This window comes from Bacillus infantis NRRL B-14911 (assembly GCF_000473245.1).
Taxonomy (GTDB): Bacteria; Bacillota; Bacilli; order Bacillales; family Cytobacillaceae; genus Bacillus_AB; species Bacillus_AB infantis.
Window position 1 is genome coordinate 2,172,996 of the sequence record NC_022524.1, and the last position, 57,671, is coordinate 2,230,666.

The window sequence follows — 57,671 nt, forward strand, 5'->3', positions numbered from 1 at the left end:
GATGGAGATATTGCGAAGCTCCCTGAAATCGTGGAAATTGCCGAAGAGTTCGACCTGATCACTTATGTTGATGATGCACATGGATCTGGTGTGCTCGGCAAAGGTGCAGGTACAGTTAAGCATTTTGGCTTATCCGATAAAGTGGACTTCCAAATCGGTACGCTCTCCAAGGCCATCGGTGTTGTCGGCGGATATGTGGCCGGCAAGAAACAGCTGATTGACTGGCTGAAAGTGAGAAGCCGTCCATTCCTATTTTCGACTTCACTTACACCTGCTGATGTAGCTGCATGCATCGAATCCATCAGCATCCTAATGGAAAGCACTGAGCTGAATGAGAAGCTTTGGGAAAATGCCGATTATCTGAAAAAAGGTCTGAAGGAGCTCGGCTTCAATATTGGAGACAGTGAAACGCCTATCACTCCTTGCATCATCGGGGATGAAGTGGCTACCCAGGAATTCAGCAAAAAATTGAATGATGAAGGTGTCTATGCTAAATCAATCGTGTTCCCGACTGTTCCGCGGGGCACTGGGCGTGTCCGCAACATGCCGACAGCCGCGCATACAAAGGATATGCTGGATCAGGCACTTTCGATCTATAAGAAGGTCGGCAAGGAAATGGGTATTATCTAAGATTCAAAATATAGATATGAAACGACGGATTCAGGTGGAGGAAAACGATGAAAAAGATCTTTATTACAGGTGCTCTTGGCCAGATCGGTTCAGAGCTGACTATCAAGCTTAGAAACATATATGGTACCGATAATGTCATTGCAACAGATATCCGAAGGAATGATTCTGAGGCGGCCCAGTCTGGCCCTTTTGAAATCGTGGATGTTACGGATGCGAAATCTATGTTTGATACAGCAAAGAAGCATAATGCAGATACAGTCATCCATATGGCAGCCTTGCTGTCTGCGACGGCTGAGGCAAATCCGGTTTTTGCATGGAACCTAAATATGGGCGGGCTTATGAATGCACTGGAAGCTGCACGGGAACTGAACAGCCAGTTCTTTACGCCAAGCTCAATTGGCGCTTTCGGCCCGTCTACACCTAAGGATTCCACTCCGCAGGACACCATTCAGCGTCCAACGACCATGTACGGGGTCAATAAAGTTGCCGGCGAACTCCTTTGCGATTATTATTTTCATAAATTCGGCCTGGATACGAGAGGCTTGCGCTTCCCCGGCCTGATTTCATATGTGACTCCTCCAGGCGGCGGAACTACCGACTATGCTGTAGAAATCTATTATAAAGCGATCGAAGAAGGCAAGTACACTTCCTATATCGACAAAGGGACTTATATGGATATGATGTATATGCCGGATGCCCTTGATGCGATTATCAGTTTGATGGAAGCTGATGCAGGCCGGCTCAAGCACCGCAACTCATTCAATGTTGCGGCAATGAGCTTTGCGCCTGAAGAGATTGCTGAAGCTATCCGTCAGCATATTCCTTCATTTGAGCTCAGCTATGAAGTGGATCCTGTCCGCCAGGCGATTGCTGACAGCTGGCCCAACTCTATTGATTGTACCGCAGCAAAAGATGAATGGGGTTTTAAGGCTGAATACGATCTTGCTAAAATGACGGCAGATATGCTGGAAAAGCTAAAAGTTACAACAGTAAAATAAAGTGAAAAAGCTGGCAGGAGACCATCTCGCCAGCTTTTTTATTGAACGTCTATGCCTCTGTGATGCCAAAGAACACTTTCAGCGCCTCCCGTTTTGCACCTTTGTCTAAATCTGTTTTAATCTTTTCTCCGTTTTCTGTTCTTACAAGCGTGTTCCCTGAAAGCGTGATTCGCCCGTTCTCTGATGCGATAGTAATGATATCATCTTTGGTGAATGGCGATTCTGCTGATGTTTGATTAAATTTGCAGGAATCCTGGAAGAAATCCAGGCTTCTTTTTTTATCAGAAAACCGGTACTTAATCTGCCATTCCCCGCCGTCATTATGCATCAAATCATAGCGGCCGTCTCCCAGATCCCTGACTTTATAATTCCCGCTCGCATCCTCCTTTTCAGTGCCGTCAAGCGGGATGGGCTGCCTTGCTGAGTCCCCGAAGCCTACATCAGTCAAATAGGGCTGGTCAAGATAGACAAGTATGGCAGCATGGCTGTTTTCCCTGGCCCATCCGGCAGGTGTTTTGACAGTACAGGAGATGAGGGAAGAGCTATAGCCCATCTCTGAGAGAAGGGTTTGGAAGAGGCCGTTCAGCTCATAGCAGAAACCGCCCCTGCTGTTTTCCACCACTTTTTTGTAAAACTGATCTGTATCCAATCTGATCGGGACCTTCCTGATGACATCGAGATTTTCAAAAGGTACCCTTTGCATATGGCTTTTTTGCAGCTGTGCCAGAGCATCAAGCCCCGTCTCCTTTTTATCGGCCTGTATCCTGGCCAGGTAGCGGTCTATATTCATATCGTTTTCACCTACTATGCTATAGTTAATACACTTAAATTTATACGCATCGGGCTGGCCCTTATAATTATTTTAACATGTTGTCCGATATAAGGATCTTTTACTGCCTGCTGTGTGTTTAATCCATATTAGCCTTGTTGAATTGAATCTGGAGGGCGCGGGTTCCAAAAAGTACGCTGATTACTGCTTGAAGCCAGAATTTCTTTAAGGAGAAGGACAGCAAGGTTGCAGGCTCCTGCATGCTTGTACTACAATAACAGCAAACAGAATCAGGAGAGGAGGCAGCACTGATGGCAAGTTATGAAGTGAAGGTTGAATTCTGCATGATGTGAAACTACGCACCAAAAGCCGCGAGTTTCGCGGAGGACCTTTTTAATCATTTCCGCTCTGAAATAGGTAAAATGGAGCTGGTTCCCAGTTCAGGCGGCGCCTTTGAAGTGACGGTGAATGGAAGCAAAATCTATTCAAAGCTTGAGACAGGCGTCTTTCCTAAAAGCCAGGAAATCATTGATAAAATGAAATGACGATAGAAACAGCCCCGCCTTCTTTTAAAGCGGGGCTTCCGTTATGGTGAACTTCTAGATGGACGGTTATTGTATAGGCACCCTGCGATCTTTGCCGGAACCTTTACTGGTCTTTGAAATGAAAATTTCCAGTATGCCGCAGGAAAATCGGGAGGTGACCTGTTTGTCTGTTAAAAGGAATGGAAAATCGACTTCCCGGCTGACTGTTTCCTTATCTTTCTCAGCCCTGATGATCAGCTCATGGCCGTTTAATATAACAGAAAGCATCGCCGCTGTATAATCTGTCAGCAGAGCTTCCACAATATATTCCGCATCTGTCTCAAAAATGTCGATCCGGAATGCCGACTGATCAAGATAAGATGTCAGCGGATCAAGAAAGAAATGCTCCAGCCATTTTTCCATTTCCTTGAATGGATTATCTTCGCTGTTTCTTCCCATAATAATGCCCCCTTGTTGCGACCAGTATATTCATTAGAACCGCACAGGGTGAAAATGGTATAATACTTCTAATTAATATGCTGGAGGATTACAAAAGTGAACAATATTCTCAGACAAATTCCCCCTGTACACGAGCTGCAGAGGGATGAAAGGGCGCTCAGCCTGCAGGAAAGGCTGGGGCTTGAGCCTGCACGATTTGCCGAACTGATCAAGATGGCGCTTGACTCAGTAAGACAGGCGATTATCTCAGAGAGGTACAGCGGCCCTGAACCGGGAAGCCCGGAATTTCTGGCCCGTTTATTTAATGATATAGAAGCTGCCGCTGAGCAAAAATACAGCTTTGCCTTACAAAAAGTAATCAATGCAACAGGCACCATTCTTCACACCAATTTAGGAAGAGCAAGGCTGTCAGAGACTGCTGTTGAACATATGGCCAGCATTGCCAGGAATTATTCCAATCTAGAATACAATTTGGAAAAAGGCAGCAGGGGATCCCGCCATGACCTCGTGGAAGGTTTGATAAAGGATATTACGGGTGCAGAAGCGGCGATGATCGTCAATAATAATGCGGCTGCCGTATTCCTCGTTCTGAGGGCATTGGCTTCTGACAGCGAGGTCATTGTTTCCCGGGGAGAGCTTGTTGAAATTGGGGGTTCTTTTCGAATTTCATCCATCATGGAGGAATCTGGGGCCAGGCTGGTAGAAGTGGGAACAACGAATAAAACCCATCTCCGGGATTATCAGGAAGCAGTGACTGAGGCGACCGCAATGCTGATGAAGGTGCATACGAGCAACTTCAAGATCATGGGCTTTACTAAAAGTGTCTCTGCCAGTGAACTGGCAGAAGAAGCTTCAAAGAGCGGGCTGATTTATTACGAAGATCTCGGAAGCGGGGTTCTGTATGATTACAGCAAGCATGGAATCGGGGAAGAGCCTGTGGTAAGCGAGGTGCTGAAAGCCGGCGCAAGCATCGTGTCGTTCAGCGGTGATAAGCTCCTGGGTGGGCCCCAGGCAGGCATCATCGCCGGCCGTAAAGAACTGATCGATAAGCTCAAGAAGCATCAGCTGGCAAGAGTTCTAAGAGTCGATAAGATGACACTGGCGGCTTTGGAAGCGACGCTTTCGGCTTATATAAAAGACGAAAAAACCTTATTAGGAATTCCTGTCATAAGGGATATGCTTGCTGACAAGGAAGAAATCAAGGTGAGAACAGAAACATTTGCCGAAGCTGTACGTCTGCTGTGCCCCGGCTCTGAAGTGAAGGTGATGGAAAGCACCAGCATGGTCGGCGGGGGCACAATGCCGGATGTGGAGCTGCCGACCTATGCGGCAGCAATCAGAATGCCCGGCATTTCAGCTGATGATCTGGCTGTCAGGCTAAGGGAGCATCAGGGAACGCCCATCATTGCAAGAATTCGCCAGGAAGAAACGATATTCGATCTTCGGACCGTTTCCGAAGAAGAAGCAGAAATCATTTCTGCCTGTCTGGGCAGGATTGCAAAAGGCCTGTCTCCCGAGTAGGGACAGGCCTTCTTCTGCAGGACCTTACATGTCGTGCCCTGAATTATGCTTTTGTCTTGTATGGTTGCGGTTTTTTACTTTCTTGGAGCCGCTTAACGGTTCAGGCTGACCCGGGTTATTTCCTTTTGGGGCATTTTTGTGCATATCTTTGCTGTCGTTTTTGTTCATTTGCCATCCCTCCTAACATTAGGATGTTTTTTGCAGTTGTTTTTATACCGAATATTTTCCCTGCTGACTGCACAATTTAACACTACATCTTGATTAACAGGAGTGAAAACATGCCATACCATAAAGACAAACAGCAGGCTTTCCAGGCGGCAGAGCAAGGGTTCGCCGAAGCCAGCGGCTTATATAATGAAATCGTTAACGACAGTGCAAGCTACGGGCATCAGCTGAAGCATCTGGAAAATGAGGTCAATGAAGCATTTGCGCAAATCGAAAATGCCCTTGAAACAGCAAGTGAACATCAGCGTGGCCAGCTGGAGCAATTTCAGCGAGATTTGTCGAGAATCATCCAGGAAGTTAATGCGGCTGAATGACAAAATGTAAAAACCCCTGTTTCAGGGGTTTTTTTATGTCCTGCTATTCAAAGGGGGCCAAGCCCCAATACAAGCTATTACTGGTTTTTCTTGCGTTTTTTATTGTTTTGTTTCTGCGCTTCTGTCAATGGCTCATTTGAAAATTCCTCATTAAACCCGGCGCCCTGACCCTGGCTTTTAGCTGCGTTCATGCCTGGACGTACATGATTTGCTTTTCGTTTCGCCAAAATTCTCACCTCCGCATACATATCTTTTGCCTGCAAACCAGCCCTCATTCGGTAAAAAATTGCTTTATTGCAATAATATTTGTTTTAAAAATCTCCAAAAAGGTATATAGAAATTGACTCTGTTAGCTGTCCAATCATGCCAAAATGAATTGCGATCAAAAATATAATAAGTAAAACTTATCAAAAACAATAACTTTCTTGTTATTTACTTATATAAAAGGTTGTATTAAGATAAGAATTGTGAGAAAAGTGGCGATGAAAATGACAATTCAAACTTTTCGACAATTATTATAATTTTGGTATATGATTATCATTAGAGGGGGTAATACATATGTCTAAAAATGATGTTTTTAATTCAAGGAAATCATTTGAACTAGACGGTAAACGCTATCATTACTATCAATTAGCAGCTTTGGAAAAAGCAGGAATCGGCAGCGTATCAAGGTTGCCTTATTCCATTAAAGTATTGCTTGAGTCTGTCCTGCGCCAGTTTGACGGACGGGTTATTACACAAGAGCATGTAGAGAACCTGGCAAAATGGGGATCTGACCAAGTGAAGGAAGTAGACGTTCCTTTCAAGCCTTCACGCGTCATCCTTCAGGATTTCACAGGCGTTCCTGCGGTTGTTGACCTTGCTTCATTAAGGAAAGCAATGGCTGACATGGGCGGAGATCCTGACAAAATTAATCCGGAGAAGCCGGTCGACCTGGTTATCGACCACTCAGTGCAGGTTGATAAGTACGGTACACCTGATTCCCTGGAAGCAAATATGGTTCTTGAATTTGAACGTAATGCCGAGCGTTATCAGTTCCTTAGCTGGGCACAGAAAGCATTTGACAACTACCGTGCTGTTCCGCCGGCAACCGGGATCGTTCACCAGGTTAACCTGGAATTCCTTGCAAACGTGGTTCATGCAGTTGAAACGCCGGATGGCGATTTTGAAGCTTTCCCTGATTCACTCGTAGGTACGGATTCCCATACAACCATGATCAACGGTATCGGCGTACTTGGCTGGGGTGTAGGCGGAATTGAAGCTGAAGCAGGAATGCTAGGCCAGCCTTCTTATTTCCCTGTGCCTGAAGTAGTAGGGGTTAAGCTGACTGGTGAGCTTCCAAACGGAGCTACAGCAACAGACCTTGCGCTTAAGGTGACACAGGTTCTTCGCCAGCAGGGAGTTGTCGGCAAATTCGTCGAGTTCTTCGGATCAGGTGTAACGGCACTGCCGCTTGCTGACCGTGCGACAATTGCCAACATGGCACCTGAATATGGTGCAACTTGCGGATTCTTCCCGGTTGATTCAGAATCACTCAACTACATGCGTCTGACAGGCAGATCTGAAGAGCAGATCAAGCTTGTTGAAAAGTACTGCAGAGAGAATGGATTGTTCTTCGATCCTTCACTTGAACCGGTATACACTGAAGTAGTTGAGATCAATCTCGCTGAAATTGAAGCAAACCTTTCCGGTCCTAAACGCCCGCAGGATTTGATTCCTCTTTCTGCCATGAAAGAAGAGTTCAATCAGGCGCTTACGGCTCCTCAAGGGAACCAGGGCTTCGGTTTAAGCAAGAAAGAGATCAATAAAGAAGTAACCGTTGATTTCCAAAATGGGGATTCAACAAAAATGAAAACAGGTGCTATCGCCATTGCTGCGATTACCAGCTGTACAAATACTTCAAATCCATATGTGCTTGTCGGCGCCGGCCTTGTAGCTAAGAAAGCGGTCGAGCTTGGCCTTGAAGTGCCTAAATATGTAAAAACTTCTCTTGCACCTGGATCTAAGGTAGTTACAGGCTATCTGCGTGATTCCGGATTGCTTCCATACCTTGAGCAGATCGGCTTCAACCTGGTCGGTTACGGCTGCACAACCTGTATCGGAAACTCCGGGCCGCTGAGAGAGGAAATCGAGAAGGCAGTAGCTGACAGCGATCTTCTTGTCACTTCCGTCCTTTCAGGGAACAGAAACTTTGAAGGCCGTATCCACCCGCTTGTTAAAGGAAACTACCTGGCTTCACCGCCGCTGGTAGTGGCTTATGCATTGGCTGGAACTGTTGACATTGACCTTCAGAATGAATCACTCGGAAAAGACAAAGATGGAAACGACGTATTCTTCAAGGATATCTGGCCATCTACTGCTGAAGTCAACGAGGTTGTCAGCAGGACTGTAACACCTGAGCTTTTCAAGAAAGAATATGAGCATGTATTCAGCGACAACGAGCGCTGGAATGAAATCCAGACCAGCAATGAACCGCTGTATTCTTTCGATGAGAACTCAACTTACATCCAAAACCCGCCGTTCTTTGAAGGGCTTACGCCAAATGCGGATGAAGTCAAGCCGCTTAACGGACTGCGTGTAGTCGGCAAATTCGGCGACTCTGTTACAACTGACCATATCTCACCTGCAGGCGCAATCGGCAAGGATACTCCAGCAGGAAGATATCTGCGCGAAAACGGCGTTGAGCCGCGTGATTTCAACTCTTATGGCTCACGCCGCGGTAACCATGAAGTGATGATGCGCGGAACATTCGCGAACATCCGCATCCGCAACCAGGTTGCCCCTGGCACTGAAGGCGGCTTCACGACATACTGGCCGACTGGCGAAGTGACAAGCATCTATGATGCTTGCATGAAATACAAGGAAGATGGAACCGGCCTTGCCGTTCTTGCAGGCAAAGACTATGGAATGGGCTCTTCCCGTGACTGGGCTGCCAAAGGTACAAATCTTCTCGGCATCAAGACAGTCATTGCTGAGAGCTATGAGCGTATCCACCGTTCCAACCTTGTTCTTATGGGTGTCCTTCCGCTTCAATTCAAAGCAGGAGAAAATGCAGAGGTTCTTGGCCTGACTGGCAAGGAAACATTCGATGTACAGATTGATGAAAATGTAAGGCCGCGCGATTTCGTAAAGGTTACAGCGACAGACGAAGATGGAAACAGACTTACTTTTGAAGTGCTTGTCCGTTTTGATTCTGAAGTTGAAATCGACTACTACCGCCATGGCGGAATCCTGCAGATGGTTCTGCGCGAAAGACTGAAAAACTAATAAATGTATGGGCGCCGCGGCATTGCTGCGGCGCTTTTTCCTTTTGTGAAAATAAAATATAGGCGTTTAACATAATTCTTGCTACAATAGCTCTAGCATCAGAAAAATTTGAAAAGTCTTCGAGAGGGGAACAAAAAGTGGAACAGACATTCCTTCAATCCGTTACATATGATAACGGCACATTATATATATTGGATCAGACCCTGCTGCCAGCGGTCACAGAATTTCTTGAAATCACCAAGGTGGAGGATGCGTGGGACGCAATCAAGCAGCTGAAAGTCAGAGGTGCTCCGGCCATAGGGATTGCCGCTGCCTACGGACTTGTTCTGGCTGCCAATAAGGCTCCTGAGGTGGATTTCTCATCGTTTTACAAAAATTTTAAAGAAAATCTCGAGTACCTGGCGAGTTCCCGTCCTACTGCCGTTAACCTATTCTGGGCCTTGCAGAGGATGGATGAGCGTGCCCTGGCGGAAAAAGACCAGCCAGTTGCCTTGATAAAGAAAAAGCTTGAGGAAGAGGCACACCAGATCAGGAAAGAGGATGAGGAGGTATGCCGCATGATCGGCATCCACGGGCTTGCCCTCTTGAAGGATGGGATGGGGGTCCTGACACATTGCAATGCAGGCGGCATTGCAACTGCGAGATACGGTACAGCACTGGCGCCTTTCTATCTTGCCAAGGAAAAGGGCTGGGAACTAAAAGTGTATGCAGATGAAACGCGGCCGCTCCTTCAAGGCGCAAGGCTGACGGCATGGGAGCTCCAGCAGGCAGGCATTGATGTGACTCTTATCACAGACAGCATGGCTGCCATGATCATGCAAAAGGGAATGGCAGAAGCTGTCTTTGTCGGCTGTGACAGGGTGGCCGCCAATGGGGACACTGCCAATAAAATTGGGACATACGGGCTTGCCCTGCTGGCCAAAGCACATAATATCCCTTTTTACGTAGCTGCGCCTACATCAACCATTGACATGAAAACAGAATCAGGAGATGCTATCCCGATTGAAATGAGAGGCTCCGAAGAAATTACGCATGGTTTCGGCAAAAACACGGCACCGGACGGAGTTAAGGTTTTTAATCCGGCATTTGATGTGACACCTGCTGAGCTGATTACAGCCATCATCACTGAAAAAGGGATCATTCAAGGGAATTATTCTGAAGAGCTGAAGAAGCTGTTCCATTCATAATATTCAGGAAGCAAGCAGCAATGCTTGCTTTTTTCTGCGGGCTCTTTCCGCTCATATATTTTTCTAACGGGGGCAACGTAATAATGGAGACAATTGAAATTGGGTCCTTTAACCTTAAGGTTGACCTGCTGGTATCCCTTCTTTCCCTGCTGATCGTCCATCTGTTTTTCTTCTTTCATTTGAAAAACAGACAAGAGTTTCGAAAAACTTTCGAGGACAAGCTTTTTACAGCAGTGCTGATTTGGTTTCTTTTATATAAGTTTGGCAGGCTGCTTTTTCAGCCGTCCCTTTTATGGACCAACCCCCTTGGTTTGCTTTATTTCAATGGAGGGATAAAAGAAGCTATTCTCGGCCTGCTCGGTGCCGCTCTTTATTTTACCGGACAGTGCAGAAAGCAAGGCTGGGCTGCCAGGGAAATGGTCTATTTGGTTATTTATGCGCTATTCACTTTTTTATGCGGATTTTGGCTGTTAAGCATTCTTTATATCTTCATCAAATAAGCTTTTTAAGGAGGAAATATAGCAATGGTCAGAAAACTAATAAATCTGATGGCCTTCTTACTGCTTGTGCATATATCAGGCCTATTGCCGCTGAATGCTGCTAAAGCGGACTTGCCCGGTCTTGCAGTTGGTACAGAGGCACTTGATTTTCAGCTGAAGGATCTTCAGGGGCAGTCTGTTAAGCTCTCTGATTTCCGCGGAAAAAAGGTCATGCTCAATTTCTGGGCTCCATGGTGCCCTCCCTGCAAACAGGAGATGCCTGAGATGCAAAAATTCCATGAAGCAGCAGGGAATGAGATCAGCATCCTGGCTGTCAATATCGATCCGCAATACAATTCAGCAAAATTTATTGAGAAAATGGGAATTACCTTTCCGATCCTTCTGGATGGAAAAGACGAGGTGAATACCAAGTATAAAGTCATGACGGTTCCTACAACTTATTTTATTGACGAAAAAGGTATAATCCGGGATAAATATTTATCGGCGATGGAAGCAGAAACCATGTGGGAAATGACTGAAAAAATGAAATGAAGTGTAAGCATCCTGTTGGGTGCTTATTTTTTATTTTTTAGCAGAGGTCATGCAGCTGCGATAAGGGAGGTAATGTATCCTTTCAGGCCACCGGGATACATGGTATTACTGCTAGAAGGCTAGTCATGTATGCCAAGAGGTTTCCGGGATACATGGTATGACTGCAAGAAGGCTGGTCATGTATGCCAACAGGTTTCCGGGATACATGGTATGGCTGCAAGAAGGCTAGTCATGTATCCCAACAGGTTTCCGGGATACATGATATGACTGCAAGAATGCTAGTCATGTATCCCAACAGGTTTCCGGGATACATGATATGACTGTAAGAAGGCTGGTCATGTATCCCAACAGGTCTCCGAGATACATGATATGGCTGCAAGAAGGCAAGTCATGTATCCCAACAGGTTTCCGGGATACATATATGACTGCAAGAAGGCTAGTCATGTATCCCAAGAGGTTTCCGGGATACATGATATGGCTGCAAGAAGGCTAGTCATGTATGCCAACAGGTTTCCGGGATACATGGTATAACTGCAAGAAGGCTAGTCGTGTATGCCAACAGGTTTCCGGGATACATGGTATAACTGCAAGAAGGCTAGTCGTGTAAGCCAAGAGGTTTGCGGGATACATGGTATGACTGCCAGAAGGCTGGTCATGTATGCCAAGAGGTTTCCGGGATACATGGTATGACTGCCAGAAGGCTAGTCATGTATGCCAAGAGGTTTCCGGGATACATGATATGATTGTTAGAAGGCTGGTCATGTATGCCAAGAGGTTTCCGGAGTACACGAAATGGCCGCAAGAAGGCCAGTCATGTATGCCAACAGTTTCCCGAAGTACACGAAATGGCTGTGAAAAAGCCAGTCATGCATCTAAACAGGTCCCCGGGATACATGGCATTGCCGCGAGAAGCTAGTCATGTAACCCACTTCTAAAAAATTCCTAAATAACCAAAAGTCTTAAGCAAATATCCTACAACTACTCCCTTTTACTTTAAATTTTCAAAAAGTTGTAATAATTACAGGATTTTTTGGGCATATTAACTGTTAGAATAGGAAATAAGGAAGGTGAAAGAAATGAGAAAACCTAGAAAACAGACATTTGCAGAGCTTGTCCTTGAAAACAAGCGCCAGCTTCTGAAAGATCAGGCTGCCATAGATCGCATTGAAGTAAGGCTTGAAGAAAAACGTATGGGCAAAGCTGAATAAATTCCCATTCGTAACTCCCCCTCTTAAGGAGATATTAAAAGGGAGGAGGGATAAGCATGGGCAATCCGAAAAAAGACAGCAGCCAGTTTGTGCCGAACCATATAGGAACCAAATCAAGAGGATTCGGCGGCAACAAAGGCAAGAAGATGCAGGATACATCAGGAAAGCACGCACAGGTCATTCAAACTAAAGGCGAATAGATGATAAATCACAGCCGTCCCTAATCAAGGGCGGCTGTTTGTATGATCACTTATTTATCTTTAAGTGCATGTTTATGCCTCCCCTTTTACCCACTCATTTCCTACATGAAAAAACAACATATTCCGTAAACTAATCAGGCAACAATCCACTACCGCCAAGGAGGGTTACGTAATGGCACATAACAGGCCAAATCCCGATGACAGAAGCGATAACGTTGAGAAGCTGCAATCAATGATCGTCCATACAATTGAGAATATGCAGGAAGCAGAGGCTTCTATGGAGTTCGCAAACGAAGAAGACAAAAAGCGCATCGAAGCTAAGAACGAGCGCCGCCGGGACAGCCTGGATGCTTTCCGGTCAGAGGTAAAGGACGAATATCGGGCGCAGCAGGAAAACGGATTAGAATAGTAAAGCCATCGGCCCGGGATATCCACCAGAACCCGGGCCCTTTCCATATCCGTAACAGCACGGCAGAATGCTTAGTACATACAAAAATATATGGTAAAATAATAGCGGACGCGAAAAGCGGAGAGTAAATAATTTTTGTAAAAGAAGATGTGATAGTGATGAACCAAAGGAAACAACATGCTTCCCCAATCTCCGCCCGTATTGCGGAATGGGAAAAAGAGTACAGCGAGAACGGATATATATCCAATGAAGGCAGATTGTTAAGCCTGCTGAAGGAAATAGACACTGATGAAGATTCTGGATCTGTTTCTGCAATCCTTACACTTGCCGCTCTTTCAAGGCTTGGCAGGAATAAAGATGACAGCCTTGCCGCTGCCTGGATGGACAAAGCTTTAGAGCTGGATCCGCAAAATGGACAGGCCCGGAGATTTATGGCCCAGAGGGATTGGAAGAAGCATCGTGAGCTTCTTGACATGCTCGTATTTCCCTCTATCAGGGAAACCGACAACCGGACAGCAAAGCGGAAAATTGCTGAGCAGTATATCAGTATCTGCCGCAGCTTTCTCGATGCATCTGAAGAAGAGAAGGAAAGATTATCAGGCAAAAGGGAAGTGTCAGAGGAACTGACAGACCAGAAGTTCCAAGATATATACGCCAGCCTGATCAGCCTGCTCGAATTGGCTGCTGATGAAACAGCTTTGCTGCTCAAGGCTGCTGAAGAGTATGAAGAATCGATTTCGGGGGTTTTCCATACAGCAACCCATGTTAACGACATGAAAAAGCATATAGACAGAATTGCCGGTCTGAAAGAAGAGTGGCATGCATTATTCCAGACTGAAGAAGAAGTGACTGAAGAAATCAGTGCACTTGAAAGCCTTAATAGTATGATCGGCATGGAAAAAGTAAAAAGCCGGGTGAATGATTTCTATAAATTCCTGAAGTACCAGAAGAAAAGAAAGCAGCTGGGCTTCCAAATCAAAGATGAAATGAGCCTCCATATGATCCTGACGGGCAACCCTGGAACAGGAAAAACGACACTCGCAAGGCTGCTTGCAAAAATTTATCATGAACTTGGCGTCCTGCCGCGGGAAGAAGTGGTAGAAGCAGACCGCTCACAGCTTGTAGGCGCATATGTCGGCCAGACAGAGGAAAATGTCCGCTCTGCTGTTGAGAGGGCTCTCGGCGGCGTGCTTTTCATCGACGAAGCATACAGCCTGAAGCGGGAAGGCCAGACAGGGAATGATTATGGCCAGACAGCGATTGATACTTTGGTCTCGATGATGACCGGGTCAGAGTATGGCGGCAAGTTTGCAGTGATCCTGGCAGGGTATCCGGAAGAAATGCGGCAGTTCCTTGATGCCAATCCCGGGCTCAGAAGCCGCTTCCCTCAATCCAACCAGCTTCATCTTCCGGATTATACAGAAGAAGAGCTGGTGGAAATCGCTGACAGAATAGCAAAGGATAATGATTATATCCTTACTGATGAAGCAAAATCAGAGCTTAAAGGCAGACTTGAGAAGGAAAAGGTGGATGACACTTTCGGAAATGCACGGACAGCCAAAAATATCGTCCTCGACGCCATTTTTGAAAAAGGGGCGCAATCCGAAGCTACTGACCATCTGCTTCCTTATACACTGCTTGAAAAGGATGACTTCATACTTCACCAGGATGATGGCACAAGAAGTAATCCTGAGAAACAGCTGGAAATGCTTGTCGGCCTAGGAAATATTAAAGAAGAAGTAGAATCGCTGATATCGTTTGTAAAAATGCAGCAGTACCGCCGGGGACAAAATCTCCCGTCAGTGCCTGTACAGCTTCATTCCGTCTTTACCGGCAATCCCGGAACAGGTAAAACGACAGTGGCGAAGATTTATGCAGAGCTGCTTCATAAATGCGGGATGCTGAAAAGAGGGCATCTCATCGTTGCCGGCCGTTCCGACCTTGTTGCAGGCTATGTAGGACAAACAGCGATCAAGACAAAGAAGATCATCAGGGAAGCATTGGGCGGCGTACTTTTTATAGACGAAGCGTATGCCCTCTTAAGCGAATCGCCTGGTGACTTTGGGAAAGAAGCAATCGACACTCTGGTTGATGAAATGACAAAGCATAATGAAAACCTGGTTGTCGTACTTGCCGGTTATTCCAATGAAATGGAAAGGCTGCTGCAGAGCAACCCGGGGCTGAAATCCCGCTTTAAGAAGTTCTTTCATTTTAAAGACTATAATACAGAAGAACTTATCCAGATCATCAAGAACTACGCTGCTCAATACAAGTATGATTTGACGGATGGAGCTATCGCTTATCTGGATGAAGCATTGCCTGGCATAAAAGCTGGAGGCAACGGGCGCCTGGCAGCCAATCTGGCTGATGAATCCATTCAGTTCCAGGCCTTCAGGCTCATGGAGGGTGACGAAAGCCAATTGAAGGAGAATGCGTCCCTTCTTGAGAAAGCGGATTTTGAAAAGGCGGTAAAGAAAATCACAAAGGGGAATAAAGATGCTGATATCAACGAAAGAAATTGAAGTCCGATATGCGGAAACCGATCAAATGGGCGTGGTGTACCATGCCAATTATCTGGTCTGGATGGAGCTTGGACGCACCAGGCTGATTGAGGAGCTGGGCTTCAATTATGCAGAGCTTGAAAAAGACGGAATCATTTCTCCTGTTATTGATATTGCCGCTTCCTATAAAAAGCCTGTCAGATATGGTGAAAAAGCAGTCATCAGGACTTGGATCGAAGAGTATGATGGATTCCGTGTCACATACGGATATGAAATATTGACAGAGGGGGGAGAATTGTCTGTAGAAGGCATTTCCAAGCATGTTTGTGTGAAAAAAGAAAACTTCCGCCCCATTTCAATCAAACGGAAATATCCTGACTGGCACGAAGCTTATGAAAAAGCGAAAAAAGCACCTGAAGCTGCTGAGTAGGTGATCCAGTGGCATTTGGAATTGGAAAGAAAGAATTGAGAGAATGGAAAGAAAAAATTGATAAAGGGGAAATTGCTTTTCTGACTCATTACTGGCTGGATGACCGCTTCCCCGGCTGCAAAACAGTGACAAAGGTAGGCTGCAGCGATCTGGATAAGCTGAAAAGGTGGGGGCATTCCCATGGCCTTAAGCCTGAATGGATTGATATTAGAAAGGACGGCTATTCACATTTTGATTTGCTGGGTGACAGGCAAAAACAGATTCTTGCCAAAGAAGGAATCCGCAATCCTCTGGACTGAACTGAAAAAGAAGAAAGCAGCTGCTTAGAAAGGCAGCTGCTTACTCTTCATATTTGAATACGGGCTCATTTGCCTTGTGATTCATTTCTACATACAGATCTTGATCATTAAAAAACCAAAGATCTTTTTCTTCAATAAAGAATGTAATGCCGCCTTTTTCCGTTACTGCACCTGTATTGACAGGCTCTTCATTGGCAACTCCGAGAGAGAAACCCTGCTGAACGGTGCTGCATCCGCCATAGCGGGCAAAAAAACGGAGGTGGTCACCTTTTTCCAGTGAAAGTTCATCTTTGTACCATTGTGCGGCATCGTCATTTATATGTATGTTCATGTGAAGTCTCCTTTCCCGCAATCTGTTTTCCATAATCATTATAAAGGAGTATGCAGTGTAAAGCGAATAATTGAATCAGGCTGCACAAGTGAAACAGGCCTATTTATACTTTATGTTTTTATTGCAAAAAATACCCCTTATCAGGGTAATTCGCACAAGCACTTTGATCGCTCCAAGGCCGTTTGACAGGATGAACGGTCAGGGTAAAGAAAAAATAAAATGAAGGATGTGTCAGTTTGTCTCAATATCGATTAATGAATATGATCGGCATTTTTATTTTCGGAGGAATAGCGCTTCTTGTCGTACTGCAGACAGATAAAGCAGAAAAGGCCATTGAAGCAGGCGCTTTTGCCGCTGTCATGGCTGTCATTTATTTTGTTCTTGCTGCAATTTGCGAGAAAAACCGGAGCATTTTTATACCAGTTATCGGGGTGCTGGCAGTCTTGGCGGTCAGCATGATTTTTCTGCAGGGATTCTTCTTTGGATCGCATCATTAGAAGAAAACTGCCTGCATGCATGCAGTTACAGTAAAGGGGGTGGGACGATGTTTAAAATGACTGGTGCTGCAGCCGATAAGCTGCTGGATTCTGTTGAAAAGGAAAGAAAGACAGCGGAGGAGAAGCTGTATGTACGCCTTTCAATGGGAATCGGCTGAGGCGGCCCTCAGCTTAAGCTGTCTCTGGAAGAGCAGCCCATTACCGATGACAAAACTTTTGAATTCGGCGATCTGTCTGTGTTGATTCATGAGAAGGATTTTGTCTATTTTGACCATACAAAACTTGATTATATAAAAGATGTATTTGGAAATGCCAAGTTCCAATTGATTAAGTTATAGCTTCTAATAGGCAGGTAAGCGGATGTCTCACGCGGGCATCCGCTTTTTTCGTCTTAACCATCATCGAGGCGGGCAATTCATCTTGCTTGTTGTTCGGTGCTTTCCACTGTATTTGAGAGTATTATTTTCAGGAACAGCCTTTTTTTAATTCCTTCTCTCAGGGATTATTTCCGGCTCTGCCAGTTTCTCTGCCTCCTCAGCTTCAATGGGGAGAATAACCTTCACAGCCGTTCCTTCTCCCGGCCTGCTTGATATATCAATGCTGCCGCCCAATTCCTCGACTATTTTCTTGCAGACTGACATGCCAATGCCTGTGCCGGTTTCTTTAGTCGTATAAAACGGCTCATAAATTCTTTGCAGTGTTTCTTCAGACATGCCGCAGCCATTATCCTGTATGGTAATGACAGCATGCTTGCTGCAGCATTCTACCTTTGCCTGTACAGAGCCTGCCATGCTTTGTATGGTCATTGCTTCCATTGCATTTTTGAACAGGTTGGAGAGCACCTGCTTGAGCTCACCGGGAACAGCTGCCATTGTTGGATCATTGGGTGAAGGTTCGAATAAAAGCAGGCTTCCCCTTAAAACGGCTTCGCTTTCGTAAAGCATGACAATCTCTTTGACAATCTGATTGATATGCACTTTTTTCATTTTGTTCTCGGAAGGTTTATTGGCATTCAGAAAACTGCCGATAATTTCGTTTGCCCGGCTGATCTCCCCTAAAGCAATACTGGCATATTCCTCTTTTCCGATTTCCCTGAGCTGCGGCTTGAGCAGCTGAAGGAAGCCTTTGACCGTCGTGAGCGGATTCCGGATTTCGTGAGCGATGCCAGCCGCCAGCTTTCCAAGATTAGCCTGAAATTCATAAGCGACTGCCATTTCCTGTACCTGTTCTGCAGTCTGTATAAGCTTTTCCTTTTTTTTCTTCAATGCTTTGGAAAAAACAGCCGCTTTTTCCTCGAATTCTGCCAGTACTTGCTCAATTTCCGCAGCCAATGGTTCAATCGGGAAGCAGAATATATGGATGGTTTCGTTGTCAGCTCCATCAGCCCGGTAAATGCGGAACCAGCCTTCTATAAAATGAAAATCAACATATTCTGCATTACTTCCAATAAGGAATGCCTGAAGCTCCTGCGCATTCTGGCCGTCGGCAAGAAGTTCGGAAATATGCTTTTGGCAATGTTGCTGCTGGTTACCTGAGGCCGAGATGATGTATAAATCCCGGGATAAAATAAAATAGGGAAAAGGAAACGATTCTTGAGATAAAGAGTTTACGGGTATCACAATATACCCTCCTTAAAACGAGTAATGTATGCGTAATCCATCTTTTTAAGCCGCTCAGCAGTCAGGGGCCATAGCGTAATATATGAATCTTTTTCAGTATTATGTGCGGAATTTGAAAAAAAAGAAAGTTTTTAGTCGAAATGATGGATAATTATGACTTTTATACTATTATACAAAACTGGTATGTCCACTACAATAACGCACGATATTTTTCTTTTTCAGAACAGCTGTTTTAAGGTGTTTTTTGGTTGCTTGATCAGCATTGGCAGAGGGGCTTGAAAAAAATAAACGGCCTTCCAGCCGTTTATTTTTTGGTCTAAAGCCAGGAGATCTTTGGCTCTGTTTTATCTTTTATTCGTTTAATATTGGCCCTGTGCCTGTAGATGACAAAGAAGGCAAGGATGGATACAACTACAGTGAGCAGCGGATCCCATTCACCTACGAAAAGGGAATAAACCACAGCTGCCACGGCAGCCAGCATAGATGAAAGGGATACATATTTGGTTATGTATAAGCTGAGGAAAAAGATGGCCACGATTACTGCAAACATAAGCGGTGCACATGCAAGCAGCACTCCTCCGGATGTTGCCACTGCCTTTCCGCCTCTGAATCCGGCAAAAATAGGATACATATGGCCTATTACAGCAAATATGCCTGCTACAAGCCAATTAAAATCCGAGCCCAGGAAATAGGGAAGGAGAGCTGCCAGGGTCCCTTTTAAAATATCCGCAGTGGTAACAATGATGCCTGCCTTGACGCCAAGCGTCCTGAATGTATTTGTTCCGCCAAGATTGCCGCTGCCATGCTGGCGGATATCTGTCCCGTAAAATGCCTTTCCGATCCAGAGCCCGGAAGGAATCGATCCGAGCAAATAAGCCAGTACAATGATAATGCCTGCTGTCATAACTTCTCTCCTTTATTCAAAATCCGCGATTTCCGCCGTTATTTGGCGGGAATCGATTGCTTGTTCTGGTATCAAATCAAAGAGGATTAGCCAGGTCTTTATATTGTACCATGTTAGGCTAACTTAGCACCAGGTACTAATCAATGTTTATAGATATAGTACCCGGGAAAATGATAAATAGGTAAGAGTTGAGCAATAAAGTTGATAATCGTAATCGTTTCGATTACAATTAAATTATCCTATAAAAGAGGTGACTTCAATGAGACAGAATATTCATCCGGAATACAGGCAGGTAGTATTTATGGACGTGAACAGCGGCTATAAATTTTTAAGCGGCTCTACGAAGAAGACGAATGAAACGATAGAATGGGAAGACGGCAACACTTATCCGCTGTTGAAGGTGGAGGTAAGCTCTGACACTCATCCGTTTTATACCGGCAAACAGAAATTTGCCGATAAAGGCGGCCGTGTAGACCGTTTTATGAAAAAATACAATATGGAAAACAAAGAAAAATAAAAAGCGGCCCGCAGGCTTCCCAGCCTGGCGGGCATTTTTTATGACAGAGAGTTCTCAGACTTGTTCTTTCCTATAGATCTGGTAAATCTTTTTAATTGCTTCCATATGGAGAGCTTCATGGTAAAAGCTGAAGAGAAAGGCTTCCCCTGCTGTATGGAACGTGATGCCGGCCTTATTAGTAAAAGGTTCTGGCAGTATTTCTTCCAGACGGCCAGGCATAAATTGAAGAATTCTTTCCTTTTGGTCTGCTAAGGCATCGGCAATCTCCTTCAGGCTCGGAGGCTCCTGCTCCCAAGAACGGGGGCTGGTTCCCGCGCTAAAAAGCTCTTCATAAGAAGCCGGCAGTCCTGATTTTTCGTTAAGCAGTAAGAATGCAATTTTTTCCTGAATATAGACGATATGGCCGAAGTTCCAGCGGATGCTGTTATTGAAGCCTTCTGGAATAAAATCAGCTGCATTTTCCGGTATGCGCTTGAGCGAACTTTCTGTAATTAGCTTCACCGTCTCCATATGTTTGAAAATGAGATGTTCCATATCCCGCCTCCTATTTTCTTTTTCGGGCAGCAGCCTTAAGAGTTTTTTGTACCGCCGGTCTTCTATCAATAAATATACGCTTCTATCACAATATATTTCAAGAATCTTTCAATATGCTTTTCTGTGTTTCGCATAGACCAAATCGGGTATCTATAGAACAGAAGCAACAATTACTATAATTTAAAGGAGAGATGATTAATGGAACATACTAACGGTTCAGCAGAAACAAACAGCAAAGTAGAAAACAAACTGGAAAACATGGGCTCTGAGAAAAAAGACGAAATTCTATCAAGCTTTGAAGGCTTCAAGGATTATTTAGGCGGCAAGGTCTCACTCGGCAAGAAAATGGGGCTGAATGAAGAGCAGCTGGCAAATGCTGCGCAAAAGGTAGGCGACTACCTGGCGAAGAAGGAAGAGCCTCGCAACAGGGAGGAAAAGCTGCTTCAGGAGCTGTGGAAGTCCGGCAACGAAGAAGAGCAGCATGCCCTTTCCCATCTGCTGGTTAAGCTGGTAGGCTAATTATAAAATAAACAGGAGCAAAGCAATCCATGCTTTGCTCTTTTTTTATGGATGGCCGCTTGGTTTCTATTTATGGAAAAACGGTTATTATATAGGCATTCAGCCGCTTGGCAGATAAAATGGGAGGAACGGATATGGGGCCGCTAAAAGAGAAAAAAATATGGGTTCCGGCTGTGGTGCTGCTTTTGATCATATACAGCGTTACAGTCATTTACCATACAAATAAAAAACTGCCTGAAGGGTTGTCTTATGAAGGGAAAGTCCATCAGGTTGATGATTTGCAGCTGCTGACGGATTTATCATACGAAGACAAGAAAGGAAAGAGGCAGCATGAACAGGAGATTTTTGAAAGGATGCAGGAGGCTATTGAAGAAGCAGAGGAATATATCGTTATGGATATGTTCCTGTACAGCGGCTATTACGACAAAGAGGAAAAGTTTCCTCCGCTGAGCCAGAATATAACCGACAGACTGATCATGAAGAAGAAGCAAAATCCCGAAATGCCAATAATCGTCATTACAGATAAAATCAATACTACATATGGGTCCCATAGAGCACCTGAGCTGGAGGAGCTGAAAAAGAACGGCATAGAGGTGGTTATGACGAAGTTAGAGCCGCTGCGCGATTCCAACCCGCTCTATTCAGGTTTCTGGCGGATGTTTTTGCAGTGGTTTGGACAGGACGGCAAAGGCTGGCTGCCCAATCCGCTTGCCAATACTGCACCTGATGTAACAGCGCGGTCATATCTTGATCTGCTGAACATCAAGGCTAATCACCGCAAAGTCTTCGTGTCCGAGAAGACTGCCATCGTTTCCTCGGGAAACCCCCATGATGCAAGCGGCTATCATTCAAATATTGCTTTTGAAGGAAGCGGCAGCTTCATAGGGGACTTACTTCAAACAGAACAGGCTGTCATTGATTATTCCGGCTATGATATTCAGCTGCCAAAGTACCAGCAGCAGGATGCAAAGGAAGACGGACCTGTCAGCCTTCAGGTCTTGACAGAAGGGAAGATTCTCAAACATATCCTTCAAGAAATAGATGAAAGCCGGAAAGGAGATATCATATGGCTTGGCATGTTCTATCTTGCCGACCGGGATGTTATTGGAGGCCTGGAGGAAGCGGCAGACCGCGGAGTGCAGATCAATCTCGTATTCGACCCGAATCAGAATGCATTTGGCTCGGAAAAGACAGGTCTTCCGAATATTCCGGTTGCTTCTGAGCTTGAAAAACTCGGTAAAGAAAATATCTCCATCCGCTGGTACAATACAGATGAGGAGCAGTACCATCCGAAGCTGATGTTCATCCAAAAGAAAACTGACAGTGTGTTGATTGGCGGTTCAGCCAATTTTACAAAAAGGAATCTGGATGATTTGAATCTCGAAACAGATATGAAGATAGCAGCCCCCAATGACACGCCTGTCATGAAGGATGCTGATGCCTATTTCAAAAGGATATGGGAGAATGAAGATGGCATCTATACGCTCGACTATGCTACCCAGGAAGAGCTTCCTGTGTTCAGATATATCGTTTACAGCCTTCAAAAGATGCTTGGTTTTACCACTTATTAGAAAAATAGCCAGTTCCCTCAAAAAACCTTCCGGCACGCTTAGCCTGGAAGGTTTTTTACTGTGCCATTAGCAAAATGCTTTGAAACTTTTTGCCTTTTCCAATCGTTAATATTAAAGAGTGCTGCAAGAAAAAACAGGCAGGATATTTTAGCAGATTCGTCCTTCCCTTTGCTGCATAGATTCGTTACGATAGTATCCGGGAGGAATTTATTTTATGGCCAATATTCAACTTAATAGAAAGCCGGCAAAGAAAAGGAGCCTCGCTGCAAGAGTTGTTCTCGTGCTGCTGGCTGTTATTTCCGGCATCATATTTTGGCTTTACCCCTTTGCATCACCAGTTAAAGAAGATTATTTCTCAGGGGAGAACCCGATCATTTTCGAAGGAAAACAGGATGGAAATGCCTGGACTGATAACGGAAATGTCTATCTGCCGCTGTCATTACTCCAGGAAAAGCTGGATGATTCCATCGTATTTGATGAGCGCTCTCAATCTATTATCCTGACTACCAAAAATAAAGTCGTCCAAATGCCGACGGATGCCTTGTCTTATTATGTAAACAGCAAGCCGGTCGAACTGCAGCTGCCTGCAGCAATGAATAAGTCAGGCGGCCTGTATATTTCAATCGAAGAAATCAGGCGTTATTATCCTCTTGCTTATACAGTGCTCGAGGACACAGGTGCAATTTGGATACAAAAGGACGGCGAGACGGTGCAGAAGGCAATCATCCGAGATCAGGACATCAGCAAGGAAAGGCTGCGGTTAAGGACAGAACCTGATCTTCAATCACCGTATACAGCTGATGCCGAGGCGAATGAGGAGCTGTATATTGAAGAGACAAAAGGAGAATACTATTTTGCAAGAAAAAGTGACGGAAGAGCAGGATATATAAAAAAAGAGTATGTTATAAAAGGTGAACAAACAGAAGTGTCTGTAAAAGTAGAGGAATACAAACCTGAATTGAAGAAAATCGACGGCCCGATCCATCTGACATGGGAAGCGGTTTATTCGGAAAATCCCGATCATGCTGCCCTTCCCTCTATGCCAGGCGTCAATGTTGTTTCCCCCACGTGGTTCGAGCTTGCAGGTGAGGATGGATCTGTAAAAAATCTGGGCTCAGGAGATTATGTGAAATGGGCTCATGGCCGCGGCTATCAGGTCTGGGGCCTGTTTTCCAATGCTTTTGACGCGGAATTGACCCATCAGACATTCAAGGATTTTGAAACAAGGCAAAAAATCATCCGCTCGCTTCTGCACTACAGCCAAATTTATAAGCTGGACGGCATCAATCTTGATATTGAAAATGTAAACCAGGAAGATGGACCGCTGGTGACCCAGTTTGTCCGGGAAGCGACGCCTTATTTTCATCAGGCAGGACTGACGGTTTCAATGGATATCACCTTCATCTCTTCAAGCGGAAACTGGTCAGCCTTCTACGAAAGAGATAAGCTGGCAGGGATAGTCGATTATTTGGCGGTAATGGCGTACGATGAGCACTGGGCTACTTCTCCGGTTGCCGGAAGTGTTGCAAGCCTTCCTTGGGTGGAAAGCAATCTTCAGGCATTGCTTGAAGTGGTGCCGAAAGAAAAGCTTATACTGGGCGTTCCACTCTATGCCAGGCTGTGGGAGGAAAAAGATGAAGGGGGCATCTCCTCGGAGGCACTGTCTATGGAGCAAGTGAAAGAGTGGCTTACTGAAACGGGAGCCGTACCGGTATATGATGAAGCATCAGGGCAAAACTATGCAGAATATTATTCCGTCAAAGATAAGGCAACCTATAAAATCTGGCTTGAGGATGAAATGTCCTTGAGGAAAAGAGCTGAGATAGCAGATCGCCATGGACTGGCCGGAGTCGGCAGCTGGTCCAGGTATTTTGCGGATCAGTCAGCATGGCTGGCCCTTTCACCTGGTACGGGCCAGGCTGCAAAAAAGTAAGAAGTCTCCAAAAACAGCATTATATACTTTATAATAGGAAATGGCCGAAACAGGGCCATTTCCTTTTTAATTTTATTTACGATTGGAGTCTTTTTCATGAAAGTTGGTTTTTCAGCGCTGCAATGGATGCTATTCATGGTTGCCGGGACGATCGTCGCACCTATAGCCATTGCCGATCTATTCGGATTGAATCCAGCCGAGGCAGCGGGCCTCGTCCAGCGCACTATTTTTGTACTGGGGATATCAAGCCTCCTTCAGGGGTTCTTCGGGCACAGGCTGCCTATAAACGAAGGGCCAGCAGGACTCTGGTGGGGAGTGTTTGCCATATACGCAGGGCTAAGCGCCTCATTGTTTTCTTCAGCAGGTGAAACTCTGCAGGCATTGGAGGGAGCGATGCTTGTCTCAGGCGCTGTCTTCATCCTCCTTAGCATCTTTAAACTCATCGATCGGCTTGCGCTGCTGTTTACACCGGTTGTATCAGGAGTCTATCTGCTGCTGCTGATCCTGCAGCTCAGCGGGTCCTTTTTTAATGGCATGCTCGGAATCGGGTATCGCAGGGAAGGCGTCGACCTGCCTGTATTCTTTTTCTGTCTGGCGCTCGTCATCGCTGCGTTTTACTTGTCCAAACACAGAATCAGGGTGGTCAGTCAATATTCCATTCTGATCAGCCTTGTTGGCGGCTGGCTGCTGTTTTCTCTATTCGGACTGTCAAAGGAAGTGTCGTTATCGGGAGGCAGTGTGGTCTCCATGCCGGAACTGTTCGCTTTCGGCCCGCCGAAGTTTGATGCGGGAATGACCGTGACTGCCGTCTTTGTGACACTTCTTTTGCTTACCAATATGATTGCAAGCATCCGCGTCGCTGACGAGGTGCTGAAGAAAGAAGGAGCAATAACCCCTTCTCCTCGGTTCAAGGCTTCAGGCTTTGTGTCAGGGGTCAACCAGCTGCTTGGCGGTGTTTTCTCAGCAATCGGACCTGTGCCGATCTCAGGCTCAGCCGGGTTCATTGCTACGACAAAAATTACTAAGCTCCTCCCATTCATGATTGGGGCGGCAATCATCACGGCAGCAAGCTTTTTTCCTGCCCTGATGTCTTTCTTTGCATCACTCCCGGCTCCTGTAGGCTATTCAGTCACTTTTGTAGTGTTTGCCAATATGGCAGGCATTGCATTCGGAGAGCTGGACAAAGAAACGGAAACCGGCCGGGTCCGGCTTGTGGCGGGCATTGCGCTCCTTGCAGGTGTGGGTGCTATGTTTGTGCCGCCTGAGGCTTTTAAAGGGGTTTCCCCGCTTATTACTTCATTCTTGAATAATGGATTAATATTCGGTTCTGTTATAGCCATAGCAGCCGATCAGCTTACAAAAAGGGTTTACGGCGGGCAGTCTGGGGAAAGCCGCTAAAAGCCCGGTGGCAGGTGCTCTTGGGCACCTGCCATTAATATAATATCATGGACTTTATTTTTTGAATAATGTTAAAATTATAGCAAATATACATAAGGAATTGATACAATGCAGAAAACGATGCTAACGAAAGAAGACATACTTGAACTTGCTGACTATGCGGCAGCAAAAAACAGCCGCCAGGATTCATTTATTGGCTATCTGGGTACAGAGGCGCAGGATATTGCAGAAGATCTGTCAGACATTTTTAAGGATGCAGATTCCGCCTGCTTTATCCATAGAGAGGATTCCTCAGAAATCACTGGTTTCCTCGGGGTGGATGCCGATTTGGAAAGAGGTGTCGGAGAATTATGGGGTCCATTTGCAGAGCCTCACAGCTGGGAGGACTCTGCTGCATATCTGATGTCATTAGCGGAAGAATATTTTGGGAACAGGCTGAACCAATGGCATCTCTTTATTGGCCGGAAAAATGAACGATGCAGATTGTTTGCTGAGAAGAAAGGCTTCAAACTTGCTTCATCTCAGATGTTCATGGAGCTTACTCTCGAAGATGCAGTGGACGGAGAACCGGCATCTTTTTTGCCGAAGGAGTTCTTTGCCGATTTTACCCTTCTTCATGATTCACTGTTTCCAGCCACCTATTATTCCGGCAGCGAGGTGCTTGAAAAAATCGATGATGAACATCTTATTTTTGCCCTAGCTAAGAACAGCGGATTGTCAGGCTATCTATACGCGGAACTGGACTCAGAAGAAAAGGCTGCGAGCATTGAATTTATGGGCGTTTCCCTTGTTGAGAGAAAAAAAGGCACTGGAGCAAGGCTTATTCTTATGGCAGCAAAGAAGCTGAGGGAAAGCGGGATTGAAAGGATAAAATTGTGCGTCGACAGCGCCAACGAAAAGGCAATTTCACTCTATAAGAAAATGGGCTTTAAAGAAACAAACACCCTTCTGTTTTATAAAAGGCAGTGTTGATTCAGCTCATTACTGAGTAACTCTTGCTCAACACATATTTATAAAAAGCAACAAATCCTTGATGAAACAAAGCCGGAAGCATATCCTGCATTTTCACTTCGTAAAGACCTGACAGGTTTCGGACTCATCCCTTCAGGTTATAGGAATACTGGCGAACATAAAAGGAATATGAAATAATAAGGAGTGGTGAAAAGAATGGCAATTGAAAATCCGAGCCGGGAAGAAATCGGCAAAATACTTAAAAAAGCGAAGAAGGTGGCTGTTGTCGGCCTGAGCGGGAATCCGGACAGGACTTCTTATATGGTGTCGAAAGCAATGCAGGATGCAGGGTATACCATCATTCCGGTCAATCCGGGCGAAGAAGAAATCCTTGGTGAAAAGGCTGTCGGTTCACTGAATGAAATAGAGGGGCATATCGATATCGTAAATATTTTCAGGCGTTCAGAATATCTGCCTGATCTTGCAAGGGAATTTGATGAAATAGATGCGGATGTTTTTTGGGCCCAGCTGGGTGTTGCTAATCAGGAAGCCTATGACTTTTTGAAGGACAAAGGCTACACAGTCATTATGGATCGCTGTATCAAAGTAGAGCATGCTATGACAAAATGACGAAAATTGGAACCTAAAGCACACTAATACATCTGCTATTAGTGTGCTTTCATTTGCGGGGAAAGTAGGCTCGAAAGGATTCGTCTGCTCTTTGGCAGCATCTGTGTCATCAATTCTTAATCTAAAAAAATCCAGAACTCATTTGCCAAAACCAAATAAATAGATACAATTAAGCATAGACGTCTTTTGAAAATATGGTAAACTTAAACATAGAACACTTGTTCTTATACCGGTATTTCTGTGCCGGGGACAAGGATTATCATGTGAAAAGGCGAATACTTATAGTGATGTTCGACAACATAGATACAAAGGCAAGACGGTTGTGTGCAGCAATGAAAGGGGTATGTTTGTGGCAACAAATCAGCAGGCATTTGATTATAATGATGATGCCATACAGGTACTAGAAGGGCTGGAAGCAGTTAGAAAACGCCCTGGGATGTACATTGGAAGCACCGATGCGAGAGGTTTGCACCATCTCGTATATGAAATAGTAGATAACTCAGTGGATGAAGCACTTGCAGGCTATGGAGACCACATTATCGTCAAAATACATAAAGATAACTCCATCAGCGTGCAGGATAAAGGCCGGGGCATGCCAACAGGTATGCATAAGCTCGGCAAACCTACACCTGAAATCATTTTGACTGTGCTCCATGCAGGAGGCAAGTTCGGCCAGGGAGGATATAAGACGAGCGGCGGGCTCCACGGCGTCGGCGCCTCAGTCGTGAACGCGCTCTCAGAATGGCTCGTCGTCAAAATCCGCAGGAATGGGTTCGTATATGAGCAGCGGTTCGAAAATGGCGGCAAGCCCGCGACTACGCTCGAGAAGGTCGGAAAAACGAATCAGTCGGGAACAGTGATCCATTTTAAGCCTGATCCAGCGATTTTTTCGACAACTGTCTATAACTACGAGACTCTTTGTGAACGCCTCCGGGAGTCCGCATTCCTGATGAAAGGCATGAAAATTGAACTGATTGATGAAAGGCACGATGCCCGTGACCTGTTCCATTTCGAAACAGGCATCGAAGCTTTTGTTGAATATCTGAACGAGGAAAAAGACGTTCTGCATCCTGTTGTCAGCTTTGAAGGAGAGCATAATCAGATCGAAGTCGATTTTGCTTTCCAATTTAATGACGGATATTCTGAGAATGTCCTTTCCTTTGTCAATAATGTCCGTACAAAAGACGGCGGAACACACGAAGCAGGAAGCAAAACAGCAATGACCAGGGTCTTCAATGAGTACGCACGCAAAGTTGGACTGCTGAAGGAAAAAGATAAAAATCTTGACGGCTCTGATATCAGGGAAGGCTTTTCTGCAATCATTTCTGTAAGGGTTCCGGAAGAGCTCCTTCAGTTTGAAGGACAGACAAAAGGGAAACTGGGCACCAGTGAAGCCCGTTCTGCCGTTGATGCTGTCGTGAGTGAGCATCTGTCCTATTTCCTTGAAGAGAACCCTAATATCAGCTCTCTGCTTATAAAAAAAGCCATCAAAGCCTATCAGGCAAGAGAAGCGGCGCGCAAGGCAAGAGAAGAAGCGCGCGGCGGCAAGAAAAGGAAGCGCTCGGAAGCGGTCCTTTCCGGAAAGCTGACGCCGGCGCAATCCCGCAATCCCCAGAAGAATGAATTGTACCTTGTAGAGGGAGACTCTGCCGGCGGTTCAGCAAAGCAAGGCCGGGACAGACGCTTCCAGGCGGTCCTGCCGCTCAGGGGTAAAGTCATCAATACTGAAAAAGCTAAGCTTCAGGACATTTTTAAGAACGAGGAAATCAACACGATCATCCATGCCATCGGTGCAGGGGTGGGGGCGGATTTCAATGTGGAAGATGTCAACTATGAGAAAGTTGTAATCATGACTGATGCCGATACAGACGGCGCGCATATTCAAGTGCTGCTGCTTACATTCTTCTATCGGTATATGAAGCCTCTCATCGAAGCAGGCAAGGTGTTCATTGCCCTGCCTCCGCTGTACAAAGTGAGCAAAGGGATCGGAAAAAAAGAAAAGATCGAGTATGCCTGGAGCGACGATGAGCTGCAGGGTGCCATGAAAAAAATCGGCAAAGGCTATATGATCCAGCGCTACAAAGGTCTTGGCGAAATGAATGCCGACCAGCTGTGGGAAACGACCATGGATCCGGAATCAAGGACGCTGATCAGGGTCAGGATCGATGATGCTGCAAGAGCGGAAAGAAGGGTTACGACCTTGATGGGAGATAAGGTCGAGCCGAGAAGAAAATGGATTGAAACAAATGTTGCCTTTGGCCTTGAAGAAGACGGCAGCATTCTTGAAAATGAAAATATCTCGGTTGCAGAGGAGGCGGCTGATCTATGAGTTCAGCGAGTTCAGCGGAAAAATTCCGGGATCTACCCCTCGAGGATGTTCTCGGCGACCGATTTGGGCGTTATAGTAAATATATTATCCAGGACAGGGCCCTCCCGGATGTCAGGGACGGGCTGAAGCCGGTACAGCGGCGCATCCTGTATGCGATGCATGTAGAAGGCAATACAAATGAAAAAGGGTTCCGGAAATCTGCCAAAACGGTAGGGAATGTGATCGGCAACTACCATCCGCACGGAGATTCTTCAGTATACGATGCTATGGTGCGGATGAGCCAGGACTGGAAGGTAAGAAATTTCCTTGTTGAAATGCATGGGAATAACGGAAGCATCGACGGAGACCCTCCAGCAGCCATGCGTTATACAGAAGCAAGGCTGTCGGCAATTTCATCAGAGCTTCTGCGGGATATTGAAAAGCATACAGTCGACTTCATCCCCAACTTTGATGATACTTCCAGTGAACCGACTGTACTTCCAGCCATGTTCCCGAACCTGCTGGTCAATGGATCGACCGGAATTTCAGCTGGTTATGCAACGGAAATCCCCCCGCATCATCTAGGGGAAATTATTGACGGCGTCATCATGCGCATGGACAAACCGGATTGTACAGTTGATGAGCTTATGGAGGTTATCAAAGGGCCTGATTTCCCGACCGGGGGAACCATCCAGGGTGCTGAAGGCATCAAGAAGGCCTATGAGACCGGGAAAGGCAAAATCATCATCCGCGGCAAATCAGAGGTTGAAGACATCCGCGGCGGCAGGCAGCAGATAGTCATCACAGAAATTCCGTTCGAAGTTAACAAAGCAAATCTGGTCAAGAAGATTGATGAGCTTAAAATGGACAGGAAAGTGGAAGGCATCAGCGAAGTAAGGGATGAAACCGACCGGACAGGCTTGAGGATCGTTATTGAGCTTAAGAAGGATGCAGACGCTGCAGGTGTCTTAAACTATCTTTATAAAAATACGGATCTTCAAATTCCATACAACTTCAATATGGTCGCGATTTCAAACCGCCATCCAAAGCTGCTCGGGCTGCGGGAAATGCTTGATGCTTATATCGGGCATCAGAAAGAAGTGGTTACGCGGAGGTCCCAGTACGAGCTGAAAAAGGCACAGGACCGCCAGCATATCGTGGAAGGCCTTATGAAGGCACTGTCGATTCTTGATGAAGTCATCGCCGCTATCCGTGCTTCAAAGGATAAACGCGATGCAAAGGATAACCTGATCAGCCAGTTCGGTTTCACAGAGCCTCAGGCTGAAGCGATTGTATCCCTTCAGCTGTACCGGTTGACGAATACAGACATTACTGCACTGCGGGCGGAAGCGGAAGAGCTTGCCCAAAAGGTAGCAGAGCTGCTTAGCATCCTTCAGAGCGAGAAAAAGCTTCTGAGCGTGATTAAAAAGGATCTCAAAGATGTGAAGAAAAGATTTGCGGACGCGCGGCGTTCTGTAATCGAAGCTGAAATCGAAGAGATTAAAATCAATCTCGAAGTGCTTATCGCAAGTGAAGATGTCATCGTTACCGTTACAAACGAAGGCTATGTCAAAAGGACAAGCCAGCGATCCTTTGCCGCATCAAACGGACAGGATTTCGGCATGAAGGATTCTGACAGGCTTATGTCAAAACTTGATATGAACACTACAGATGTCCTTCTTGTCTTTACGGACAAAGGAAGCTATATGTATCTGCCTGTCCATGAACTTCCGGATATACGCTGGAAAGATCTTGGGCAGCATGTTGCCAATCTGGTGCCGATTGACCGGACTGAATCCATCATCGGGGCTATTCCGGTTAAAGATTTTGAGGCCGAAGCCTATTTGATGTTTATCACGAAGAATGGCATGGTGAAGAAATCGGAGCTGAAAAATTATAAAGCACAGCGATATTCAAAGCCGCTTGTAGCCGTTAATCTCAAAAATGATGATGTCGTGACTGATGTTTTCCTTACTGACGGCAAGCAGGATCTAATGCTTGCAACTTCTATGGGATATGCACTTTGGTTCCCTGAAGAGGAAGTCAGCGTCGTAGGGGCGCGTGCCGCCGGTGTGAAGGGAATCAATCTGAAGGACGGCGATTATGTGGTAAGCGGAAAGCTTGTCAGCAATGTCAAAGAGGAAGCTGTTGTCATTGCAACCCAGCGCGGTGCCATCAAAAAGATGAAGCTTGCTGAGTTTGAAAGAACTTCCCGTGCCAAACGAGGACTAGTGATGCTGCGGGAACTAAAAGCAAACCCTCACAGAGTTGTCGGAATGGTGCTGGCAAAAAATCATGACAAGATTTTTATTGAATCAGAAAAAGGCGTTATCGAGCAAGTGTCAGCCTCTGACCTCCGCTTTAATGACCGCTATTCGAACGGATCATTCATTCTTGACGAATCTGACAGCGGAAAAGCGAAAAAGATGTGGCAAGAAGCAGCTGATACTAACGGATGATTGATGAAAAGCCCCTGTTAAACAGACAGGGGCTTTTTGCTTAGAAAAAAGATAAAAGCAGGTAAGAAGACCTGTTTTGTTATTTTACTATAAGGGTATAGATATTACGTTTACATAAATTATTCTGTCAGCAAGGACATGAAAGCATTTTCATCTTGTCCGCCAGCAAAACTTCTGATAGATTTAAGGGAGTTACTATTTTAAGATAACAATTTTCTGACAGACAGCCAAGGGGGAAACGAATGGAGACTTTTGTGAACGAGTTCCAGGAATATGTTGGCCTGGTAAATGATTTTGTATGGACATATATTTTGATAGCAGGTTTGATTCTGCTGGGATTGTATTTCAGCTTCAAGACTAAATTTGTGCAGCTGAGATACTTCAAGGAAATGTTCAGGATTCTCGGCGATAAGTCGATGGTTTCTGCAGAAGGCAAGAGGGGAATCTCTTCATTCCAGGCTTTCAGCATAAGTGCTGCTTCACGCATTGGCACGGGCAATATGGCCGGCGTCGCTACAGCCATTGCAGGGGGAGGCCCGGGTGCGGTATTCTGGATGTGGCTTATCGCCTTTCTTGGAGCGGCTTCCAGCTTTGTAGAGAGCACGCTTGCCCAGATTTATAAAGTAAAAGATAAAGACGGATTCCGCGGAGGTCCGGCCTACTATATGGAAAAAGGCTTAAACAAGCGCTGGATGGGTATATTGTTCGCGGTTATCATCACCTTCTGTTTTGGACTGGTATTCAACTCTGTTCAGTCCAATACCATCTCGCTTGCATTTAATCAGTCCTTCGGGATCAGCAGATTGTGGATCGGCATCGTGCTGGCAGTGTTTACGGCTGTCATCATCTTTGGAGGGGTCAAACGGATTGCCCATGTATCACAAGTGCTTGTACCGGTCATGGCTGTACTCTACCTGATTCTTGCGATTGTGATCCTGATGATGAATGTTACTGAAATACCGGCTATGTTCGGTTTGATCATTGAAAGTGCATTCGGCTTCAGGGAAGCAGCCGGGGGTGCCATGGGTGCTGCCGTCATGATGGGCATCAAGCGGGGGCTCTTCTCCAATGAAGCGGGTATGGGGAGCGCGCCGAATGCTGCTGCCACAGCCGCTGTTACCCATCCGGCAAAACAGGGTCTTATCCAGACTCTTGGGGTATTCGTGGATACAATCCTGATTTGTTCAGCAACTGCTTTTATCATCCTTTTGTCAGGCGATTATACAGGAACGAACCTGACTGGGATTGAGCTTACACAATCAGCCCTGGCAACGCATATAGGCTCATGGGCAAGCTATTTTGTGGCAATCGCGATCCTATTGTTCGCATTCAGCTCTGTTATCGGCAACTATTATTATGGTGAAACGAATATTGAATTCATTAAAGAAAGCAAGACTGCTCTCTTTGTCTACCGCCTGGCAGTGATCGGAATGGTCATTTTCGGTGCAGCAGTCGATCTTGAAGTTGTATGGGGACTTGCCGACCTGTTCATGGGCATCATGGCCATCATCAACCTGATTGCCATCACCATGCTTGGCAAAATAGCATTTGCTGCACTGAAGGACTACAAAACTCAGCGCAGGGAAGGAAAAGATCCTGTCTTCTATTCTGACAGCATCCCGGGATTAAAGAACATAGAATACTGGGAAACGAAAGAGCAGGCTTTAAAGAAGAAAAAACTGAACTAATGAAAATGGCTTCCCTGAGCAGGGAGGCCATTTTTTTATAGGCAGAGAAGGATTTTGCCGTATTGAGGAATAATCTTTGCCTCTACGTTTGATAAAGCTGAATCAAATCCGTTAGGGTAAATAGCGACGCCATATGGAAGCGAAGTGTCTGGAGTACAGATCAACAGCCTCAATTAAAAAGCATAAAAAAATCGTCTTTGAACGGGTACATAGATTTCCCAAATCTGGACATAATACGAATAAAATTGTTCGGAAAGGGCGGTTTTTATGAGAAGGGAACTATTGTTCGCATTCGCTGCATTTTTCTTCATGTCAGTTTCAGCTATAACAGGTGCTTATGCAGTTGAACAGGCTGACAAGGCAGAAACGGTCGAGAAGAAGAAGGAAGATATAACCGGGGATGGAGAAAAAGATACTATTTATATAAAAGGAATTCCATATGAAGAAGGGGCTGCTTTTTTAAAGGAAGTCTATGTGATCATTGAGGCTTCAAATGGCCAGACATACCGGATTGATTTAGAAGGCGGATATGAACCTTCTGTAAAGTTCAGCGATTTGAACCATGATGGAGTAAAGGATCTGTTCGCAACAGTTCCTACTGGGGGCAGCGGCGGGCTCTCCAACTACTATTTGTATACGTTAAAAGACTTCAAGCTCGAGGATTTGACTGTTCCTGAACCTTTGGCTATCGAGAGTGAATTCAAGGATGGCTATAAAGCCTCAATTACCATTCCTGCGACAGGCCAATCTTATACTTTTGATTTAACAGAGAGAAAAGACGACTATGAACGCCTGGGACTCTACCATAACGGCAAATTGAATGAGCCGGCAGAACTGATGGTCGATCCTTTTGGGACACTTATCCCAATCATGCTTGATAATGGTAAGCATGGCTTAAAGGGTGTGCAGCAAATCAGCGGGGCGTATCACGCTGATTCGATAGCATTTGCTGAATCCTCATGGATATATGAAAATGGCAGCTGGAAATTGCTTGAAACCAAGCTGTATGAGACAGGCAGGGGGCATAAAAAGAGATAGGCTTTTGTCACCCTTGTGAGACTAACTTCATATGTTATAGCAAGAATAACTTCTTTCCGAAGGGAGAGCAGCTTGCTATGAGTCAATTTAATCCTCAGAAACTAAGTGTCAGGTATCTGGCTCCGGCAACAGAGCAGAAGCCTGTCGATGCTAGGAAATATACACTTACACATTCAGATGAGACTGGTGAACTGTTTCTTAGCATCGGTTGCGTTTATGATTACAGCAGCGTAAATAAAAAATTCAGGGATGAAGTTCTGGCTGAGTGGCTGCCGCAGATGGGGCAATATGTTCTTAAGGCAGCAGTATATGTGAGCGGGGGAGAGTTTGACGAAAAAACTTCGAAGATGCGGTATATGATATTCCAGCGGGAAATGGATTTAGCGCTGAAAGCAATCATTTACGGAGACAGGAGCTTTTTCACAAGCTATCCATGGCTGCTGGATTCACCAATTTATGTGCAGTTTGAGTCCGTATTTCCGCAGTTCAGCAAGATCATTTACTATGGAACGCCAAGGCAGTATTTAAATAGTTTACAGCAGCCGGTTATCTGAAAAATGACATGGGAACAAGCTCCAGGCATTGACCGGGGCTTGTTTTGCATATACGGAGGCAGAGCATGGGATTGAGTGGAATATAAAAATATTATGTAAACTAATTGAGTTTTCCGAGAAGAGGCGTTGCTTTAAAAAGAACCAGCTAAATAAGTTCATAAATCAAGAGAAACCAATAATGAGGAATAAATATATAACATATCAATAAAAGCTGCTGTAAGCATCCAGATGCCGACCTGTGAGATTGTAAGTATGCTGGAAGCCAGCAGCAGAAAGATTGAGATTGAATAATATATTAGATGAAATCAGAGTGAATTCGAAATTCATAAATTAATAAGCAAGAGATTTAAAAAAATATTAATCACTGCAATTTGGTCAAAAACACATTTAGAGTCAATTTCCTGTAAAATTTCTATTTCGTCTCACTATCTTAAGTATACTTAACTATTGAGACCTGATATTCGTTCGTTTATATGACTTCCTATAATATATATTATGTTCGGGGCGTAGTTTTAAAAAACAGGACAGCTTAAGCTGCCTACTCTATCCTGTGCTTATAACCGCTGTCTTTTGCTGACTTTATATCAATGTATCCTGCGCTGTACTCAATCACATCATTGATAAAAACATCATGTTTCTTGGCGAAGGTTTTTACCTGTTCAATCAGGCTGCTGTCATATGTAGTTTTGTACTGGATTCTGTCTTTAGGCCGATTTTTCTTATTGAAATCAATATAATCCTGCTCAAGGACTTTTTTGAGTCCTGTTTCGAGTAAATAATTCACATGGGTATCATGTTCATAAGCCAGTTCATTCAGGTTTTCAATCAACGCTTTGCTGATATTAGTCCTAAACTTTACCCTTGATTCATCTGTTCTTTGAATCAGTTTTCCGTCAACCTTTTTCCACATGTTCATTCACCTTCCTGATAAGAAACTCTATATCAATCATTATAGCATGTGCTGTTTTTAGCGAAAAGAACATATGTTCTATGTCAGTAAAATTGTTCACTTTGTCATCTTTCTTCCATTTTTTAAGCCCTTTATATAAATTTCCTGTCAGATTTCCTCCCAAACCGAATGCTTTTTTATCCCTATCACTCCAATAATATATAAAATACCTTAAATTGGAGTGATCCTGTTGACGAACCTTTATTTTATGGAAAATGCAGTAGAGGCTGCTTTGGAGAATGCTGCTGCCCATCTGGGAGGTCCTTTTGGAGCGGTTGTTGTGAAGGATGGCACGGTGATCGGCACAGGCACAAACCGGGTCACTTCGCTTAATGATCCTACAGCACATGCAGAAATACAGGCGATCCGTGCTGCCTGCCTGCATCTTCAGGATTTCCAGCTGAGCGGCTGTGAAATCTATACCAGCTGTGAGCCATGCCCAATGTGCTTTGGCGCTATCTACTGGGCTCGCCCAAAAGCAGTATATTTTGCCTGTACAAAAGAAGATGCAGCCGCTGCAGGATTTGATGATCAGTTTATTTATGAGCAGCTCTCCCTCCCGCTTGAACAGCGCAGCATAGAAATGCGGCAGGTTAAAATGGATGAAGCTTTAATGCCGTTTAAATTGTGGGAGAAGTCTTTTTCTAAGATTGATTATTGAGATATAAAGTACTTCCTTTTTAGGAGGATAAAAATGATAAAAGAACGATTGATACGCCGGATTGCAGTGGCTGCCGGCAGAGAGCCTGCTGATTTGGTCATTAAAAATGGAAAGATCATAGATGTTTTTAACGGTGAGGTCATTTATGGGGATATTGCCATTGCAGACGGGTATATCGCGGGCATTGGCGAGTATGAGGGCCATAAGATTTTCGATGCAAAAGGAAGCTATATTTCTCCTGGATTCATTGACGGCCATGTCCATATTGAATCCTCCCTTCTGACCCCCGGGGAATTTGCCAGGGTGCTGCTGACTCATGGTGTGACTGCTGCTGTGGCAGATCCGCATGAAATTGCGAATGTATCAGGCATTTCCGGTCTGCAGTACATGCTGGATGCTTCTGAAGGACTGCCTTTTGATTTTTATTTTATGCTGCCTTCCTCAGTTCCTGCTGCTGATTTTGAATATGCCGGTGCAAGGCTGGATTCTCTTGATCTAAAGCCATTCTTTAGCCATCCCAGAGTTCTTGGGCTTGGAGAAGTCATGAACTACCCTGCTGTATTGAATGCACATACTGACATGATCGTGAAAATCATTGCAGCAGAATCTGCCGGGAAAAAAATCGATGGCCATGCTGCAGGCTTAGGCGCATCCGGGTTAAATGTGTATAGTGCTGCGGGCATCCGCACCGATCATGAAGCAATAACCGCTGAAGAAGCAAAGGAAAGATTGCGTAAAGGGATGTATTTGATGATCCGCGAAGGAACTGCAGCAAAGGATCTTGAGAAACTGCTGCCTGCAGTCCATCAGCAGAACAGCCGCAGATGTCTGTTTGTCACAGATGACAAGCATTTGGATGACCTGCTTGAGGAAGGAAGCATTGACCACCATATCAGGCTGGCAGTGAAGTCAGGCCTCCCTCCTATAACTGCCATTCAAATGGCGACCCTGAATGCAGCAGAGTGTTTTGGTTTGAAGGATCAGGGAGCGCTGGCCCCTGGGTATAAAGCTGATATGGTTTTCCTTGAATCGCTTGAAGAGCTGATCATTGAGCGGGTATTTAAAGAAGGCGTTGAAGTCGTTTCCGCTGGTAAACTTTTGCCAAAAGGCTGTTTTAGAGGCGTGCCTCCTGCTGCTATGCTCAAAAATACGGTTAAAATAAGCATTACCCGCCAGGAAGATTTAAAAATCAGAATGACAGGAAATAAAGCCAACGTCATAGAGATTCTCCCTGGAAGCCTGGTTACCAGGCATATAATTGAGGAAATTGATCTGGACAGCCAAAACAGCTTTCTTCCCTCCACATCAAGGGATCTTTTGAATCTGGCCGTCATTGAACGCCACCGTGCAGCTGGGCATATCGGATTGGGAATTGTTAAAGGGCTCGGCCTTCAATCCGGAGCGATTGCCTCTACGGTAGCCCATGATTCACACAACCTCATCATTGCAGGCACAAATGATAAAGATATGTTAGCTGCTCTAAGGGCTGTGGAGGATATGCAGGGCGGCCTTGCTGTCATTAAGGAAGGCGAAATGCTTGCCTCGCTGAAGCTGCCTGTTTCGGGACTTATGTCCGATCAGTCTTATGAAGAAGCAGCGTCTATGCTGGCAGACGTCAATAACGCCCTGAAACATCTAGGTGCAAATAAAGATGTTAACCCTTTTTTGGCATTATCCTTCCTGGCTCTTCCTGTTATCCCGGAAATTAAATTAACTGCCTCCGGATTATTCAGTGTTTCTCAATCTGCTTTTATTCCAATTGAAGCAAACCACAAGCCGGGATTGACTTTTTAATGCGGTAAATGATTTTCAAAATGAAAAGCTGGACTAAAATCCAGCTTTTGGTCGGGTGTAATTAGTTTTTAAAATTTCAAGTATGGTTTAGCAGCTTCAGTATTCTTTTTAACTCCAACATCAGCATCCCTTGTAAGCGACAGGCATCTTTCATTAAAGTCAAACGGGATAGCCTGCTGGTAATCCTCTGAAAGGATGTTTGCGTTCCGGTACTTGCTGTCAGATGAATCCAGAATTTGCCCCCGCTCGTCTGACTGGCGTTTCAGGTGGCTGACAATCACTTTTCCAATATGTCTTCCAAGCCTCAGCCCTTCATCATTATCCGAAGGGAAGTGGACTCCTGCATATAGCCGGCTAATGGCGTCTTCTTTTGAGATCCTTTTAATCTTTCCTGCTTCTTTAGGGAAAAAATAGGTCAGCATGACTTCTGCACAGCCTGACATGACTGCATGCCCTGAAGGATAGGCAGGGAACCTCGGGGTGCACAGCAATGTTTCAAGTGTCTGGTCATACTGATTGGGCCTTGCTGCATCCCAAAGGTATTTTAAATGCCAGGTAACCACCATACTGTCATTTATAGCACCTTGAACAACAGCAAGAATCCTTGCCGCTTGGGTGGGACCGACACCATACGTATCGATCAGCTTGTCAATGACTGGTGTCCATTGCTTTGTCGGAACACCTGTACCATAATAAATGCCGATCTTCTTTTGCTGAGGTGTCAGGTTGTTCAATGTCCGCTGAACGATTTTTAATTCACGATGAAAATCGATATAGTGAGGATCTTTAATTGGTAAAACGATTTTTTTGTAATTGGGATCAAGAAAATGGCCGTCACTGTCCCTTTTTAAAAAGATCAGCGGCCAGGAACCGGCATATGGCGTAACACCTTCTGATGGCGGTTTTCTTTCTCCGGCATAAGGATGCTCAGACCATCGCAAATAATTTTCTTTCATTATTTTCACCTCCTTGCCTGATGTAACAGCTTATGAAATCGGTTTGCTTTGTGGATAGGCGTAATAGCAGAATTCAGAAAAAATAACAAAAAAGACGAACTCTCATGGTCTATGAAAGTTCGTCTTTCTCATTATTATGCAGGATCAAAGGTCAATTCATAACCTTGCATATATCATTCGTAAACTCCACAGGATCGCTGATCGGCAATCCTTCAATCAGCAAAGCCTGGTTGTATAATAGATTGGTGTATAGTGCCAGCTTCTCTTTGTCATTTGCAAACGCATTCTGCAGTGAAGCAAAAACCTCATGATTGGGATTGATTTCCAGAATTTTCTCAGCTTGTACATTTTGGCTGTCAGGCATGCTGTTCAGAATCTTTTCCATTTCAATGGTCAGATCCCCTTCTGCTGCCAGGCAGACAGGATGGCTTTTCAGTCTCCTGGAAGCACGGACTTCCTTTACCTTCCCTGCCAGCAGATCCTTCATGCTTGTGAACATTTCCTGATAGGCTTTTTCTTCGCTTTTATCATTTTCCTCAGCTTCAATCCCCAAATCTGAGCTGGATACAGACTTGAATTCCTTCTCTTTGTAGTTCAACAGCATCTTGATGGCAAATTCATCGATATCTTCGGTAAAGTACAATATTTCATAACCTTTGTCGGCGACAAGCTCTGTCTGCGGGAGCTTTTCAATCCGGCTGATGGATTCTCCGGCAGCATAATAAATATACTTCTGGTCCTCAGGCATTCTAGAAATATATTCATCCAGTGTGACTAGCTTGTTTTCTTTTGAAGAATGGAACATCAGCAGATCCTGGAGCATATCCTTGTTGCTGCCGAAATCGCTGTATACCCCGTATTTCAGCTGCCTGCTGAAAGACTCGTAAAATGCTTCGTATTTCTCCCGATCATTCTTCAGCATAGACTGCAGTTCGCTTTTAATCTTTTTCCCGAGATTCTTTGCAATAAGCTTCAGCTGGCGGTCCTGCTGGAGGATTTCGCGCGAGATATTCAGGGACAGATCCTCTGAATCAACAATTCCTTTCACAAAGCTGAAATAATCAGGAAGCAGCTCGGCACACTTGTTCATAATCAGAACGCCATTTGAATACAGCTCAAGCCCCTTTTCGTATTCTTTGGAATAATAATCGAACGGAATTTTCTCTGGAATAAAGAGCACCGCATGATAGCGGATGGTACCGTCAACATTGATATGAATGGACTTCAGCGGCTTATCAAAACCAAAATGCTTTTCTGCATAAAACTTTTCATAGTCTTCTTCCGTCAGCTCACTTTTATTTTTTCTCCAGATCGGCACCATACTGTTGATGGTCTGTTCTTCCGTGTAATCCTCAAATTCACCATCTGAGCCTTCCTTAGGCCGCCTGCCTGGCACATCCATCAGGATAGGATAGCGGATAAAATCGGAATACTTTTTGACGATGCTCTTTAGTGAATACGCTTCAAGAAATTCATCATAATTCTCTTCTTCTGTATTTTCTTTAATTTTCAAGATGATCTCTGTTCCTGTTTCTTCCTTGACGGCAGGCTCGATTGAGAAGCCTTCTGCTCCCTCTGACTCCCATTTGTATGCTTCTGTGCTCCCATGGGCCCTGCTGATGACAGTAACGGAGTCTGCAGCCATGAAGGCTGCATAAAAGCCGACCCCGAATTGGCCGATGATATCATAGCCGTCTTTTAGCTCAGTATTGGTTTTGAAATTCAATGAGCCGCTCTTGGCGATAACGCCCAGGTTATCCTCAAGTTCTTCCTTTGTCATCCCGATCCCGGTATCTTTAATGACAAGAGTGCGGCTTTCTTTGTCAGGGGTAATTTTTATGTAATAGTTTTCTTTGTTGAAGCTGATTGAATCATCTGTCAGTGCTTTGTAATACAGCTTGTCAATGGCATCGCTGCTGTTTGAGATCAGCTCTCTTAAAAATACTTCTTTTTTGGAATAGATGGAATGGATCATCATCTCCAGCAGTCTTTTTGATTCTGCTTTGAATTGCTGCTTTACCATTTTATTTCTCCCTCCCTGAATATGTTGAAGTTACATTAGCACTCTTTGAAGCTGAGTGCTAATTTTTTAATATCATATAACCTTTTGCTCTGTCAACTATCCCTTGGATAACTGTGCATTTCTCTTGATTTCAAGAGGTATTCCGGTATAATTTTGAGGGTATGTATATACTACTGATTGTGTATGCTTTAGCGGCAGGCGGCTGTCAGTTTTTGCAGCAGAGAATCGGCATAAAAGGAGTGACATGATGAAGATTATTTTGGCTTCTCCCAATTTCCATCAGGAACGTGGAAATACAATTACCGTTAAAAGAATATCTGACGGCCTCCGCAGGCTTGGAGCAGATACAAAAATTGTTTCTTCAACAGAAAGACCCGCATCCCCCCTTCCACAGGGAGATATCGTCCATGGTTTTCATGCTTACCGCTTTTTCCTTTACAAGAAAGAGCTTGGTATGCCGATAGATAACTATGTGATCACAATGACAGGAACCGACCTGAATCAGGATCTTTTTCATCATGAAAGGCGGCAGGATATAATCAGGACGCTTCAGGAAGCAAAAGCCATTACAGTCTTCAATGAACAGGCAAAGCAGCTTCTCATTAGCGAAGTTCCCGATGCTGAAGCAAAGGTCTATGTGATTCCACAAGGAAGAAGTCAGTTTGAAATGATGGAGCCTGTTTTTAAGAAAGAGCAAAATACATTTGTCTTCCTGCTTCCAGCCGGGATCAGGAAAATCAAGAATATCCCGTTCGCAATCGCATCCCTAAAAAAACTGCATGACAGGTATCCCCATATCCGTTTAGTGATTTCAGGTCCTGTCATTGAAGAAGAAGAAGGATCATACGTGAAAAAGCTGGCGGAACAGGAAGATTGGATCGACTATATCGGCCAGATTCCCCACAGTAAAATGGGAAGTCTTTACGAATGTGCAGATGCCCTCCTGAACACTTCTATTTCCGAGGGACAGCCGGCAGCCATCATAGAAGCGATGGATTGCGGATTGCCTGTATTAGTTTCAGCCAATGAAGGAAACATAAGTCTTGTAAAGCACGGAACCACCGGATTTGTTTATCAGAATGAAGTCGAATTTCTTGCTTATGCCGAGCGCTTGATCAATAATTACGAGATAAGAAAAAAACTTGGAGCTGCTGCTGAAAATTACATAGCAGAACACCACTCTAATGTATCTGAGGCCGAAAGTATGCTGAGGATATACAGCAGGGTGCTTGCCCCTTCCTGAACAGCTTGTTTGGGACAGCCCTTGTTTAATGAAAGGAGAGGAATTCATGTCCAGAGAAGAAATCATCAAATTGACTTCGCTATCAACAAAAGGCGGCTGAGGATGCAAAATTGGTCCTGAGGACCTGGCGCAGGTTCTGCGTCATTTGCCCAAAGCTGTACCTGATCCAAATCTGCTTGTCGGGCTTGATACTTCCGATGATGCAGGAGTATATAAAATAAGCGATGATGTTGCTTTAGTGCAGACGCTCGACTTTTTCACACCGATTGTAGATGACCCTTATATGTTCGGCCAGATTGCGGCTGCAAACTCATTAAGCGATGTCTATGCAATGGGCGGAAAACCGATCACAGTTATGAATATCGTCGGATTCCCTATCAGCACTCTTGATAAGAGCATCCTTGCTGACATCCTGGCAGGAGCATCAGACAAAGTCATGGAATCAGGGGCCGCCCTTGTCGGAGGACACTCGATCGATGACCAGGAGCCCAAATTCGGACTCTCAGTCACAGGTGTTGTGCATCCGGATAAAATCAGGGCCAATGCCGGCGCTAAGCCTGGCGACCGTTTGATTTTGACAAAGCCGATCGGTGTCGGCATCCTTACGACAGCGATCAAGCGGGACCTGCTCGAGAAGGAAGATATCGATCTTGTCATGAACGTAATGGCTGCACTTAATAAAGATGCCGCAGAAGCAATGGAAAGCTTCCAGGTGAATGCCTGTACCGATGTGACTGGCTTTGGCCTCCTCGGCCATGCGATCGAGCTTGCTGAAGGCAGTGGAGCCGGTGTTATCATCAACAGCGGTAGTGTACCGGTCCTTCCAAGGACACGTGAGCTCGCAGAACAGAATATCATTCCTGGCGGTTCAAGGAAGAACCACAAATGGCTGTCAGGGCGGATTGAGTACAATCCTGATATTGATGAAACAACCCAGCTGATCCTGTGTGATGCCATCACTTCAGGCGGGCTGCTGATTTCTGTGCCTGAGGCGGAAGCTGAAGCACTGCAAAAGGCCCTTGAAGAAAGAAATGTCACTTCTGCTATCATCGGCGAAGTAACAGATCAATCTCCCGGGAAGATTAAAGTATTGTAAAAGGACTCGATTAGAGTCCTTTTTTAAGGGGTATGGGATGTCAGGCAGATTGGCTTAAAGCTTATGCTGCCTCTCTGCCCATCCCCCCAATTATATTAATGAGGTGTTTTATTGATGAAAAAATGGCTAATGACTGCAGCTGCCTTTACGCTGATCATGATTCTTGCCGCTTGCGGTTCAGAGGAAGGCACAGAACAAAAAGAAAACAGCAATAATAATGAAGAAGAAGAAGCTTTCACAATCGGCGTCATACCGGTACAAACGGAAGGTGCAATGGAAACGGCCATGGACAAGCTTCAGTCGATCCTTGAAAAAGAGCTGGACAGGAAAGTGGATGTTGAGGTTTATCCTGATTATAATGGCGTAGTTGAAGCGATGAACTACGATAAAATCGATATGGCCTATTTTGGACCGCTTACATATGTGGTTGCACACGAAAAAAGCGGTGCTGAAGCAATCATCACCCAGCTGATAGATGGAGAGCCTTTCTACCATTCATATATCGTCACACATAAAGACAGCCCGTACAATAACATGGAAGACCTGGTAGCAGCAGCAGGAGAAATTGATTTTGCTTTTGGCGATATCAATTCAACGTCCGGCTCTCTTATCCCTTCCATTGAACTTCAGGATCAGGGTGTTTATACATCCGAGGATGACAATAAGTTCAAATCAGTCAGATTCACAGGTTCCCATGATGCTACAGCCCTGGCTGTCCAAAACAAGCAGGTGGATGCCGGTGCGATTGACAGCGCCATCTACAATCAGCTTGTAGATTCAGGAAAAATTGATGGAGAGCAGTTCAAGACAATCTGGGAATCCGAGAAACTTTTCCAATATCCTTGGGCAGTTCATCAAGATACAGATAAAGAAACAATAGAAAAGCTTCAGGAAACATTCCTGGCGATCGATGATAAAGAAGTGCTTGATGCGTTTGGCGCAACAGGTTTTACCGAGGCTTCCAATGAACAGTATGAAAGCATCAGGGAAGCAGCTGTCAAACAGGGAATCATTAACGAATAGAGCTGATTATTGTGTGGTTTAAACAGCGTAGTATTTTTACTGTTCTTCTGCTGGCACTGGCTGTATACGCCAGTGCCCGTCTTACAGAGTTTGATCTGACTAAATTCCGTGATTTCCGGAATATGATCGACTTTTTATCGCAGTGGTTTCCAATGGATTTCTCGCTCCTACCCCGGATGCTCCAGGACAGCATGGAAACATTGGCGATGGCATTTCTGGGGAGCTTCCTCGGCCTGCTGGCGGCATTGCCGCTCAGTTTCCTGGCTGCAAGGAACACTTCCCCATCGAAAGCAGTCTATCATGTGACAAGGCTAGGCCTCAGTTTCGTCCGCTCAGTTCCGGAGATCGTATTTGGGCTGATCCTTCTTACGGCCTTGGGCCTTGGGCCTTTTCCTGCTGTACTGGCCATTTTGTTCCATAATGCCGGTGTGCTTGGAAAGCTGATATCAGAACTGATAGAGTCCTCAGAGCGCGGGCCGCAGGAAGCCATGCGGGCAGTCGGCGCCAAAAGCTGGTTTGGCTCCCTGTTCAGCATCCTGCCGCAAATTTGGCCGAATGTGCTGTCCCAGTTTTTCTACCGGTTCGAGGTAGCGATCCGTACCTCTCTGATTCTTGGTTTTATCGGCGGAGGCGGAATAGGACAGAGATTGTTCAATGATTTCAAGACCTTCCATTATTCTGCCGTTTCTCTCGATGTGCTGATTATTATGGTCATAGTCGTAATCGTCGATTTGTTTGGAAGCTTTGTCAGAAATAAAGTGATTTAAAAGGAGGCTGGGCTTATGATCAAGCTGGAGAATGTTACCGTACGTTATCCGAAGGCTGACTCCCCTGCCCTGCATAACATAAACCTTGAACTGAACCAAGGCGAATTCATATGTGTACTTGGAAAAAGCGGTGCCGGGAAGTCTACACTGATCCGCTGCATGAATGGGCTCCAGAAGCCTTCTGCTGGGGAAGTATACTTTCAGGGCAAGCCGGTATCCGGCAAATCTGCCGAGGAAGAACGGCTTGTACGGAGGGAAATGGGCATGATCTTTCAGCATTATAATCTCATCCCCCGTCTGACAGTCATGCAAAATGTCCTGACAGGAATGTTTGGCTACAGAAACACTTTCAAAAATCTGATAGGCGCTTTTTCCAGAAAAGAAATTGGACTTGCCCGCAGTGTGATGGAAGATGTCGGCCTGAGTGAGTTTGCCGGAAGGAAAGTTGAACAATTGAGCGGAGGACAGAAGCAGCGCGTCGGCATAGCAAGGGCCCTGCTCCAGTCTCCCAAAGTGTTTCTTGGTGATGAACCTGTGGCAAGCCTTGATCCCGGGACATCAGAGAGGATTTTCTCGCTTCTTCAGTCCCTTCACAGAGAGCATGGCCTTCTGACCATCATTAATGTTCACGATGTTTCCCTCGCAAAGCGCTATGCAACACGCATTCTTGCCTTAAAAGATGGCAGCCTCATCTTTGACGGGAAACCTGATGAATTCACAGATGAATTGTATAAACAGACCTATGGGGCTGAATTTATTCCGGTCTGATCCGGGGAAGGAGAATACTTATGACAAAAAGTCCTTGAGTGGTTGATGAGACAAGAGTCGTGTACGACTCAGCAGATAATGAAGTGTTATCAAAATTACAGCCCGGTGAAAAGCCGTCAGTGGTTTTAACCTTTGATGATGGACCTGGCAGGCATTTGCATTCCATTTTGGACAGCCTGGCAGCGGAAAATGCATATGCCGCTTTTTTCTGGCAGACACGGCTTCTGTATCCTGAAAGGCCATGGGAAAGAGTGCTCGATGAAGGGCATATCATTGGAACTCATTCATCCCGCCACAAAAATATGGCTGCTCTCTCCTGTGAGGATCAATATAAGGACCTGGAAACCAGCAAAGAGAAGATCCGCCGGGTTACCGGAAAGGCGCCTGTATTCTTCCGTCCGCCTTTTGGCCAGTATAATGAAGCTACCCTTAAGGCGGCCAATGAACTCGAATTGACCCCTGTAATGTGGCGAATTGCATCCCTTGATTGGGAGCTTAAAGGAAACCCGGAAAAAATCATTTGCAATGTAACTGATCATCTGGAAGATGGAGCCATTATCCTCCTGCATGAACTAAAGCAGACTGCTGATATCCTGCCTGAGTTATTAAAAGAGATCAAACTCAAAGGATATAGCTTTGCCTCCCTCCAGCCAGGAAAGAACAAAAGGAAAGCGCCCGGAGCATAACCCTCCGGGTGCTTTTTGCTTTTAGTGGTTGATTAGCATAACTTTAAGCTCTTCGAGTACAAAATTTTCCCTTTTTAGCCAAGTATGATTTTTTATTTTCCCGATGGCTTTCTTATTTTCTTCTATTGCTTCATCAATGGCCACCCATTTGGGTATGAATCCCAGCTCTGCTTCATATGTATCCAGCTGCTGCGCTGCCAAAGCGAAATCATTTAATTCACAGATATAAAAATGTGAATTCATTTGAAATATGAAGCGGTCATCATATTCGTCGATACGCCTTTCAACGACTTCCCCAGCCTTTTCTTTAACCCTGCAGCTTGTGTAGCCTGTTTCCTCTGCAACTTCCCTGATCAGTGCTTCCGTGCAGGTTTCTCCTTCCTCTACCCCTCCTCCGGGAAATTTATAGCCTCCTGTAATTGTCTGCAGAAGAAGGATCAGATCATCTTGTATAATGATTGCCCTGACCGCTTCCCGTATTTTAATTTGCCTGTCTATGTTTGTATCAGATAAGCCCAAAAGTTTGTAAAAAGCCAATCATACCCCCACCTTATCATCTCATTAGGTTAATTTTACCATTAAAAGCAAAAATAAATAGGGCTGCATGACAGCATGCAGCCCTATTTATACAAGAATTATTGCGCAACCGGCGATTGTGATAGTACGTACTCTTCTATCTTTTGGGCAGCATCCTCGATATTTGCGGCTTGAATAGTCACGATCCTGTCTTCCGGATACATTTTAGCTGTATGCGTATAACGGGGATCATAATAATATTTAAGGAGCAGCGCAACCGCTGACCCATACTCTTCATCAATGAGATTCTGTTCTATTTCGGCAGCAATCGGTGTGTGGATCCTGTTTTTAATATGGCTGAACGCATTAAAGCATGCTTCAGGATGATCCCATGGCTTGTAATCCTCCAGGATATGGCGGACTCTTTCTTCCATCGGCATCTCAATGAACAGCTGGATCCCCTGTTCCTTCTTTTCAATGATGGATTCAGGGAGCACCACCTTCCCAACCCTTTTGCTCTCAGCTTCAAAAAAGACAAAAGGAGAATCCTGCACCTCGAGCACCTTCCTCAGCAGCCTGCTATCGAACATTTTCTGATTGCTCGGTTCAAGGCCGATATGGCCAAAGATGGAACCGCGGTGCCTGGCAAGTCCCTCGAGATCGATCACACTATAGTCCTTTTCTGCCAGCTTCTCTAGAATGGCCGTTTTCCCTGAACCTGTATAGCCGTTCAAGACGAATGCTTTGGGCTTAAGCTTGAGTCCTTCAAGCGTTTCGACAACCCATCTGCGATGCGCTCTGACACCGCCTTCTAGCCGGTATGTGCGTATGCCCATCAGATCAAGGAGGGTGGCAGAGGTTCTGCTCCTCATCCCGCCTCTCCAGCAGAATACGGCTTTGTCGCCTTCAACGGCATTAAATTCCCTGATAAAATCCGGAAGCTTGGCCGAAACGATTTCCAGACCGCGTTCTTTGGCAGCTTCAACACTCACCTGTTTGTAAATTGTGCCGATTTCAGCCCGCTCTTCATCATTGAACAAAGGTATATTGATGCTTCCCGGTATCGTGCTGTCCTTATACTCAGAAGGAGACCTTACATCTACCAGTACAAGCTTTCGTTTATCCTTCAGTTCTAAAAGTTTCTCAATTCCTACATCCTGGAACAATTTTTATTCCGCCTTTCCTGCTGTTGCATTCTAAGCTTATCTTTACTGCTATCATATAGAAAAGCTGATCACTCACGGGGAGGATCAGCTGGAAAAACATCTTCTTCAACCGAGGGACTTCAGCGGATGAACATCCTGCCCTTTACCTATTATAAAACATTTCGCGGCTAAAAGCATATTTTCAGATTTTCCCCCTGAGCCTTTTCCGGTTTTCAGCTTTAATCGAAATCCCAGGTAAGCTGTTCTTCACTTTCAAGAGCTGCTTTTTTACTTTTAAGTATGTCTTTAGGTTTCTGATCTTTCTTCTGGTCCTCTATTTGCCTTTTTGCTTGCTTAATTGCTTTCCGTACATCACAAATGGGAGCTGGGTATCCAAGCTGAAAAAAACCAGGGTACAGCCAGGGTTCGTGTATATATGCCGCATCCACATCCTTCAGCTCCGGAACATACCGGCGGATAAAGCTTCCATCAGTATCAAGCTCTTTTCCCCATTTGACCGGATCGATGATTTTGACGGTTTTTGAGCCGCTTTTACCGGCAAGAATGCCCATCTCTTTCATGTGAACAGCAGGCTCGTGGTCAAGGAACAAAAGGGCGAGCTCCAGTGCAGCCTTCTCCCAATCTAATAGAAGTATATTACAGGCAAAGCCTGCCAGCATCCTTCTGCTGCTGTAATTGAGCCAGCCGGTTTTGCGCAGGCAGCGCATACTCGCATCAACCGAAGGAATTCCGGTATTTCCTGTCCGCCATTTTTCAAGAAGCTCTGCATCATGCGCTCTGGCGGAATTACTATCGGCTGCATTTGCTTGTGTTTCTTTTTCCTGCCACTGCAATGCCTCACTCCGCTCAAGCAGCTTTGATTGAAAAAGGCTTAGCTGCTGCTTCTCAGTTTCTGTACAGTTTTCCGCCTTCTTTGCGGCTTCATGGTAGGCGAGCCTTGGTGAAATATTACCGTATGCCAGGTACGGGGAAAGCCTGCTGGAAGAGAAAGAAGAAGCGAGCGGTTTTTGATAGTTTTTTTCATAGTTGGCGAGCTGTTCCCCTATGAAAAATTCCAGTGTTTCTATTCCCCTTTTTTCCCCGCCATTTTGTCCAAACCTGATGGCCTCTCCTTTAACTTTCATGCCTAATGCCTTCTGAACAGAAAGATTAAGAAAATCCGGCACCTTTTCCGGAACTCTGACCGCAGCCGGAGGATCTGTCAGCTCCTCAAGCATTGACTCCTGCCAAAGCTTTCTGAACCTGCTCTTGCTCTTTGGTTTTTCCAGCTGGCCTGGAGGATGGAAAGGATAGAAAGGCAGTCCTTTAGACCCCATCCACTCCGCAGCCAGTCTGTCAGTATCCGTATCGTATTCCAGGTGGAAAAAAAGGGAGAAATCACCGTATCTTTTCAGTAGCTCTTCGAGTATATCGATGATGGTGCCTTGAGCGGCAAATAATCTTCCTCCAAGACCCCTTAGGCCCTCATCCAGCTGCTCAAGCCCCTCTGCGGCAAATTGGATATGGCGTCTTGAGACTTCCTTCCGGCCTGAAAGCGGTTCTGCTATATATAAAGGGATAACCTCCTCCGCTGAAGCACATGCCTCTGCAAGCGGCCGATGGTCATGAATCCTTAAGTCTTTCCTGAACCATACAATATTCATAAGAAATCACTCCGAAACTAGAATAGCGTCTCTATCCATTATACTGAACTAAGAGAGAAAAAGCTGGGTAAAAGAAAAGCGGAGGCGGCTTATGACTCGAGGCTCTAGCCGCTGGAGCTGGACATAAAGAAAAGCGGAAGCGGATTGACGTAATCAGGAAATGCCAGCAATATAAATAGCCCGGCATTTGCCGGGCTTATTTAAGCATCTTCCAGTATTCAGTCTTACACTTTCGCTGCTGCCGGCTTCTCCACCTTCACCGTCCACCCGAAAGGATCCGCAACTCTGCCATATTGGATGCCAGTCAGTGTATCATACAGCTTCCGGCTCAGCTCCCCGGTTTCTCCATTATTGATGACAAGCTTTTCATCCTGCCATAGAAATTCGCCGATCGGGGAAATGACTGCTGCAGTCCCTGTGCCAAAAGCTTCTTCGAGCTCCCGATTCCGGTAAGCCTGTGCCAGCTCCTCGATGGAAATCCTTTTTTCCGTAACTTGGTGCCCCCATTCTTCAAGCAGGGCAATGATTGAATTCCTGGTAACCCCTTCAAGAATGCTTCCATTCAAAGCCGGCGTGATGATTTCTCCATTCACTTTGAAAAAGACATTCATGCTCCCAACTTCTTCAATATACTTTTTTTCTTTTCCATCCAGCCATAATACCTGGGCATATCCGCCTTTGCCGGCACCCTGCTGGGCTTTCAGGCTTCCGGCATAGTTGCCTCCTGTCTTGGCATTGCCGGTGCCGCCTGGGACGGCCCTGACGAATTCCCGTTCTACCGCGATTCTGACGGGATTGATCCCTTCCTTGTAATAGGCACCGACAGGGGAAAGGATGATGATGAACTGATAGCTTGCAGAAGGAGCCACTCCCAAATATGGTTCTGTGGAAATGACAAAAGGCCTTATATAGAGGGAAGTGCCTTCAGCAGAAGGAACCCACTCTTCTTCGATCATCAGCAGTTTTTTGAGGGCTTCAAGCGCCAGGTCCTCGTCAATGTGCGGTATGCAAAGCCTGCTGTTGGATCTGTTCAGTCTCTCCAGATTTTTTTCCGGCCTGAATAAAAGGATTTCCTGATCTTTTGTCCGGTATGCTTTAAGCCCTTCAAAGACGCTCTGGCCATAATGAAAAATCATGGCTGCCGGATCCAATGTGAGCGGCTGGTAGGGAATGATGCGGGGATCATGCCAGCCGAACCCTTCCTTATAGTCCATCACGAACATATGGTCAGTGAAATTTCTGCCGAATTCCAGTGCCGCTGCTTCCGGCTTGACCTTTTTTTCGTTCCTTAAAGTTACGCTGATCTGGCAATCTGTCATTTTTGAAAACTCCTTTTCTGCTATTATGCTTTGAAGTGCTGAAGGGAATGGGTGAAAAAGAAGCAAATGATGTGAATGCGGTATCGCACCATATCATTTGCACCCTCCCTTGCTTACTTTTCCAATAAATAACCTTTAATAATATTCTTAATATTATGGCAATCCTTTAATTAAATGTCAAGAACTTTATCCTTGCTGACTTTGTGCACCCTCAGCAAGATTAAATAGGAATCCATATACTAGACTGTATGCTTCCCCGACTGACAATCCGCCATGAAAACCAGGAAGAGCATCGAGGGAAAAATTTAAATTCCAGATGCCTTCACCTGAATCAAACATCAGATCATAAGCGTCCCCGCTGCCTTCAAGCCCTTTATCCAGGCTGTCTTTGAGGTATTTCTGATACTTCTTCTGCAGTTTTAATCCAAGCATAATATCGTAGTTGCCGAACACATCATCCACTTCAAGAGAGACAGCATCTGCGCCAATGACATCAAACCATTTGGACTCCATGTATACAAACTCGCGTTTATGCTCACGGAAATAGGAAATGGGCTTTTCCAGAAAATCTGGCGATTCTTCAGCAAGGATTTCTTCTGTTTCCTTATCGCCTCTTTCCAAATAAGCCTCCCGGAAGCGGTCTCCCTCATTGCCGATTGTGAATCCATCAGCTGAATCAGAGTCTGTCATTCCGAGATATTCTTTTTCTTTTTCAAAAATCAGGGCAGTCCCTTTCTCTTTTTGTTCTTTTTCTATGTATGAAGCAAGATTTTCTTTTAGCATGAGTATTCTCCTTTTTTAGCGGTTTGCGAATTTCATCCCGGAATTATAACCGGCTTATAAGCAGTATACCATTCCTTTCTGGCTTCACATAACACTATAATCCGGGGCAGGGCAGAGACCCCGGGGAATATAGCTTTATAGAGTGCCTTTATGATGTTCGTCCAAAAGGTCCATCTGCACTTCAAGTGCTGCCCTGCCCCCGCTCTCTACTGCTCCATTCATATAGCCCTGATAAAGGATGGATGTATGCTCCCCGGCAAAATAGCAGCTTCCTTCCTTCTCCATCTCAACTCCTGCAAAACCGGTGTGCTGGCCGACCTTCCTGAAGGAATAGGAACCTCCAGTCCAGCTGCCGGCAATCCAGTAGGATATCAAATCCCTGCCATTAAATTGGTCTGCTGCACCTGTGAACAGCCGTGACAAATCCTGAAGGAATCTCCGCTTATGCTTTTCCTTGCCTTCTTTCATTAACCGAACGGCTTCCTTTCCGCCTGCATAATGTACAAGGATTCCGGCATCCCCCTTTTGTGCCCGGGTAGCTTCAAAGGCAGATTGGAACATATCATTGGTATAGATTGTTCCGGTGCTGGCAAACTTCTCCCAAAATCTGCTGCTGAATTGAAAATGTGCTTTTAAATTATGACCCATGCCAAGCTCTTCTATTGCTTTTGCTTTTAGAGGGCTGAAGCCGCTCTTTGTGTAATCGGTTTGTTTTAAAACAGTAAAGGGAATGGCCATCACGACTTTGCCTGCATAGACTTCCTTCCTTTTCCCAGCCGATTGAAATCCAAGGTGATATCCGCCCTGCCCGAGGGATCTGATGCTTGTAAGCTGGTGGTCATAAAGGATAGACCCGTCCAGTTTTTGCTTTAATTTCTCAATGATCAGGTCGTTCCCGCCCCGCACCCTGTATCTTTCATCAGAGGTGCCGAATACATTGAAATGCGATCCATTCAGCCCTCCTACAAGGCTGATGAGATTAAGTGCGCTCTGTTCAGCACAATCTGCCCCATATTCGATTGTGTATGCATCGCATAAAAGCTGGCCGAACTCAGAGCCAGTTCCTCCCTCTATATTTTGATTGATCCAGTCCACGATCGACATGCTGTCCAGCTCTTTCGCACGCTTAGAATGCCTGTTATACAACGGAGGGAATTCGCAAAGCCTGTATTCTTCTCTGACAGTGTCAGCTATCCGGCTGTAGAGATCCTCGATCTTTTCTCCGGGGATGCTTTTTCCATTAATAAGATAAAGCGGCTTTCCCCCTTTTTTTTCGAAGCTGGTAAGGTCATCTGTCTGCAAACCGAGTTCAGAGATCAAGCCCATTATTTCTTTATGGTTGGAATCAATGAACTCTCCTCCGCATTCAGCAAACTGCCCTTCCGCAAAAATAGCCCGGTCTGTCCGGCATCTGCCGCCTGCGTCTGCCTGTGATTCAAATACCACAGCTTCGATTCCTGCCTGCTTCAGCCGGAAAGCACAGGTAAGACCTGCGAGTCCGGCACCGATGATGGCAATAGCATGCTGTTTCATTTCAAACCTGTCCATAATGTCACTCCTGCTGCCAACTTGAAATTGCAAAATATAGCATTCCCTCAATGTCTGTTCTTGAATCCTTATTACTGATGAGATTAAGTGTAAATCCTGCATAGAAAACAAAAAGAAACAGAGCAGCCTGAGGGGAGGTCTGCTCTGTTTCTTCTGTACAGCTATCCTTCAATCACATTGCCTTCTGCTGGGATGGGATGGTTTTTCAGCAGACTGGCAAAGTGGAATAAGTTATAGGCCAGAATTTTAGCGTGCTGTTTAGTAAAGCTGTTTTTATAGCCTTCCGCCTCGATGAATGAAGGGCCCGGGCCTGCTTCCCCTACCCAATAGGCATCCACATTCGGCGGGATGGTAAAGCCGATATGTGATAAACCGTAAATGATGGATTTGGAAGCGTCCTTTGCTCCGTCTTCATTGCCTGTGACAACAGCTCCGCCTACTTTATTATAATAAAGATATTGCCCCTTATCATTTGTCATGCTGCTTGCGCCGTATAGCCTCTCGATTGCCAGTGTGGCAATGCTGCTCTTTTCCCCGAGCCAGATCGGCGTGCCAATGACCAGGATATCCGCTTCTTTGACTTTCTCAAAGATTTCCGGCCATTCATCCCCTTCTCCTTCATCGGCGGAAATCCCATAGGAAATGTTGAAATCTGCAAGCCTGATGGTTTCTGTTTCTACTCCAAGGGTATCAAAGTGACCGATTACCTCATCCATCAGCCGCTGGGTATTTGAGGGCTCTGCCCCTGCTTTTAAACTGCAATTCAGGAATAAACTCTTGATTTTCATAACGGTAGCCTCCTTACGTTCTCTCCTGTTATATATCCTCACAGCAATCCGGCAAACATGGAGATGTGCAGAATAGGCCTTTTAAAAAAAGAACAACATCCTTCGATTACATTAATATAATGTATTACAGCAGCACCTTTAGACACTTGGGTGTACGGTTAAAAAGAACCCGGTATGCCCCGGATGCACGGGTTCTTTCCATAAACCAACTGAAAAGCGGTGATAAAGAGTGAAAACCGATTCGCTTCCTACTTTCAGCTTTCAGAACCTGCAGGAGCATGATCTTACCTTTGAACAGGTTTTTGAACGCATCCTGCGCTTTATGTCCCGGCAGCCTGCAGGCAATTACAGGCTGATGGTCGGTACAGATTCACAGGTTCATCCCGAGTCGACCCGTTTTATAACGGGGATTGTTATTCAGAATGAAGGAAAAGGGGCCTGGGCCTGCATCAGGAAAACGACTGTTCCCAGGAAGATGCAGCAGCTCCATGAAAGGATTTCGTTCGAAACCTCCCTGACCGAGGAAGTTGTGGCCCTCTTTGATGATGAGAAAAAGAACAGGATGATTGATATCGTTCTGCCACATGTCTACAAAGGAGCTACTTTTGCGATAGAAGGGCATATCGATATTGGCGCCGGCCCGCGGAACAAAACAAGGGAGTACGTAAATGAAATGGTTGCAAGGCTGGAGTCTATGGGTCTTGAGCCAAAAATAAAGCCGGAGGCCTTTGTGGCATCCAGCTATGCAAACCGTTTTACTAAATAGGCAATTTATAATGGAGTCTTGATTTTTCTGTTATAATTTTCTTCAGCTTTCCGGGCAACCGCCTCTGTAAGCTCCACCGTGATGGAAGGCAGGGATGAACTCAATATGCTGTTGGCCATCTTTGCCATAAGGCCCTCGGCCCTAATGGTCAGGCAGCCGGTCATGATATTGGTCCGGTTCTCTTTTTTTGCCCAAAAATAGCCTTCACCTGAAATTTTTTCGTTGATTCCCTCAAGATTGAAAGTGACTTTTTCAGGCTCCTGCCAGGTTACGATCTCCACCTTCAGCTGTATCTTCTTCTTCATGATGCCCACATCTGTATAAAAGCTCCATGTCGATTCCCGATCATTGATGATCGTATGGTCAATATATCCCGGCACAAGCGGGGCCCAGCGGTCAATATTGCTGACGAATTCCCACAAAGATTCTATCGGTATTTTTACTTCTGCCTGGTGGCTGCAGCTGGCCATATATCAAACTCCCTTTTCTAAATAGGTTCTATTCCACATCTTATTCTGAACCATTTTTCCTTATGCCGGAAAAAACCGGGATGAAGCCGTTCACAAAATACTTTCCAGCGCATCCTTAAGGGTCCCGATAACAAGTTCGGCATCTTCTTCTTTTATGTTGAGGGGCGGCGACAGTGCAAGGACGTTATTGTAGCCTGCCACAGTAGCTCCATTTTTCCCGATCAGCACTCCTTTTTCACGGCAGGCGGCTATGACTTTATTGACAAGGGCTGCCTCGAGAGGCTCTTTCGTTTCTTTGCTGCTGACTAGCTCAATTCCGATTAATAGCCCTTTCCCTCTGACATCGCCAACAAAAGGATGATCCGCCAGGCGGGAGGCAAGATTTTCTTTCAACTTTGCGCCAAGATCGGCCGAACGTTTATAGAGGTTTTCCTTTTCAAGAATTTCGAGGTTTTTAAGCGCCAGTGCGCAGGCAGCCGGATTGCCGCCGAATGTATTGATATGCCTGAAATAGTCGTATTCCCCGCTTCCCTTGAACGCTTCATAGATCTCTTTCTTCACAGCAGTGGCTGACAGCGGGAGATAGGCGCTCGTGATGCCTTTTGCCATTGTGATGATATCGGGCCTTATACCGTCATGCATAAAGCCAAAAGGCTTCCCTGTCCGGCCAAAGCCGCAGATCACCTCGTCAGAGATCAGCAGGGCTCCGTGCTTTTCGCACACCTCTTTGGCAGCCTTCATATAGCCTTCCTGGGGAGTGATGATTCCCCCTCCGGTGATGATCGGTTCCATAATCATGGCAGCAATCGTTTCGCTCAGTTCCCAAGTCATTGCCTGGTCAAGCGCTTTGACTGCGGGCAGATCAGAAGGGCTGCCGCTGTGGACTTCATCTCTGTAAGAGTCTGGCGGCTGTACATGTATGAATCCCGGGGAGAGCGGCTCATATTTGTATTTTCTTTGCGCCTGCCCTGTCGCGGCGAGCGATCCCATAGTATTGCCATGATAGGACCGGTAGCGGGACACAATTTTATAGCGCCCTGCTTCCCCGCGCTGCTGATGATATTGCCTGGCGATTTTAAAGGCGGTTTCATTTGCTTCCGATCCGCTGTTGGAAAAGAAAATAACATATTCTCCGCCAAGCAGTTCATTCAGCTTCTCAGCAAGCCTGATGGCTGGAGCATGGCTTTGGGTCAGCGGAAAATAAGGCATCTCCTTCAGCTGTACATATGCAGCCTCGGCAAGCTCCTTCCTGCCATATCCCGCATTCACGCACCACAGGCCAG

56 protein-coding genes and 1 pseudogene (2 of these 57 cut by a window edge) are annotated in these 57,671 nt (G+C 45.5%); 37 read left to right on the forward strand and 20 right to left on the reverse strand.

Annotated elements, in window-relative coordinates; all coding sequences use genetic code 11:
• Positions 1 to 630, forward strand: the 3' portion of a protein-coding gene (locus N288_RS10865) for a glycine C-acetyltransferase (RefSeq protein ID WP_009790906.1). 561 nt of this gene lie to the left of the window's left edge; 630 of the gene's 1,191 nt are visible here — the last part of the coding sequence; its start codon lies beyond the left edge, outside the window; it ends in the stop codon at positions 628 to 630.
• Positions 631 to 677: 47 nt separating this feature from the next.
• Positions 678 to 1,628: an L-threonine 3-dehydrogenase gene (locus N288_RS10870; RefSeq protein ID WP_009790907.1), complete on the forward strand. Its 951-nt coding sequence runs from the start codon at positions 678 to 680 to the stop codon at positions 1,626 to 1,628.
• A gap of 49 nt (positions 1,629 to 1,677) precedes the next feature.
• On the opposite strand, the gene N288_RS10875 is transcribed toward N288_RS10870, so the two are convergent.
• Positions 1,678 to 2,418: an arylamine N-acetyltransferase family protein gene (locus tag N288_RS10875; protein ID WP_009790908.1), complete on the reverse strand. Its 741-nt coding sequence runs from the start codon at positions 2,416 to 2,418 to the stop codon at positions 1,678 to 1,680.
• Positions 2,419 to 2,762: 344 nt separating this feature from the next.
• On the opposite strand from N288_RS10875, the pseudogene N288_RS24680 reads away from it, so the two are divergent.
• Positions 2,763 to 2,942, forward strand: a pseudogene (locus N288_RS24680) (Rdx family protein); the annotation flags it as partial.
• A 66-nt stretch (positions 2,943 to 3,008) separates the two neighbouring features.
• Here N288_RS24680 and N288_RS10880 read toward each other — a convergent pair.
• Positions 3,009 to 3,380, reverse strand: coding sequence for an Hsp20/alpha crystallin family protein (locus tag N288_RS10880; RefSeq protein WP_009790911.1), 372 nt, complete (start codon positions 3,378 to 3,380; stop codon positions 3,009 to 3,011).
• Positions 3,381 to 3,476: 96 nt separating this feature from the next.
• On the opposite strand from N288_RS10880, the gene selA reads away from it, so the two are divergent.
• Positions 3,477 to 4,901 (forward strand): L-seryl-tRNA(Sec) selenium transferase, encoded by a 1,425-nt coding sequence (selA, locus tag N288_RS10885; RefSeq protein WP_009790912.1) that lies wholly within the window; start codon positions 3,477 to 3,479, stop codon positions 4,899 to 4,901.
• 24 nt (positions 4,902 to 4,925) lie between these two features.
• Here the strand turns inward: selA and N288_RS10890 are convergent, their stop codons facing one another.
• Positions 4,926 to 5,069 carry a small acid-soluble spore protein P gene (locus N288_RS10890; protein ID WP_009790913.1) on the reverse strand — a complete coding sequence of 48 codons (144 nt, stop codon included), beginning with the start codon at positions 5,067 to 5,069 and terminating at the stop codon, positions 4,926 to 4,928.
• A gap of 110 nt (positions 5,070 to 5,179) precedes the next feature.
• Here N288_RS10890 and N288_RS10895 point away from each other — a divergent pair, with 110 nt between their 5' ends.
• Positions 5,180 to 5,440: a hypothetical protein gene (locus N288_RS10895; protein WP_009790914.1), complete on the forward strand. Its 261-nt coding sequence runs from the start codon at positions 5,180 to 5,182 to the stop codon at positions 5,438 to 5,440.
• Positions 5,441 to 5,517: 77 nt separating this feature from the next.
• Here N288_RS10895 and sspO read toward each other — a convergent pair whose 3' ends face one another.
• A complete protein-coding gene (gene sspO, locus N288_RS10900) occupies positions 5,518 to 5,667 on the reverse strand; it encodes a small acid-soluble spore protein O (protein WP_035400962.1) in 150 nt (49 codons plus the stop codon).
• A 331-nt stretch (positions 5,668 to 5,998) separates the two neighbouring features.
• Between sspO and acnA the strand changes: the two genes are divergently transcribed.
• The 10 genes from acnA (at position 5,999) to N288_RS10950 (ending at position 15,972) form a co-directional block, all read left to right on the forward strand.
• Complete coding sequence (gene acnA, locus N288_RS10905; RefSeq protein WP_009790916.1) at positions 5,999 to 8,707, forward strand: aconitate hydratase AcnA; 2,709 nt, start codon at positions 5,999 to 6,001, stop codon at positions 8,705 to 8,707.
• 137 nt (positions 8,708 to 8,844) lie between these two features.
• Entirely contained in the window at positions 8,845 to 9,894 is a 1,050-nt protein-coding gene (gene mtnA / locus N288_RS10910; RefSeq protein WP_009790917.1) for an S-methyl-5-thioribose-1-phosphate isomerase, read from the forward strand.
• Positions 9,895 to 9,977: 83 nt separating this feature from the next.
• A complete protein-coding gene (locus tag N288_RS10915; RefSeq protein WP_141195056.1) occupies positions 9,978 to 10,394 on the forward strand; it encodes a hypothetical protein in 417 nt (138 codons plus the stop codon).
• A 24-nt stretch (positions 10,395 to 10,418) separates the two neighbouring features.
• Positions 10,419 to 10,925, forward strand: a complete 507-nt coding sequence (locus N288_RS10920) for a peroxiredoxin family protein (RefSeq protein ID WP_022543827.1) — start codon at positions 10,419 to 10,421, stop codon at positions 10,923 to 10,925.
• A gap of 1,076 nt (positions 10,926 to 12,001) precedes the next feature.
• On the forward strand, positions 12,002 to 12,133 hold the full coding sequence (locus N288_RS10925; protein ID WP_022543828.1) for an FbpB family small basic protein: 132 nt from the start codon (positions 12,002 to 12,004) through the stop codon (positions 12,131 to 12,133).
• Positions 12,134 to 12,189: 56 nt separating this feature from the next.
• The gene (locus tag N288_RS10930; protein ID WP_009790921.1) at positions 12,190 to 12,333 is read left to right on the forward strand and encodes an acid-soluble spore protein N; all 144 of its coding nucleotides are present in this window, start codon (positions 12,190 to 12,192) and stop codon (positions 12,331 to 12,333) included.
• Between the two features lie 172 nt (positions 12,334 to 12,505).
• Complete coding sequence (gene tlp / locus N288_RS10935) at positions 12,506 to 12,742, forward strand: small acid-soluble spore protein Tlp (RefSeq protein WP_009790922.1); 237 nt, start codon at positions 12,506 to 12,508, stop codon at positions 12,740 to 12,742.
• A 158-nt stretch (positions 12,743 to 12,900) separates the two neighbouring features.
• Positions 12,901 to 15,264 carry an AAA family ATPase gene (locus tag N288_RS10940; protein WP_009790923.1) on the forward strand — a complete coding sequence of 788 codons (2,364 nt, stop codon included), beginning with the start codon at positions 12,901 to 12,903 and terminating at the stop codon, positions 15,262 to 15,264.
• Positions 15,239 to 15,673: an acyl-CoA thioesterase gene (locus N288_RS10945; RefSeq protein ID WP_009790924.1), complete on the forward strand. Its 435-nt coding sequence runs from the start codon at positions 15,239 to 15,241 to the stop codon at positions 15,671 to 15,673. The genes N288_RS10940 and N288_RS10945 overlap by 26 nt, the downstream gene beginning before the upstream one ends.
• 8 nt (positions 15,674 to 15,681) lie before the next feature.
• Positions 15,682 to 15,972: a hypothetical protein gene (locus tag N288_RS10950; RefSeq protein ID WP_009790925.1), complete on the forward strand. Its 291-nt coding sequence runs from the start codon at positions 15,682 to 15,684 to the stop codon at positions 15,970 to 15,972.
• Between the two features lie 40 nt (positions 15,973 to 16,012).
• Here the strand turns inward: N288_RS10950 and N288_RS10955 are convergent, their stop codons facing one another.
• The gene (locus tag N288_RS10955) at positions 16,013 to 16,303 is read right to left on the reverse strand and encodes a HesB/YadR/YfhF family protein (RefSeq protein ID WP_022543829.1); all 291 of its coding nucleotides are present in this window, start codon (positions 16,301 to 16,303) and stop codon (positions 16,013 to 16,015) included.
• 236 nt (positions 16,304 to 16,539) lie between these two features.
• Here N288_RS10955 and N288_RS10960 point away from each other — a divergent pair, with 236 nt between their 5' ends.
• Positions 16,540 to 16,800 carry a hypothetical protein gene (locus tag N288_RS10960; RefSeq protein ID WP_035400921.1) on the forward strand — a complete coding sequence of 87 codons (261 nt, stop codon included), beginning with the start codon at positions 16,540 to 16,542 and terminating at the stop codon, positions 16,798 to 16,800.
• Between the two features lie 482 nt (positions 16,801 to 17,282).
• On the opposite strand, the gene N288_RS10965 is transcribed toward N288_RS10960, so the two are convergent.
• Positions 17,283 to 18,419 (reverse strand): two-component system sensor histidine kinase NtrB, encoded by a 1,137-nt coding sequence (locus N288_RS10965; RefSeq protein ID WP_022543830.1) that lies wholly within the window; start codon positions 18,417 to 18,419, stop codon positions 17,283 to 17,285.
• A 316-nt stretch (positions 18,420 to 18,735) separates the two neighbouring features.
• Complete coding sequence (gene plsY, locus N288_RS10970; RefSeq protein ID WP_009790933.1) at positions 18,736 to 19,323, reverse strand: glycerol-3-phosphate 1-O-acyltransferase PlsY; 588 nt, start codon at positions 19,321 to 19,323, stop codon at positions 18,736 to 18,738.
• A gap of 259 nt (positions 19,324 to 19,582) precedes the next feature.
• Between plsY and N288_RS10975 the strand changes: the two genes are divergently transcribed.
• Entirely contained in the window at positions 19,583 to 19,840 is a 258-nt protein-coding gene (locus N288_RS10975; protein ID WP_009790934.1) for a type B 50S ribosomal protein L31, read from the forward strand.
• A gap of 54 nt (positions 19,841 to 19,894) precedes the next feature.
• On the opposite strand, the gene N288_RS10980 is transcribed toward N288_RS10975, so the two are convergent.
• Positions 19,895 to 20,374: a DinB family protein gene (locus tag N288_RS10980; RefSeq protein WP_022543831.1), complete on the reverse strand. Its 480-nt coding sequence runs from the start codon at positions 20,372 to 20,374 to the stop codon at positions 19,895 to 19,897.
• A gap of 198 nt (positions 20,375 to 20,572) precedes the next feature.
• Here N288_RS10980 and N288_RS10985 point away from each other — a divergent pair, with 198 nt between their 5' ends.
• The 11 genes from N288_RS10985 (at position 20,573) to N288_RS11035 (ending at position 35,423) form a co-directional block, all read left to right on the forward strand.
• Complete coding sequence (locus tag N288_RS10985; protein WP_009790936.1) at positions 20,573 to 20,893, forward strand: DUF3243 domain-containing protein; 321 nt, start codon at positions 20,573 to 20,575, stop codon at positions 20,891 to 20,893.
• Between the two features lie 134 nt (positions 20,894 to 21,027).
• On the forward strand, positions 21,028 to 22,464 hold the full coding sequence (locus N288_RS10990; protein WP_022543832.1) for a phospholipase D family protein: 1,437 nt from the start codon (positions 21,028 to 21,030) through the stop codon (positions 22,462 to 22,464).
• A gap of 214 nt (positions 22,465 to 22,678) precedes the next feature.
• Positions 22,679 to 24,397: a glycosyl hydrolase family 18 protein gene (locus N288_RS10995; protein ID WP_009790938.1), complete on the forward strand. Its 1,719-nt coding sequence runs from the start codon at positions 22,679 to 22,681 to the stop codon at positions 24,395 to 24,397.
• A 96-nt stretch (positions 24,398 to 24,493) separates the two neighbouring features.
• Entirely contained in the window at positions 24,494 to 25,795 is a 1,302-nt protein-coding gene (locus tag N288_RS11000; RefSeq protein ID WP_009790939.1) for a purine/pyrimidine permease, read from the forward strand.
• Positions 25,796 to 25,903: 108 nt separating this feature from the next.
• Positions 25,904 to 26,767: a GNAT family N-acetyltransferase gene (locus N288_RS11005; RefSeq protein ID WP_022543833.1), complete on the forward strand. Its 864-nt coding sequence runs from the start codon at positions 25,904 to 25,906 to the stop codon at positions 26,765 to 26,767.
• A gap of 195 nt (positions 26,768 to 26,962) precedes the next feature.
• Positions 26,963 to 27,376: a CoA-binding protein gene (locus N288_RS11010; protein ID WP_009796317.1), complete on the forward strand. Its 414-nt coding sequence runs from the start codon at positions 26,963 to 26,965 to the stop codon at positions 27,374 to 27,376.
• A gap of 349 nt (positions 27,377 to 27,725) precedes the next feature.
• Complete coding sequence (gene parE / locus N288_RS11015; RefSeq protein WP_022543834.1) at positions 27,726 to 29,705, forward strand: DNA topoisomerase IV subunit B; 1,980 nt, start codon at positions 27,726 to 27,728, stop codon at positions 29,703 to 29,705.
• Positions 29,702 to 32,143, forward strand: coding sequence for a DNA topoisomerase IV subunit A (gene parC / locus N288_RS11020; protein WP_022543835.1), 2,442 nt, complete (start codon positions 29,702 to 29,704; stop codon positions 32,141 to 32,143). Before parE ends, parC begins: the two co-directional genes overlap by 4 nt.
• 242 nt (positions 32,144 to 32,385) lie before the next feature.
• Positions 32,386 to 33,831: an alanine/glycine:cation symporter family protein gene (locus tag N288_RS11025; protein ID WP_009793910.1), complete on the forward strand. Its 1,446-nt coding sequence runs from the start codon at positions 32,386 to 32,388 to the stop codon at positions 33,829 to 33,831.
• A 267-nt stretch (positions 33,832 to 34,098) separates the two neighbouring features.
• Complete coding sequence (locus N288_RS11030; protein WP_009793909.1) at positions 34,099 to 34,869, forward strand: hypothetical protein; 771 nt, start codon at positions 34,099 to 34,101, stop codon at positions 34,867 to 34,869.
• 77 nt (positions 34,870 to 34,946) lie between these two features.
• A complete protein-coding gene (locus N288_RS11035) occupies positions 34,947 to 35,423 on the forward strand; it encodes a staygreen family protein (RefSeq protein ID WP_009793908.1) in 477 nt (158 codons plus the stop codon).
• A 538-nt stretch (positions 35,424 to 35,961) separates the two neighbouring features.
• On the opposite strand, the gene N288_RS11040 is transcribed toward N288_RS11035, so the two are convergent.
• A complete protein-coding gene (locus N288_RS11040) occupies positions 35,962 to 36,339 on the reverse strand; it encodes an rRNA methyltransferase (protein WP_232217716.1) in 378 nt (125 codons plus the stop codon).
• Between the two features lie 241 nt (positions 36,340 to 36,580).
• On the opposite strand from N288_RS11040, the gene N288_RS11050 reads away from it, so the two are divergent.
• Both N288_RS11050 and ade read left to right on the forward strand, forming a co-directional pair.
• The gene (locus N288_RS11050; protein WP_035402596.1) at positions 36,581 to 37,033 is read left to right on the forward strand and encodes a nucleoside deaminase; all 453 of its coding nucleotides are present in this window, start codon (positions 36,581 to 36,583) and stop codon (positions 37,031 to 37,033) included.
• Between the two features lie 33 nt (positions 37,034 to 37,066).
• Entirely contained in the window at positions 37,067 to 38,827 is a 1,761-nt protein-coding gene (ade, locus tag N288_RS11055; RefSeq protein ID WP_009793902.1) for an adenine deaminase, read from the forward strand.
• A 68-nt stretch (positions 38,828 to 38,895) separates the two neighbouring features.
• Here the strand turns inward: ade and N288_RS11060 are convergent, their stop codons facing one another.
• Together N288_RS11060 and htpG are read right to left on the reverse strand one after the other, a co-directional pair.
• Positions 38,896 to 39,783 carry a vanadium-dependent haloperoxidase gene (locus tag N288_RS11060; RefSeq protein ID WP_009793901.1) on the reverse strand — a complete coding sequence of 296 codons (888 nt, stop codon included), beginning with the start codon at positions 39,781 to 39,783 and terminating at the stop codon, positions 38,896 to 38,898.
• Between the two features lie 151 nt (positions 39,784 to 39,934).
• Positions 39,935 to 41,806 carry a molecular chaperone HtpG gene (gene htpG, locus N288_RS11065; RefSeq protein ID WP_009793900.1) on the reverse strand — a complete coding sequence of 624 codons (1,872 nt, stop codon included), beginning with the start codon at positions 41,804 to 41,806 and terminating at the stop codon, positions 39,935 to 39,937.
• Positions 41,807 to 42,050: 244 nt separating this feature from the next.
• Between htpG and N288_RS11070 the strand changes: the two genes are divergently transcribed.
• From N288_RS11070 to N288_RS11095, 6 genes are all read left to right on the forward strand, one after another.
• Complete coding sequence (locus N288_RS11070) at positions 42,051 to 43,049, forward strand: glycosyltransferase (protein WP_009793899.1); 999 nt, start codon at positions 42,051 to 42,053, stop codon at positions 43,047 to 43,049.
• A 46-nt stretch (positions 43,050 to 43,095) separates the two neighbouring features.
• Positions 43,096 to 44,145 (forward strand): selenide, water dikinase SelD, encoded by a 1,050-nt coding sequence (selD, locus tag N288_RS11075; protein WP_083783106.1) that lies wholly within the window; start codon positions 43,096 to 43,098, stop codon positions 44,143 to 44,145.
• A gap of 114 nt (positions 44,146 to 44,259) precedes the next feature.
• Positions 44,260 to 45,168 (forward strand): phosphate/phosphite/phosphonate ABC transporter substrate-binding protein, encoded by a 909-nt coding sequence (gene phnD, locus N288_RS11080; RefSeq protein ID WP_009793896.1) that lies wholly within the window; start codon positions 44,260 to 44,262, stop codon positions 45,166 to 45,168.
• Positions 45,169 to 45,179: 11 nt separating this feature from the next.
• Positions 45,180 to 45,935, forward strand: a complete 756-nt coding sequence (gene phnE, locus N288_RS11085) for a phosphonate ABC transporter, permease protein PhnE (RefSeq protein ID WP_022543840.1) — start codon at positions 45,180 to 45,182, stop codon at positions 45,933 to 45,935.
• Between the two features lie 15 nt (positions 45,936 to 45,950).
• On the forward strand, positions 45,951 to 46,703 hold the full coding sequence (phnC, locus tag N288_RS11090; protein ID WP_009793894.1) for a phosphonate ABC transporter ATP-binding protein: 753 nt from the start codon (positions 45,951 to 45,953) through the stop codon (positions 46,701 to 46,703).
• 83 nt (positions 46,704 to 46,786) lie between these two features.
• Positions 46,787 to 47,389: a polysaccharide deacetylase family protein gene (locus N288_RS11095; RefSeq protein WP_050767302.1), complete on the forward strand. Its 603-nt coding sequence runs from the start codon at positions 46,787 to 46,789 to the stop codon at positions 47,387 to 47,389.
• Positions 47,390 to 47,410: 21 nt separating this feature from the next.
• Here N288_RS11095 and N288_RS11100 read toward each other — a convergent pair whose 3' ends face one another.
• The 7 genes from N288_RS11100 to N288_RS11130 form a co-directional block, all read right to left on the reverse strand.
• Positions 47,411 to 47,926: an NUDIX hydrolase gene (locus N288_RS11100; protein WP_009793892.1), complete on the reverse strand. Its 516-nt coding sequence runs from the start codon at positions 47,924 to 47,926 to the stop codon at positions 47,411 to 47,413.
• A 98-nt stretch (positions 47,927 to 48,024) separates the two neighbouring features.
• The gene (gene mnmH, locus N288_RS11105) at positions 48,025 to 49,071 is read right to left on the reverse strand and encodes a tRNA 2-selenouridine(34) synthase MnmH (protein ID WP_009793891.1); all 1,047 of its coding nucleotides are present in this window, start codon (positions 49,069 to 49,071) and stop codon (positions 48,025 to 48,027) included.
• A gap of 218 nt (positions 49,072 to 49,289) precedes the next feature.
• On the reverse strand, positions 49,290 to 50,714 hold the full coding sequence (locus N288_RS11110) for an FAD-binding domain-containing protein (RefSeq protein WP_009793890.1): 1,425 nt from the start codon (positions 50,712 to 50,714) through the stop codon (positions 49,290 to 49,292).
• 224 nt (positions 50,715 to 50,938) lie between these two features.
• Entirely contained in the window at positions 50,939 to 52,033 is a 1,095-nt protein-coding gene (locus N288_RS11115) for a branched-chain amino acid aminotransferase (protein WP_022543841.1), read from the reverse strand.
• A gap of 186 nt (positions 52,034 to 52,219) precedes the next feature.
• Positions 52,220 to 52,816: a hypothetical protein gene (locus N288_RS11120; RefSeq protein ID WP_009793888.1), complete on the reverse strand. Its 597-nt coding sequence runs from the start codon at positions 52,814 to 52,816 to the stop codon at positions 52,220 to 52,222.
• Between the two features lie 135 nt (positions 52,817 to 52,951).
• Positions 52,952 to 54,364: a flavin monoamine oxidase family protein gene (locus tag N288_RS11125; RefSeq protein ID WP_009793887.1), complete on the reverse strand. Its 1,413-nt coding sequence runs from the start codon at positions 54,362 to 54,364 to the stop codon at positions 52,952 to 52,954.
• 161 nt (positions 54,365 to 54,525) lie between these two features.
• The gene (locus N288_RS11130) at positions 54,526 to 55,152 is read right to left on the reverse strand and encodes a flavodoxin family protein (protein ID WP_009793885.1); all 627 of its coding nucleotides are present in this window, start codon (positions 55,150 to 55,152) and stop codon (positions 54,526 to 54,528) included.
• 229 nt (positions 55,153 to 55,381) lie between these two features.
• Here N288_RS11130 and N288_RS11135 point away from each other — a divergent pair, with 229 nt between their 5' ends.
• Entirely contained in the window at positions 55,382 to 55,918 is a 537-nt protein-coding gene (locus N288_RS11135) for a ribonuclease H-like YkuK family protein (RefSeq protein WP_009793884.1), read from the forward strand.
• 5 nt (positions 55,919 to 55,923) lie between these two features.
• Here N288_RS11135 and N288_RS11140 read toward each other — a convergent pair whose 3' ends face one another.
• Both N288_RS11140 and N288_RS11145 read right to left on the reverse strand, forming a co-directional pair.
• Positions 55,924 to 56,388 (reverse strand): CoxG family protein, encoded by a 465-nt coding sequence (locus N288_RS11140; RefSeq protein ID WP_009793883.1) that lies wholly within the window; start codon positions 56,386 to 56,388, stop codon positions 55,924 to 55,926.
• A gap of 90 nt (positions 56,389 to 56,478) precedes the next feature.
• Positions 56,479 to 57,671, reverse strand: the 3' portion of a protein-coding gene (locus N288_RS11145) for an aspartate aminotransferase family protein (protein WP_009793882.1). The gene runs 163 nt beyond the window's last position; 1,193 of the gene's 1,356 nt are visible here — the last part of the coding sequence; its start codon lies off the right edge, out of view — the gene reads right to left on this strand; the stop codon is at positions 56,479 to 56,481.

Coding starts and splice junctions, on each gene's coding strand:
- N288_RS10880 (WP_009790911.1), bottom strand. CDS start 3,380: ATGGGAAGAAACAGCGAAGATAATCCATTCAAGGAAATGGAAAAATGG.
- N288_RS10940 (WP_009790923.1), top strand. CDS start 12,901: ATGAACCAAAGGAAACAACATGCTTCCCCAATCTCCGCCCGTATTGCG.
- N288_RS11110 (WP_009793890.1), bottom strand. CDS start 50,714: ATGAATATTGTATGGTTCAGGAAAGACTTAAGGATTCATGACCATCGG.
- N288_RS10995 (WP_009790938.1), top strand. CDS start 22,679: ATGGCCAATATTCAACTTAATAGAAAGCCGGCAAAGAAAAGGAGCCTC.
- N288_RS11120 (WP_009793888.1), bottom strand. CDS start 52,816: ATGCTAAAAGAAAATCTTGCTTCATACATAGAAAAAGAACAAAAAGAG.
- N288_RS11040 (WP_232217716.1), bottom strand. CDS start 36,339: ATGAACATGTGGAAAAAGGTTGACGGAAAACTGATTCAAAGAACAGAT.
- N288_RS11125 (WP_009793887.1), bottom strand. CDS start 54,364: ATGGACAGGTTTGAAATGAAACAGCATGCTATTGCCATCATCGGTGCC.
- phnD (WP_009793896.1), top strand. CDS start 44,260: ATGAAAAAATGGCTAATGACTGCAGCTGCCTTTACGCTGATCATGATT.
- N288_RS11140 (WP_009793883.1), bottom strand. CDS start 56,388: ATGGCCAGCTGCAGCCACCAGGCAGAAGTAAAAATACCGATAGAATCT.
- N288_RS10930 (WP_009790921.1), top strand. CDS start 12,190: ATGGGCAATCCGAAAAAAGACAGCAGCCAGTTTGTGCCGAACCATATA.
- plsY (WP_009790933.1), bottom strand. CDS start 19,323: ATGACAGCAGGCATTATCATTGTACTGGCTTATTTGCTCGGATCGATT.
- N288_RS10920 (WP_022543827.1), top strand. CDS start 10,419: ATGGTCAGAAAACTAATAAATCTGATGGCCTTCTTACTGCTTGTGCAT.
- N288_RS10975 (WP_009790934.1), top strand. CDS start 19,583: ATGAGACAGAATATTCATCCGGAATACAGGCAGGTAGTATTTATGGAC.
- phnC (WP_009793894.1), top strand. CDS start 45,951: ATGATCAAGCTGGAGAATGTTACCGTACGTTATCCGAAGGCTGACTCC.
- N288_RS10955 (WP_022543829.1), bottom strand. CDS start 16,303: ATGAACATACATATAAATGACGATGCCGCACAATGGTACAAAGATGAA.
- N288_RS10875 (WP_009790908.1), bottom strand. CDS start 2,418: ATGAATATAGACCGCTACCTGGCCAGGATACAGGCCGATAAAAAGGAG.
- N288_RS11035 (WP_009793908.1), top strand. CDS start 34,947: ATGAGTCAATTTAATCCTCAGAAACTAAGTGTCAGGTATCTGGCTCCG.
- N288_RS11005 (WP_022543833.1), top strand. CDS start 25,904: ATGCAGAAAACGATGCTAACGAAAGAAGACATACTTGAACTTGCTGAC.
- N288_RS10980 (WP_022543831.1), bottom strand. CDS start 20,374: ATGGAACATCTCATTTTCAAACATATGGAGACGGTGAAGCTAATTACA.
- N288_RS11000 (WP_009790939.1), top strand. CDS start 24,494: ATGAAAGTTGGTTTTTCAGCGCTGCAATGGATGCTATTCATGGTTGCC.
- N288_RS11010 (WP_009796317.1), top strand. CDS start 26,963: ATGGCAATTGAAAATCCGAGCCGGGAAGAAATCGGCAAAATACTTAAA.
- N288_RS11115 (WP_022543841.1), bottom strand. CDS start 52,033: ATGACAGATTGCCAGATCAGCGTAACTTTAAGGAACGAAAAAAAGGTC.
- acnA (WP_009790916.1), top strand. CDS start 5,999: ATGTCTAAAAATGATGTTTTTAATTCAAGGAAATCATTTGAACTAGAC.
- N288_RS11130 (WP_009793885.1), bottom strand. CDS start 55,152: ATGAAAATCAAGAGTTTATTCCTGAATTGCAGTTTAAAAGCAGGGGCA.
- N288_RS10890 (WP_009790913.1), bottom strand. CDS start 5,069: ATGAACAAAAACGACAGCAAAGATATGCACAAAAATGCCCCAAAAGGA.
- N288_RS10870 (WP_009790907.1), top strand. CDS start 678: ATGAAAAAGATCTTTATTACAGGTGCTCTTGGCCAGATCGGTTCAGAG.
- N288_RS10990 (WP_022543832.1), top strand. CDS start 21,028: ATGGGGCCGCTAAAAGAGAAAAAAATATGGGTTCCGGCTGTGGTGCTG.
- ade (WP_009793902.1), top strand. CDS start 37,067: ATGATAAAAGAACGATTGATACGCCGGATTGCAGTGGCTGCCGGCAGA.
- N288_RS11030 (WP_009793909.1), top strand. CDS start 34,099: ATGAGAAGGGAACTATTGTTCGCATTCGCTGCATTTTTCTTCATGTCA.
- N288_RS11050 (WP_035402596.1), top strand. CDS start 36,581: ATGGAAAATGCAGTAGAGGCTGCTTTGGAGAATGCTGCTGCCCATCTG.
- N288_RS11060 (WP_009793901.1), bottom strand. CDS start 39,783: ATGAAAGAAAATTATTTGCGATGGTCTGAGCATCCTTATGCCGGAGAA.
- N288_RS10945 (WP_009790924.1), top strand. CDS start 15,239: ATGCTGATATCAACGAAAGAAATTGAAGTCCGATATGCGGAAACCGAT.
- N288_RS10925 (WP_022543828.1), top strand. CDS start 12,002: ATGAGAAAACCTAGAAAACAGACATTTGCAGAGCTTGTCCTTGAAAAC.
- N288_RS10895 (WP_009790914.1), top strand. CDS start 5,180: ATGCCATACCATAAAGACAAACAGCAGGCTTTCCAGGCGGCAGAGCAA.
- parC (WP_022543835.1), top strand. CDS start 29,702: ATGAGTTCAGCGAGTTCAGCGGAAAAATTCCGGGATCTACCCCTCGAG.
- N288_RS11025 (WP_009793910.1), top strand. CDS start 32,386: ATGGAGACTTTTGTGAACGAGTTCCAGGAATATGTTGGCCTGGTAAAT.
- N288_RS11070 (WP_009793899.1), top strand. CDS start 42,051: ATGATGAAGATTATTTTGGCTTCTCCCAATTTCCATCAGGAACGTGGA.
- htpG (WP_009793900.1), bottom strand. CDS start 41,806: ATGGTAAAGCAGCAATTCAAAGCAGAATCAAAAAGACTGCTGGAGATG.
- N288_RS10915 (WP_141195056.1), top strand. CDS start 9,978: ATGGAGACAATTGAAATTGGGTCCTTTAACCTTAAGGTTGACCTGCTG.
- tlp (WP_009790922.1), top strand. CDS start 12,506: ATGGCACATAACAGGCCAAATCCCGATGACAGAAGCGATAACGTTGAG.
- N288_RS10985 (WP_009790936.1), top strand. CDS start 20,573: ATGGAACATACTAACGGTTCAGCAGAAACAAACAGCAAAGTAGAAAAC.